The 55,278-nt window shown below is 67.7% G+C and carries 58 protein-coding genes and 1 tRNA gene (1 of these 59 only partly in view); 30 read left to right on the top strand and 29 right to left on the bottom strand.

Going from position 1 to position 55,278, the window contains the following annotated elements; translation table 11 throughout:
• Positions 1 to 350: 350 nt before the first annotated feature.
• Positions 351 to 423: transfer RNA gene (locus KBY67_RS07775), tRNA-Thr, on the bottom strand.
• 45 nt (positions 424 to 468) lie between these two features.
• Here KBY67_RS07775 and KBY67_RS07780 point away from each other — a divergent pair.
• Positions 469 to 729: a DUF3493 domain-containing protein gene (locus KBY67_RS07780; RefSeq protein WP_255110452.1), complete on the top strand. Its 261-nt coding sequence runs from the start codon at positions 469 to 471 to the stop codon at positions 727 to 729.
• A 47-nt stretch (positions 730 to 776) separates the two neighbouring features.
• Here the strand turns inward: KBY67_RS07780 and KBY67_RS07785 are convergent, their stop codons facing one another.
• The 6 genes from KBY67_RS07785 to KBY67_RS07810 all read right to left on the bottom strand — a co-directional run bounded on the left by KBY67_RS07785 (position 777) and on the right by KBY67_RS07810 (position 7,545).
• The gene (locus tag KBY67_RS07785; protein ID WP_255110453.1) at positions 777 to 1,367 is read right to left on the bottom strand and encodes a low-complexity tail membrane protein; all 591 of its coding nucleotides are present in this window, start codon (positions 1,365 to 1,367) and stop codon (positions 777 to 779) included.
• Position 1,368: 1 nt separating this feature from the next.
• Entirely contained in the window at positions 1,369 to 4,749 is a 3,381-nt protein-coding gene (gene infB / locus KBY67_RS07790) for a translation initiation factor IF-2 (RefSeq protein ID WP_255110455.1), read from the bottom strand.
• 63 nt (positions 4,750 to 4,812) lie between these two features.
• Positions 4,813 to 5,103, bottom strand: coding sequence for a YlxR family protein (locus KBY67_RS07795; RefSeq protein WP_255110457.1), 291 nt, complete (start codon positions 5,101 to 5,103; stop codon positions 4,813 to 4,815).
• Positions 5,100 to 6,587, bottom strand: a complete 1,488-nt coding sequence (nusA, locus tag KBY67_RS07800) for a transcription termination factor NusA (RefSeq protein WP_255110459.1) — start codon at positions 6,585 to 6,587, stop codon at positions 5,100 to 5,102. The genes KBY67_RS07795 and nusA overlap by 4 nt, the downstream gene beginning before the upstream one ends.
• 45 nt (positions 6,588 to 6,632) lie before the next feature.
• Positions 6,633 to 7,103, bottom strand: a complete 471-nt coding sequence (rimP, locus tag KBY67_RS07805) for a ribosome maturation factor RimP (protein WP_255110461.1) — start codon at positions 7,101 to 7,103, stop codon at positions 6,633 to 6,635.
• A 163-nt stretch (positions 7,104 to 7,266) separates the two neighbouring features.
• Positions 7,267 to 7,545: a hypothetical protein gene (locus KBY67_RS07810; protein ID WP_255110463.1), complete on the bottom strand. Its 279-nt coding sequence runs from the start codon at positions 7,543 to 7,545 to the stop codon at positions 7,267 to 7,269.
• 137 nt (positions 7,546 to 7,682) lie between these two features.
• On the opposite strand from KBY67_RS07810, the gene KBY67_RS07815 reads away from it, so the two are divergent.
• The 3 genes from KBY67_RS07815 to rpiA all read left to right on the top strand — a co-directional run bounded on the left by KBY67_RS07815 (position 7,683) and on the right by rpiA (position 10,504).
• A complete protein-coding gene (locus KBY67_RS07815; RefSeq protein WP_255110535.1) occupies positions 7,683 to 8,465 on the top strand; it encodes a metallophosphoesterase in 783 nt (260 codons plus the stop codon).
• 10 nt (positions 8,466 to 8,475) lie between these two features.
• Positions 8,476 to 9,711: a trypsin-like peptidase domain-containing protein gene (locus tag KBY67_RS07820; RefSeq protein WP_255110465.1), complete on the top strand. Its 1,236-nt coding sequence runs from the start codon at positions 8,476 to 8,478 to the stop codon at positions 9,709 to 9,711.
• Positions 9,712 to 9,790: 79 nt separating this feature from the next.
• The gene (rpiA, locus tag KBY67_RS07825; protein ID WP_255110466.1) at positions 9,791 to 10,504 is read left to right on the top strand and encodes a ribose-5-phosphate isomerase RpiA; all 714 of its coding nucleotides are present in this window, start codon (positions 9,791 to 9,793) and stop codon (positions 10,502 to 10,504) included.
• Between the two features lie 27 nt (positions 10,505 to 10,531).
• Here the strand turns inward: rpiA and hisD are convergent, their stop codons facing one another.
• Positions 10,532 to 11,854, bottom strand: a complete 1,323-nt coding sequence (gene hisD, locus KBY67_RS07830; RefSeq protein ID WP_255110468.1) for a histidinol dehydrogenase — start codon at positions 11,852 to 11,854, stop codon at positions 10,532 to 10,534.
• Between the two features lie 121 nt (positions 11,855 to 11,975).
• On the opposite strand from hisD, the gene rpsT reads away from it, so the two are divergent.
• From rpsT to rlmN, 7 genes are all read left to right on the top strand, one after another.
• Positions 11,976 to 12,281 (top strand): 30S ribosomal protein S20, encoded by a 306-nt coding sequence (rpsT, locus tag KBY67_RS07835; protein ID WP_255110469.1) that lies wholly within the window; start codon positions 11,976 to 11,978, stop codon positions 12,279 to 12,281.
• Positions 12,282 to 12,297: 16 nt separating this feature from the next.
• Entirely contained in the window at positions 12,298 to 13,137 is an 840-nt protein-coding gene (locus KBY67_RS07840) for a TatD family hydrolase (RefSeq protein WP_255110470.1), read from the top strand.
• 210 nt (positions 13,138 to 13,347) lie between these two features.
• A complete protein-coding gene (gene rpoB, locus KBY67_RS07845) occupies positions 13,348 to 16,638 on the top strand; it encodes a DNA-directed RNA polymerase subunit beta (protein WP_255110471.1) in 3,291 nt (1,096 codons plus the stop codon).
• Positions 16,639 to 16,690: 52 nt separating this feature from the next.
• Entirely contained in the window at positions 16,691 to 18,595 is a 1,905-nt protein-coding gene (locus tag KBY67_RS07850) for a DNA-directed RNA polymerase subunit gamma (RefSeq protein WP_255110472.1), read from the top strand.
• Positions 18,596 to 18,675: 80 nt separating this feature from the next.
• Positions 18,676 to 22,737 (top strand): DNA-directed RNA polymerase subunit beta', encoded by a 4,062-nt coding sequence (locus tag KBY67_RS07855; protein ID WP_255110473.1) that lies wholly within the window; start codon positions 18,676 to 18,678, stop codon positions 22,735 to 22,737.
• Between the two features lie 5 nt (positions 22,738 to 22,742).
• Positions 22,743 to 22,898 (top strand): chlorophyll a/b-binding protein, encoded by a 156-nt coding sequence (locus KBY67_RS07860; RefSeq protein WP_255110474.1) that lies wholly within the window; start codon positions 22,743 to 22,745, stop codon positions 22,896 to 22,898.
• A complete protein-coding gene (gene rlmN, locus KBY67_RS07865) occupies positions 22,895 to 23,983 on the top strand; it encodes a 23S rRNA (adenine(2503)-C(2))-methyltransferase RlmN (RefSeq protein WP_255110475.1) in 1,089 nt (362 codons plus the stop codon). The genes KBY67_RS07860 and rlmN overlap by 4 nt, the downstream gene beginning before the upstream one ends.
• A 34-nt stretch (positions 23,984 to 24,017) precedes the next feature.
• On the opposite strand, the gene KBY67_RS07870 is transcribed toward rlmN, so the two are convergent.
• Complete coding sequence (locus tag KBY67_RS07870; RefSeq protein ID WP_255110477.1) at positions 24,018 to 25,322, bottom strand: AmpG family muropeptide MFS transporter; 1,305 nt, start codon at positions 25,320 to 25,322, stop codon at positions 24,018 to 24,020.
• An 80-nt stretch (positions 25,323 to 25,402) separates the two neighbouring features.
• Between KBY67_RS07870 and KBY67_RS07875 the strand changes: the two genes are divergently transcribed.
• From KBY67_RS07875 to KBY67_RS07900, 6 genes are read left to right on the top strand one after another with little or no spacing between them, the layout of a single operon-like run.
• Positions 25,403 to 25,528 carry a hypothetical protein gene (locus tag KBY67_RS07875; RefSeq protein ID WP_255110479.1) on the top strand — a complete coding sequence of 42 codons (126 nt, stop codon included), beginning with the start codon at positions 25,403 to 25,405 and terminating at the stop codon, positions 25,526 to 25,528.
• Positions 25,529 to 25,533: 5 nt separating this feature from the next.
• On the top strand, positions 25,534 to 26,358 hold the full coding sequence (locus tag KBY67_RS07880; RefSeq protein ID WP_255110480.1) for a HEAT repeat domain-containing protein: 825 nt from the start codon (positions 25,534 to 25,536) through the stop codon (positions 26,356 to 26,358).
• A gap of 59 nt (positions 26,359 to 26,417) precedes the next feature.
• Entirely contained in the window at positions 26,418 to 26,630 is a 213-nt protein-coding gene (locus KBY67_RS07885) for a DUF2997 domain-containing protein (RefSeq protein ID WP_255110481.1), read from the top strand.
• Positions 26,631 to 26,659: 29 nt separating this feature from the next.
• Positions 26,660 to 27,052 (top strand): DUF1257 domain-containing protein, encoded by a 393-nt coding sequence (locus KBY67_RS07890; protein WP_255110483.1) that lies wholly within the window; start codon positions 26,660 to 26,662, stop codon positions 27,050 to 27,052.
• On the top strand, positions 27,045 to 27,434 hold the full coding sequence (locus KBY67_RS07895) for a ferredoxin (protein ID WP_255110485.1): 390 nt from the start codon (positions 27,045 to 27,047) through the stop codon (positions 27,432 to 27,434). Before KBY67_RS07890 ends, KBY67_RS07895 begins: the two co-directional genes overlap by 8 nt.
• Positions 27,435 to 27,478: 44 nt before the next feature.
• Complete coding sequence (locus KBY67_RS07900) at positions 27,479 to 28,639, top strand: aldo/keto reductase (protein WP_255110536.1); 1,161 nt, start codon at positions 27,479 to 27,481, stop codon at positions 28,637 to 28,639.
• Here KBY67_RS07900 and KBY67_RS07905 read toward each other — a convergent pair whose 3' ends face one another.
• Entirely contained in the window at positions 28,640 to 29,383 is a 744-nt protein-coding gene (locus KBY67_RS07905) for a 16S rRNA (guanine(527)-N(7))-methyltransferase RsmG (RefSeq protein ID WP_255110486.1), read from the bottom strand.
• A 56-nt stretch (positions 29,384 to 29,439) separates the two neighbouring features.
• On the opposite strand from KBY67_RS07905, the gene KBY67_RS07910 reads away from it, so the two are divergent.
• Both KBY67_RS07910 and KBY67_RS07915 read left to right on the top strand, forming a co-directional pair.
• On the top strand, positions 29,440 to 30,081 hold the full coding sequence (locus KBY67_RS07910) for a J domain-containing protein (RefSeq protein WP_255110488.1): 642 nt from the start codon (positions 29,440 to 29,442) through the stop codon (positions 30,079 to 30,081).
• Complete coding sequence (locus tag KBY67_RS07915; RefSeq protein WP_255110489.1) at positions 30,008 to 30,274, top strand: DUF3143 domain-containing protein; 267 nt, start codon at positions 30,008 to 30,010, stop codon at positions 30,272 to 30,274. The genes KBY67_RS07910 and KBY67_RS07915 overlap by 74 nt, the downstream gene beginning before the upstream one ends.
• Positions 30,275 to 30,282: 8 nt before the next feature.
• Here KBY67_RS07915 and bioA read toward each other — a convergent pair whose 3' ends face one another.
• Genes bioA through KBY67_RS07945 form a run of 6 tightly spaced genes read right to left on the bottom strand, consistent with a single transcriptional unit; the run spans position 30,283 to position 35,073 of the window.
• Complete coding sequence (gene bioA, locus KBY67_RS07920) at positions 30,283 to 31,551, bottom strand: adenosylmethionine--8-amino-7-oxononanoate transaminase (protein WP_255110491.1); 1,269 nt, start codon at positions 31,549 to 31,551, stop codon at positions 30,283 to 30,285.
• Between the two features lie 19 nt (positions 31,552 to 31,570).
• On the bottom strand, positions 31,571 to 31,726 hold the full coding sequence (locus KBY67_RS07925) for a hypothetical protein (protein WP_255110493.1): 156 nt from the start codon (positions 31,724 to 31,726) through the stop codon (positions 31,571 to 31,573).
• A complete protein-coding gene (gene bioD, locus KBY67_RS07930; RefSeq protein WP_255110494.1) occupies positions 31,723 to 32,361 on the bottom strand; it encodes a dethiobiotin synthase in 639 nt (212 codons plus the stop codon). Before bioD ends, KBY67_RS07925 begins: the two co-directional genes overlap by 4 nt.
• Positions 32,358 to 33,188 (bottom strand): methyltransferase, encoded by an 831-nt coding sequence (locus KBY67_RS07935; RefSeq protein WP_255110495.1) that lies wholly within the window; start codon positions 33,186 to 33,188, stop codon positions 32,358 to 32,360. The genes bioD and KBY67_RS07935 overlap by 4 nt, the downstream gene beginning before the upstream one ends.
• The gene (locus tag KBY67_RS07940) at positions 33,188 to 33,886 is read right to left on the bottom strand and encodes an alpha/beta hydrolase (RefSeq protein ID WP_255110497.1); all 699 of its coding nucleotides are present in this window, start codon (positions 33,884 to 33,886) and stop codon (positions 33,188 to 33,190) included. The genes KBY67_RS07935 and KBY67_RS07940 overlap by 1 nt, the downstream gene beginning before the upstream one ends.
• A complete protein-coding gene (locus KBY67_RS07945; RefSeq protein WP_255110537.1) occupies positions 33,883 to 35,073 on the bottom strand; it encodes a pyridoxal phosphate-dependent aminotransferase family protein in 1,191 nt (396 codons plus the stop codon). The genes KBY67_RS07940 and KBY67_RS07945 overlap by 4 nt, the downstream gene beginning before the upstream one ends.
• A 69-nt stretch (positions 35,074 to 35,142) precedes the next feature.
• On the opposite strand from KBY67_RS07945, the gene KBY67_RS07950 reads away from it, so the two are divergent.
• A complete protein-coding gene (locus KBY67_RS07950; protein ID WP_255110499.1) occupies positions 35,143 to 37,989 on the top strand; it encodes an RNA helicase in 2,847 nt (948 codons plus the stop codon).
• A gap of 43 nt (positions 37,990 to 38,032) precedes the next feature.
• Here the strand turns inward: KBY67_RS07950 and purB are convergent, their stop codons facing one another.
• A complete protein-coding gene (gene purB / locus KBY67_RS07955) occupies positions 38,033 to 39,328 on the bottom strand; it encodes an adenylosuccinate lyase (RefSeq protein WP_255110501.1) in 1,296 nt (431 codons plus the stop codon).
• Between the two features lie 56 nt (positions 39,329 to 39,384).
• On the opposite strand from purB, the gene KBY67_RS07960 reads away from it, so the two are divergent.
• Positions 39,385 to 40,206 carry a TlyA family RNA methyltransferase gene (locus KBY67_RS07960; protein WP_255110502.1) on the top strand — a complete coding sequence of 274 codons (822 nt, stop codon included), beginning with the start codon at positions 39,385 to 39,387 and terminating at the stop codon, positions 40,204 to 40,206.
• A 56-nt stretch (positions 40,207 to 40,262) separates the two neighbouring features.
• Here KBY67_RS07960 and KBY67_RS07965 read toward each other — a convergent pair whose 3' ends face one another.
• The 3 genes from KBY67_RS07965 to KBY67_RS07975 all read right to left on the bottom strand — a co-directional run bounded on the left by KBY67_RS07965 (position 40,263) and on the right by KBY67_RS07975 (position 41,177).
• Positions 40,263 to 40,601: a P-II family nitrogen regulator gene (locus tag KBY67_RS07965; protein WP_006171995.1), complete on the bottom strand. Its 339-nt coding sequence runs from the start codon at positions 40,599 to 40,601 to the stop codon at positions 40,263 to 40,265.
• Between the two features lie 29 nt (positions 40,602 to 40,630).
• Positions 40,631 to 40,864, bottom strand: a complete 234-nt coding sequence (locus KBY67_RS07970; RefSeq protein ID WP_255110504.1) for a hypothetical protein — start codon at positions 40,862 to 40,864, stop codon at positions 40,631 to 40,633.
• 88 nt (positions 40,865 to 40,952) lie between these two features.
• Positions 40,953 to 41,177, bottom strand: a complete 225-nt coding sequence (locus tag KBY67_RS07975) for a DUF4278 domain-containing protein (protein WP_255110505.1) — start codon at positions 41,175 to 41,177, stop codon at positions 40,953 to 40,955.
• 285 nt (positions 41,178 to 41,462) lie between these two features.
• On the opposite strand from KBY67_RS07975, the gene queF reads away from it, so the two are divergent.
• Entirely contained in the window at positions 41,463 to 41,894 is a 432-nt protein-coding gene (queF, locus tag KBY67_RS07980; protein WP_255110506.1) for a preQ(1) synthase, read from the top strand.
• Here the strand turns inward: queF and KBY67_RS07985 are convergent.
• The 9 genes from KBY67_RS07985 to KBY67_RS08025 all read right to left on the bottom strand — a co-directional run bounded on the left by KBY67_RS07985 (position 41,866) and on the right by KBY67_RS08025 (position 49,776).
• Entirely contained in the window at positions 41,866 to 43,188 is a 1,323-nt protein-coding gene (locus tag KBY67_RS07985; protein WP_255110507.1) for a cytochrome c biogenesis protein ResB, read from the bottom strand. The two genes, queF and KBY67_RS07985, sit on opposite strands and share 29 nt — an antisense overlap.
• Positions 43,185 to 43,862, bottom strand: coding sequence for a cytochrome c biogenesis CcdA family protein (locus KBY67_RS07990; RefSeq protein ID WP_255110538.1), 678 nt, complete (start codon positions 43,860 to 43,862; stop codon positions 43,185 to 43,187). Before KBY67_RS07990 ends, KBY67_RS07985 begins: the two co-directional genes overlap by 4 nt.
• 59 nt (positions 43,863 to 43,921) lie before the next feature.
• The gene (locus KBY67_RS07995) at positions 43,922 to 45,166 is read right to left on the bottom strand and encodes an FtsW/RodA/SpoVE family cell cycle protein (RefSeq protein WP_255110508.1); all 1,245 of its coding nucleotides are present in this window, start codon (positions 45,164 to 45,166) and stop codon (positions 43,922 to 43,924) included.
• A 150-nt stretch (positions 45,167 to 45,316) separates the two neighbouring features.
• A complete protein-coding gene (locus KBY67_RS08000) occupies positions 45,317 to 45,517 on the bottom strand; it encodes a phycobilisome linker polypeptide (RefSeq protein ID WP_006171988.1) in 201 nt (66 codons plus the stop codon).
• A gap of 35 nt (positions 45,518 to 45,552) precedes the next feature.
• Positions 45,553 to 46,041, bottom strand: a complete 489-nt coding sequence (gene apcB / locus KBY67_RS08005; protein ID WP_006171987.1) for an allophycocyanin subunit beta — start codon at positions 46,039 to 46,041, stop codon at positions 45,553 to 45,555.
• Between the two features lie 40 nt (positions 46,042 to 46,081).
• On the bottom strand, positions 46,082 to 46,567 hold the full coding sequence (locus KBY67_RS08010; protein WP_255110509.1) for an allophycocyanin: 486 nt from the start codon (positions 46,565 to 46,567) through the stop codon (positions 46,082 to 46,084).
• Between the two features lie 406 nt (positions 46,568 to 46,973).
• Positions 46,974 to 47,255: a phycobilisome rod-core linker polypeptide gene (locus KBY67_RS08015; protein ID WP_315855567.1), complete on the bottom strand. Its 282-nt coding sequence runs from the start codon at positions 47,253 to 47,255 to the stop codon at positions 46,974 to 46,976.
• Positions 47,192 to 47,377, bottom strand: a complete 186-nt coding sequence (locus KBY67_RS08020; protein WP_255110510.1) for a hypothetical protein — start codon at positions 47,375 to 47,377, stop codon at positions 47,192 to 47,194. Before KBY67_RS08020 ends, KBY67_RS08015 begins: the two co-directional genes overlap by 64 nt.
• A gap of 47 nt (positions 47,378 to 47,424) precedes the next feature.
• Positions 47,425 to 49,776 carry a phycobilisome rod-core linker polypeptide gene (locus KBY67_RS08025; RefSeq protein WP_399214149.1) on the bottom strand — a complete coding sequence of 784 codons (2,352 nt, stop codon included), beginning with the start codon at positions 49,774 to 49,776 and terminating at the stop codon, positions 47,425 to 47,427.
• Positions 49,777 to 49,943: 167 nt separating this feature from the next.
• On the opposite strand from KBY67_RS08025, the gene KBY67_RS08030 reads away from it, so the two are divergent.
• From KBY67_RS08030 to atpA, 8 genes are all read left to right on the top strand, one after another.
• Positions 49,944 to 51,167 (top strand): trans-aconitate 2-methyltransferase, encoded by a 1,224-nt coding sequence (locus tag KBY67_RS08030; RefSeq protein ID WP_255110511.1) that lies wholly within the window; start codon positions 49,944 to 49,946, stop codon positions 51,165 to 51,167.
• Positions 51,168 to 51,214: 47 nt separating this feature from the next.
• Positions 51,215 to 51,739: an ATP synthase subunit I gene (locus KBY67_RS08035; RefSeq protein ID WP_255110512.1), complete on the top strand. Its 525-nt coding sequence runs from the start codon at positions 51,215 to 51,217 to the stop codon at positions 51,737 to 51,739.
• Positions 51,740 to 51,803: 64 nt separating this feature from the next.
• Complete coding sequence (gene atpB, locus KBY67_RS08040; protein ID WP_255110513.1) at positions 51,804 to 52,532, top strand: F0F1 ATP synthase subunit A; 729 nt, start codon at positions 51,804 to 51,806, stop codon at positions 52,530 to 52,532.
• Between the two features lie 161 nt (positions 52,533 to 52,693).
• On the top strand, positions 52,694 to 52,939 hold the full coding sequence (gene atpE / locus KBY67_RS08045; protein WP_255110514.1) for an ATP synthase F0 subunit C: 246 nt from the start codon (positions 52,694 to 52,696) through the stop codon (positions 52,937 to 52,939).
• Between the two features lie 133 nt (positions 52,940 to 53,072).
• The gene (locus KBY67_RS08050; RefSeq protein WP_255110515.1) at positions 53,073 to 53,543 is read left to right on the top strand and encodes a F0F1 ATP synthase subunit B'; all 471 of its coding nucleotides are present in this window, start codon (positions 53,073 to 53,075) and stop codon (positions 53,541 to 53,543) included.
• On the top strand, positions 53,540 to 54,070 hold the full coding sequence (locus KBY67_RS08055) for a F0F1 ATP synthase subunit B (RefSeq protein WP_255110516.1): 531 nt from the start codon (positions 53,540 to 53,542) through the stop codon (positions 54,068 to 54,070). The genes KBY67_RS08050 and KBY67_RS08055 overlap by 4 nt, the downstream gene beginning before the upstream one ends.
• Complete coding sequence (atpH, locus tag KBY67_RS08060; protein ID WP_255110517.1) at positions 54,070 to 54,618, top strand: ATP synthase F1 subunit delta; 549 nt, start codon at positions 54,070 to 54,072, stop codon at positions 54,616 to 54,618. Before KBY67_RS08055 ends, atpH begins: the two co-directional genes overlap by 1 nt.
• Before the next feature lie 59 nt (positions 54,619 to 54,677).
• Positions 54,678 to 55,278, top strand: the beginning of a protein-coding gene (gene atpA, locus KBY67_RS08065; protein WP_255110518.1) for a F0F1 ATP synthase subunit alpha. 917 nt of this gene lie beyond the right edge of the window; the window shows 601 of its 1,518 coding nt (coding positions 1–601); it begins with the start codon at positions 54,678 to 54,680; its stop codon lies beyond the right edge, outside the window.

Genomic DNA, 55,278 nt, shown 5'->3' on the forward strand with positions numbered 1-55,278 from the left:
TTCCACTGAAGCCACCCCCGTGGCGCTGACCGCACCTGCGATCGGCTGATGCAAGCGGTGGGTCTACGGGCCCAACCCCTGCATCACCAGCGATAGCAATCAAGACACTGAAAGCCCCTGCTTCTGCAGGGGCTTTTTTTATGGGCAGTTCAGCAGATTTCTTGATCCGAGTCTGCAGTCTCTCGAGAGCATGAAGGCTGGGCGGCCAACCAGCGAACAACCCCCGCCAAACCCGGGGATACCCGGCCGGCAAGCTGAACTCCAAGCACTATGCGCCTTGAGCAATCTGCGCCTTAAATCCTCTGCGCTCTCGATCGCTGGAGTGGTTGCTGAATCTTTCTGGATTGAAAAGCCGGTGATCGGACTTGAACCGACGACCTACTGATTACGAATCAGTTGCTCTACCAACTGAGCTACACCGGCATCCGAATGAAATTAGCATTGAGGGGTTCCACAGGCCCCTGGCTCATGCCATCGACCCGGCCCAAGCCCGAGCCTCAGCCAGCGCCCCTGGATCCCGAGTTGCGGGAGCGGCTTCTGGCCGAAGCCAAGTCCCCTTGGAAGGGCCTGCGCCGGGCCCTTTGGTTTGCCCTCACCGCTTCGGGTGGGATCGGCCTGGCGGCCATGGCCATGCGCTCATCGGCCGGCTCGGAGGTGACTTCAGGGGATCTGCTGATCCAGCTCAGTGCCTTCATCGGCTTTGGCCTGTTGCTCTGGCGCGACCGCTGAAGCGTTGGGGAGCTCCGCCCCGGGCTGTGGTGTGGGCTGGGACTGGGCTAGGGGAGCTCTAGGGGAGCGGGCAGCAGCAGGGGCAGTCCAAGGCTCAATCGCTCCCGTGCCAGCACCTCTGGGGCCATGGTGGGGGTGCCCTCCAGCTGCTCCGCGCTGCGGCTGAGCAGCCAGATGGCCTGGAGCAGCTGCTGGAACTGCCAGACCAAAACGGCCAGCAGCGGCAGGGTCAGCAGGATCGTGACCAGCCGCGACGCCTCCGGTAGGGGGGCGATGGCCGCCAGCTGGGGGGAGAGGAGGTCAAGGCGCCAAAGTGCCGGCAGCAACCCAGCCGCCGCTGCGACCGTAAGCAGGCGCACGGGCAGAGGCGATTGCAGGGCGCTCAGCCTCCGCTGATCCTCACGGCGGCCTCGGGCCGGTGTCTGCAGCAGCAGCAACGACCAGCAATCGGCCGGCCGCTGCCAGAGCAGCAGGGCCGGCAGCAGTGCCCCCAGCGCCCAGAGCAACAGCCGCTCGATGCCTGGAACCGGGCCCGGATCGGCCCCCGCAAGGATCAGCGCCACGGCCAGCAGCTCGGCTGGGATAGCGGCCAGTCCGAGCAGTTGCAGCCAGAGCAGGGGTTCGCTGCGGGGGTTCACATCAGGTGCTGAGGGTGCGGCGTTGGGTGACCAGCTTGTAGGCCATCACCCGATCGCCCTCCTGCCAGTTGGCAAAGCGATCGCAGCCGATGCCGCACTCGAAGCCCGTGGCCACCTCCTTGACGTCGTCCTTGTTGCGGCGCAGGGAATCGAGATCGCCCTCGAATACCACCTGTTTGTTGCGCTGAATGCGCACCTTGCAGTTGCGCTGCAGCTTGCCGCTGGTGACATAACACCCAGCCACGGCGCTCTTGCCGATGGTGAACACCAGGCGCACCTCCGCTTCGCCGAGGGACTCCTCCACCAGCTCCGGCTCCAGCAGACCCTCCATGGCCAGCTGGATGTCCTCCAGCAGCTTGTAGATCACGTCGTAGTCGCGCACGTCGACGCCATTGGCATCGGCGGCCCGCTTGGCTCCGGAGGCCATCGAGGTGTTGAAGCCCACGATCACGGCACCGGAGGCGGCGGCCAGATCCACGTCGGTTTCGGTGATCTCCCCTGGGGCGGAGAGCAGCACCCGCACTTGCACCTCGCCCTGGGGCAGCCGCTCGAGTGATCCGAGGATCGCCTCGACACTGCCCTGGACGTCGGCCTTGAGGATGAGGTTGAGCTCCTTGAGCTCCCCTTCGCTGGCCTGACCTGACATGGACGCCAGTGAAACCCGGCGGGAGGCCATCTGCTGGGCCAGGCGGGTGGCACGGGCTTCGTTGGCCCGGTCTCCCACCACCGAGCGGGCGGTCTTCTCGTCGGTGTAGACCTCGAATTCATCACCGGCGGTGGGCACCTCGCTGAAGCCGAGGGCCTCCACGGCCGAGGAAGGACCCGCGCTCTTGACCCGTTTGCCCGAGTCGTCGACCATGGCCCGAACCTTGCCGAGCACGGGCCCGGCCGCCAACACATCGCCGGCCTTGAGGGTGCCGTTTTGGATCAGCAGGGTGGCCACAGGACCCTTGGCCTTGTCGAGGTGAGCCTCGATCACGGTGCCCTTCGCCATCCGGTCCGGGTTGGCCTGGAGGTCTTCGATCTCCGTCACCAGCAGGATCATCTCCAGCAGTTTGTCGATGTTGATGCCCTTGGTGGCGCTCACCGGCACCATCACCGTGGTGCCGCCCCAGTCTTCAGCGACAAGCTCCAGGGCGGAGAGTTCCTGCTTGACCCGCTCGGGTTGGGCGCCCTCCTTGTCCACCTTGTTGATCGCCACGATGATCGGCACTTCCGCCGCCCTGGCGTGGCTGATGGCCTCGAGGGTCTGGGGACGAACGCCGTCGTCGGCGGCCACCACCAGCACGGCCACGTCGGTGACCTTGGTGCCCCGGGCGCGCATGGCGGTGAAGGCCTCGTGGCCCGGGGTGTCGAGGAAGGTGATGCTGCGGTCTTCGCCGGAGTGGGGAATCGTGACCTGGTAGGCGCCGATGTGCTGGGTGATGCCGCCGGCTTCCCCGGCCGCCACACGGGTCTTGCGGATGGCATCCAGCAGGCTGGTCTTGCCATGGTCGACGTGGCCCATCACCGTGACCACCGGCGGACGGCGGATCAGGTGATCGAAATCGCTGGCCTCGATCATCTCGACCGTCTTCTTGGCGGCCTCCTCCACGTCGTCCTGGAGCACAGGCACCCCGAATTCATCGGAGACCGTTTCGATCGTGGAGAGATCGAGGGTCTGGGTGACCGTGGCGATGATCCCCTTGAAGAAGAGGGATTTGATGATCTCGGAGCTCTCCACACCGAGGCGGTCGGCCAGCTCCTGCACCGTGAGGTTGCCCTCGGGCACGATCAGCATCTCGGGCCGGGTGGCCTTGGCTTCGCGGGCGGCGCGCAGTTCCATGGCGCGACGCCGCTGCCTCTGGCGGGTGGTTTCCTTCTTGCGCTTGCGCATCGCCACCACGGGCTTGGCGCCCGGTGTGGTGGGACGAGTGCGGGGCCGCGACGGACGGGCCAGGCTGGCCTGGAGCACCATCGCCTCGTGCTCGCCGGCGAAGCCGCCGGTTTCGGCGGTGAGCGCATCATCGTTGTCGCCGATGATGTGGACCTTCTGGCGCTGCTTCTGGGGCGACTTGCTGCGCAGGGCCTCCAACTTGGCGCTGTCGTCCCATTCTGGGCGCCGTGCCCGGCCAGGCCCTGCGGCCTGGGGTGTGCGGAAAGCCGGTTTGCGCGGCGCCGAGGGGGGTGTGGCTGTGGGCCGGCTGGGATCGGTACCGCCTTCGCTGCGCTCGGGCCGCCGGGGTGGCGCGGCGATTGGGCGGCTGCCGGGCTTCTGCAGCTGCATCAGCTCACCGGGGGCCACAGGCTTGCGCATGCCCTGGGGCATGCCGGGACGCACGGGAGCTCCGGGTCGGGTGCCGCCACCGGGGGCGGCGTCGTCGCGGCGGATCGGTTTACCCACCAGCTCCAGGGGGCTGCGGGCCTGGGTGGGGCGGCCCACCTGCGGGGGGGGCCGCTGAGGCGCACCGGCGGGCCGCTGACTCAGGGCCGGGCGACCCGAAGGAGGTGCCGGTCGGTTGCTGGTGCCGGGCTGGGCCGTCTGGGGTCGGCCCACCAGTTGCGGCCGGCCGGGGGCGGAGCCGGCTGCTGCCCGCACGGGTGCAGGTGCGCCAGGCCTTGGGGGCGCGGCCGAGGCCGGACGGGAGGGGGCTGGTGCACTGTCGCGGGGCACGGGCCGGGGGCTCGTCGCCGGCCGGGGACTGGGGGTGAGACTGGGCGCCGCAGCCGGAGCGGGCTTGCGCACCTGGGGTGGCTCCGGCTTGCTCACCGGCGCGGCTGGTGGTCGGCTTGGGACACCCGCCGGCTTGAGCGGCACCGCCGGCCGGGCTGGTGCCGCAGCAGTTGGCGCGGAGGTGGTGGGGGTCTGTCGAGCGGCCTGAGGCACCACTTTCCTCACCAGCGGTGGTGGGCTGGGGGCCGCCGGCTTTGCTGTGTTGGCGGGAGCCTGCGCCACGATCTCCGGCCTGGGGGCCGGCTTGACAATGACTGGCTTGCCGGCGGGGGCGGCTGGCTTCTGGGGGCTGCTCACCGGCCTGACGGCCGGCTTGGGCTTGGCGGCGGCAGCCGGAGCGGCCGCACTGGAGGGCGGAGCAGGAGCGGCTGGGGCCGACGGGGCTGCCTTCTTGAGCGAAAGGATGGCCTTCGCCGGCTCGCCCGCCGGGGGTGCGGGCCGCACAGGCTGGGCCAGCTGGGCCCCACCACCGTTGCTGGGTGCGTTCCTGGGCGCGTTGCCGGGGGTTCTGATCAGGCTGCGGATGCGCTCGGCCTCCCCATCGCTGATGGAGCTGCTGTGGCTCTTGACCGCAATGGACAGCTTCTCAGCGGCGTCGAGCACGTCCTTGTTCTCCAGGCCAAGGTCCCGGGACAGCTCATAAATTCTGACTTTGCCGCTGCTGGTCATTCAGATCTCCGATCGGTCGGGGCACCAAGTGCCGCCGAGCCCCACGCGCGGTGCGGCCACTGTTCATCTTGCCTCAGAGGCTGCAGCGTGTGACTCGCTCAGCCGTTCCACCAGTGCTGCGTAAATGGAATCCGACACCTGACAGCGCAGGGCGCGCTGGAGACGTTTGCGCCGCCTGGCGTCCTCGATGCAGCGGCTGGAGGGACAGACATAGGCCGAGCGGCCCATGGCCTTGGTGGTGGCCCCGTCCAGCACCACCCCATCGCTGCTCTGACGGATGATCCGCCAGAGCAGCCGACGATCCCGCCGTTCCCGGCAGGACACACAGCGCCGCAGCACCACTCCCCCGCTCACCGCAGTTCGGCCTCGGCATCCGCTTCGGCATCAGCGTCAGCCTCAACGGCGGCCACGGCCACGGTTTCAGTGGCGGCCACGGCCACGGTTTCCACTTCGGCCATGGCTTCTGCTGCAGCCTCAGGCTCAGGCTCAGGCTCATAGGCGGCCTCGGCCTCCCTGGCTTCGGCATAGCCCTCGTAGCCATCCTCGTCCTCGGGCAGGGGGTAGAGCTCCCGCAGGCGGGCGTCTTCCTCGGCTCGGGCGGCCTGCTCAACCGCCAGGCGAGCTTCGGCCTCGGCCTGCTGCCGCTCGTCCTCCTCGCGCAGGGCGATCAGCTCCGCCGCCCTGGCGTCCTCCGTGACCTGGTCGTAGTCGGAGGCGTTCTTGATGTCGATCTTCCAGCCGGTGAGCCGTGCCGCCAGACGCACGTTCTGGCCCTCGCGGCCGATGGCCAGGCTGAGCTGATCGGGGGGAACGAGCACATGGGCGTGTTGCCCCTCCGGATCCACCAGCCGCACCATCTCGACGCGGGCGGGGCTGAGGGAATTGGCCAGGTACTGAGCCGGATCGGGCGACCAGCGAATCACATCGATCTTCTCGCCGCGCAGTTCATTGACCACCTGCTGAATGCGGGAACCCCGGGCCCCGATGCAGGCCCCCACTGGATCCACCTCCCGCTCGACGCTGTCGACGGCCACCTTGGTGCGGGGGCCCACGGCACGGGAGGGGGGATTGGCTTCCCTGGCGACGGCCACGATCCGCACCGAACCCTCCTGGATCTCCGGCACTTCGTTCTCGAACAGGTACACCACCAGACCGGCATTGGCCCTTGAGATGAACAGCTGCGGGCCGCGACGGGCGACCTCGCTCACCTCCTTGAGGAAGACCTTGAAGGTGGCATTGGCCCGGTAGTTGTCGTTGGGAAGCTGGTCGCGCCTGGGCAGCTCCGCTTCCACCTCAGGCCGACCCAGGCCGGAACTCACGGCCATGATCACCGACTGACGCTCGAAGCGGATCACCCGGGCGGTGAGCACTGGGTCTTCGAGATCGGCGAACTCCTCCTGGATCATCCGGCGCTGCTGGTCCCGCAGCTTCTGGGCCAGCACCTGCTTGGTGGTGGCGGCGGCCATACGGCCGAAGTCGTCTTTCTCGGGGGTGACATCCAGCACCACCGTGTCGCCGATCTGGGCGTCTTCCGCCACCTGCTGCACTTCGGCCAGGGCGATCTGGTGGTCTTCGCTCTCCACCTCATCGACGATGATCTTGCTGGCCAGCACTCGATAGCCCTCCTCATCGAGGTCGAGGGCCACATCGAAATTGCTGAAGTAGTCCTCCTCGAAGGGGTCTTCGCTGATGCCCAGATAGAGGGTGCGGCGATAGCGCTCGTACCCCTTGAGGAGGGCCTCACGCAGGGCCGCCTCAATTACCTGGGTGGGAAGTTTCTTCTCCTCACTGATGTCCTCGATCAGGTTCTGCAGACCGGGGAGGAGAACGAGTGCCATCGGATCAAAAAAGGGGGGATGAGGGGGTTGGTCACGGAGCGGTGGTCAGCCCGTGGTGGGGGTGACCAGGCGAACGGAGATCACATCAGAGCGGGGGATCCGACTGATGCGGCCGCGCAGATTGAGCTGGAGGTGCTCAGCGTCCCTCTCCAGCAATAGGCCTTCGCGGGTGGTCTCGGCGTCCTTGCCATCGCGAAAGCACACCGCCACGGGGAACCCGCGGAAACTGTGGAAGTCGCGGTCGTCAAGCAGCTCCTCGCCGATTCCTGGACTGCTGACTTCCAGGACATAGGCCTGGGGCATTAGCTCGCTGGCTTCGACAACCTCACCGAGCACACCGCTGAAAGCGGCGCAGTCATCGAGATTGACGTCCCGTCCGTCGGCGTGGCGGATCTGGACAACCAGGGTGAGTGGCAGCCGCTGGGCCTGGATCTCCACCCCCTGCACCGCCAGACCGGAAGCTTCGGCGAGCGGGCAGACCAGGCGCTCCAGATCGGGGATGAGTGGATGGGGCACCGGCGGAGCTGGAGAGAGCGAGTCGGACGCCCGACCGGCCTCTGCAGAAAACTGCCCCCGAGCCCAAGGCTGCCCGGGGGCCGCACTTGAATGTCAGGGTGATGCCCGCCGGGCATGAACTTGAGCGTACAAGCCGGCACGGCAGGCCCCGGCTTCGGCTGACTCAGGCCGGCGGAGTGGCGCTGCCGGGGGCATCGAGCAGACCGAGGCTGGGGGCCTCACCGTAGAAATCGTCTGCGCCGATCTCGCCCAGGATCGCCTGGTCCTGGTTGAGGCAGCGTTGGGGTTCCCTGACGTATTGGCAGACCCTGGCCCAGAGCTTGGCGCGGGTGCCAGGCCCCCCCTGGCCGAACATCACCTGATCCTGGCCGCCCACCATGCCCTGGATCTCCACCTGGCAGAGGGCACATCGCACACGGGTGCCGGGAGGGATCGAGGCCATGGTCTGGCAGCGCTGTTGCGGCAACTTAGGGTGAAGTCCCCCCTCCATGGCGCTCTCTGTTGCGACCCCTTCAAGAGCGGGTCCCCATCTCTGAGCCGGATGTCGAGGCCCGGGCACCAGGCGCCGATCCGCTCAGGCTGCTGCAACTCAGCGATCCCCATCTGCTGCGCGAGGGGCAGGGGCGCTACAGGGGCCGCACTCCCTTCGCTCAGCTGCGCCATGGCCTGGAGCAGGCCATGGCGCAGCTGAGCGCGCCACCGGATCTGCTGCTGATCAGTGGTGATCTCTGCCAGGACGAGAGCTGGGGCGGCTATGTGCAGCTGCGCAACCTGCTGACCGCCTCGGGTCTGCCCCTGGCGCTGCTGCCAGGAAATCACGATCACCCGGTTCTGCTGCAGGCGGTCCTGGGGCGCCACGCCGCGCTGGCACCCACGGCCCTGCGGCTGGGCCCCTGGCGCCTGCTGCTGCTCTCCAGCCACCGCTGCGGTGATGGCGGCGGCTGGCTCGGGGCTGGCCAACGGACCTGGCTGCGGCAGTGCCTGCACCACGACCTTTCCCCCACCCTGGTGGCGGTTCATCACCCGCCCCTGCCGATCGGTGACCCGGGCTTTGATGCCATCGGCCTGCGCGATGGCCCCGAGCTGGCCGCGATCCTTCAGGAGACCTCCTCAGCGGCGATGTTGCTCTGCGGCCATGTCCACCAGCACTGGCAGGGGCTGCTTGGGGCTGAGCCGGGCCTCCCCGTGCTGGCCTGTCCCTCCACGCTTTGTGCTTTCGAGGCGGTGCAACCCTGTCCGCTGGGGCGTGGGCAGGATCCCGGGGGCCGGCTGCTGGAGCTCCACCCCGATGGCCGCTGGAGCCAGCGCCTGCTGCGCTGGTCGCCCTGGCTGGAGCCAGCGGCAGACGTTTCAGAGACCTAGCCTCGGCGCCATGGTCAGTCCTTTGCACGCCCCCCCCCTGGTTTCGCATGAGGCCCCGCGCAGCGGTTGGCTGGGTGGCGGATGCTGGTGGGGGCGCGGCCAGCGGCTGGCACTGCTGCTGCTGCTGATCGGCCTGACCCTGGGCCTCCCCGTCCGCGCCCTGGCGCTCACCCCCGAGCTGCCCCCTGCCACCGCCGCTGCGGTCGTTGCTTCGTCGCCTGCGGCTGCACCGGCCCATAACTTCGTTGCTGAGGCGGCCCGCCGTGCCAGCCCGTCGGTGGTGCGCATCGACACCGAGCGGGAGGTACCTCGCCAGGCCTTTGATCCAGCGCTGCTGGATCCGCTGCTGCGGGATCTCTTCGGCGACCCGGCCGGCAGCAGCCGGGAGCGGGGTCAGGGCTCCGGTGTGGTCATCGACGCCAAGGGGCTGGTGCTCACCAACGCCCACGTGGTCGAGCGGGTGGATCAGGTGGAGGTCACCCTCGCCGATGGCCGCCAGCTTGATGGCACCGTGGTGGGCGCTGATCCCGTCACCGATCTGGCGGTGGTGCGCATCGAGGCTCCCCGGGGCCTCAAGGCCGCCCCCCTGGGCGACTCCGAAGCCCTGGAGGTGGGCGACTGGGCCATCGCCCTGGGCAGTCCCTATGGCCTGGAGCGCACGGTCACCCTCGGCATCGTCAGCAGCCTGCACCGCAACATCAACAGCCTCGGCTTCGCCGACAAGCGCCTCGACCTGATCCAGACCGACGCCGCCATCAACCCGGGCAATTCCGGCGGACCGCTGATCAATGCCGCCGGTGAAGTGATTGGCATCAACACCCTGGTGCGCTCCGGCCCCGGCGCCGGCCTGGGCTTCGCCATTCCGATCAACCTGGCGCGGGGAGTGGCCGACCAGCTGCGCACCGGCGCTGACGTGGTTCACCCCTATCTGGGCCTGCAATTGGTGCCGCTCACGGCCCGCCGCGCCCGCGACAACAACCGCGACCCGGAGGCGGTGCTGCAGCTGCCCGAGCGCGATGGTGCGCTGGTGCAGCGAGTGCTGCAGGGCAGTCCGGCTGAATCCGCCGGCCTCAGGCGCGGCGACCTGGTGGTGGCGGCGGCCGACCAGCCGGTCACCAGTCCCGCCGCCCTGCTGCAGCGGGTGGAGGCCTCCAGGGTCGGCGAGGCCCTGCCACTGAAGGTAGTGCGGGGCAACCGCGAACTGCAGCTCTCGATCCGACCCGCCGCACTGCCGCGGGCCTCCTGAGGGGCCCTGCGCCAGCTGGGTTCTGCAGGAATTCAGCCATCAGCTTGCTACGGTCGCAACCCCCCTGGTTCCACTCCCCATGGCCGAGCTGCAGGACCGGATGAAGCTGGCCGTGGCCACCGCCGCCGTCGATCAGATTCGCGATGGGATGGTGGTCGGCCTGGGCTCCGGCTCCACCGCCGCCCTGATGATCCGGGAACTGGGCGCCCGGCTGCAGCGCGGCGAACTCTCCGGCATCACCGGGGTGACCACCTCGTTCCAGGGGGAGGTGCTCGCCGCTGAGCTGGGCATTCCCCTGCAGAGCCTCAATGCCGTCTCCCGCATCGACCTGGCGATCGATGGTGCCGATGAGGTGGATCCCGCCTTCCAGCTGATCAAGGGGGGCGGGGCCTGCCACGTGCAGGAGAAGCTGGTGGCCCGCCGGGCCGATCGCTTCGTGGTGGTGGTGGATTCCAGCAAGCTGGTGGAGCGCCTCAACCTGGAGTTCCTCCTGCCGGTGGAGGTGCTGCCCGGCGCCTGGCGTCAGGTGAAGGCGGAACTGGAGGCGATGGGCGCCACCGGTGATTTGCGTATGGCTGTGAGGAAGGCAGGCCCGGTGGTGACCGACCAGGGGAATCTGGTGTTGGATCTGCGCTTCGCCGGTGGCATCGCCGATCCACCGGCCCTGGAGCAGGCCATCAACAACCTGCCGGGGGTGCTGGAAAACGGGCTGTTCGTGGGCCTCACCGACCAGGTGCTGGTGGGCGAGATCGTTGATGGGGAGCCCCGGGTGCGGGATCTGGAGCGCGCCTGAGCAGCGCTTCGAGCTCGGGCGGCTCAGCTAGTTGAGCCGGCGGCGCACTGAATCGGCGTGGCTGTGCAGCCCCTCGCTCTGGGCCAGGGTGATCACCGCCGGTCCGGTGGCCTCGAGGGCCTGGCGGTTGAAGGCGATCAGGCTGGTGTGACGCATGAACGTTTCCACACTGAGGGCGCCGGAGAAACGGGCGGTGCCTGAGGTGGGCAGGGTGTGGTTGGGGCCCGCCAGGTAGTCGCCGACGGCCTCTGGGCTCCAGGCGCCGATGAAGATGGCCCCGGCGTTCTCGATCCGTCCCGCCAGGGGCTCCGGCCGCTCCACCAGCAGCTCCAGGTGTTCGGGTGCGAACTGATCGCTGAGGCGGGCGGCGTCCTCCAGCGATGGGCAGAGCACGATCAGTCCCCAGTTCTGCAGGGCCGTGCGGCAGAGCTCCGCCCGGGGGTGGTGGCGCAGCTGCTGCTCCAGGGCCTTGGGCACCGCCGCCGCCAGGGCCGCGCTGGTGGTGAGCAGGATCGCCGCCGCCAGGGGGTCGTGTTCGGCCTGGGCGAGCAGATCGGCGGCCACGTGATCGGGATCGGCGCTCTGGTCGGCGATCACCAGCACCTCGCTGGGGCCGGCCAGCGAATCGATCGCCACCTGTCCATACACGGCTTTTTTGGCCAGGGTCACGTAGAGGTTGCCCGGACCGCTGATCACATCCACCCGCGGGATCGATTCGGTGCCGTAGGCCAGGGCGGCGATGGCCTGGGCCCCACCGACCCGGTAGACCTCCTCGACCCCGGCCAGGTGGGCGGCGGCCAGCACCGTGGGATCCGGTTGGCCCTGGGGCCCCGGCGGCGTCACCATCACCACCCGCTTGACCCCGGCCACCCGGGCCGGAATGGCATTCATCAACACGGTGCTGGGGTAGGAGGCCCGCCCTCCGGGCACGTAGAGCCCGGCTGTGGCCACTGGCCGCCAGCGCCGCCCGAGGCGTTCGCCGTGAACGCCCGTAACCTCCAGGTCGCGGGGCTTCTGGCGCTGGTGGAAATCGAGGATGCGCCGCTGGGCCAGCTCCAGGGCCCCGCGCAGGTCGGAGGGGCAGTCCTTCCAGGCGGCCGCGAGCTCCTCGCGGGGAATGCGCAGGGGGTCCGGGCGGACCCCGTCGAAGCGTTCGCTCAGCTCCAGCAGGGCGTGATCGCCGTCGCGTTTCACCTGCTCAATGATGGTCTCCACCGTGGCGGCGGCGTCCCGGCTGGCGCCGCCGCTGGTGCGTCCAGCGATGCCGGCCAGCCTGGCCGCCGCCGCATCGAGGTCCTCTAGGAGCTCGATGGCCAGGGCTGGGGCGGGGTCGCTCAGGGTGTTCGGCACGGGCAATCGCGATGGCGGCCTGCAGTGCCGCTCAATCAATGAGCCACGCTAGGGCCGCCCCCAGGCCAGCGAGCCTGTGAGGGTAAGATCGACAACTGCTGATTCAGCGCTGAACCCGCCTGTGGCCAATAACAAGTCTTCGAAAAAGCGCATCCTGATTGCCGAGCGCAACTGGTTGCAGAACCGCACCTACAAGTCGGCGGTGCGCACCTTGATGAAGCGCTGCTTCACGGCGGTAGCCACCTACACCCAGGCGCCCGACGAGGACACCAAAACCGCCGTCCAGTCAAGCCTCAACGCCGCCTTCAGCAAGATCGACAAGGCGGTCAAGTGCGGGGTGATCCACCGCAACACCGGCGCCAACCAGAAATCGCGGCTCAGCACCGCCGTCAAGCAGGCCATCGAGCCCATTGCCGGCAACGCCTGAGCGGCCGGCCGTCCCCATGACCGTCCACACCAAGCCCGCTGTGGCCACCGCGCTCCCGGCGCTGGTTGATTCCCACTGCCATGTGGTGTTCAGCACCTTCGAGGCCGACCTCGATGCGGTGGCTGAGCGCTGGCGCGAAGCCGGGGTGGTGTCGTTGCTGCATGCCTGCGTCGAGCCTTCCCAGATCGCGCCGATCCGCGCCCTGGCCGATCGTTTCCCCGAGCTGCGTTACTCGGTGGGGGTCCATCCGCTCGACACCGAGCACTGGGATTCAGGCACCAAGGCGGTGCTGCGCCAGGCTGCCCTCGACGACCAGCGCGTGGTGGCCATCGGTGAACTGGGACTGGATCTCTTCCGCGACTCCCAGCTCGACCGCCAGCTGGAGGTCCTTGGCCCCCAGCTCGATCTGGCGGTGGAGCTGGATCTGCCGGTGATCATTCACTGCCGTGATGCCGCCGCGCCGATGCTGGAGCTGCTGCGCCAGCGTCAGTCCCAGGGACGCTGTCCCCGGGGGGTGATGCACTGCTGGGGCGGCACCCCGCAGGAGATGGAGGGGTTTCTGGAGCTGGGGCTTCACATCAGCTTCAGCGGAACGGTCACCTTCCCCAAGGCCCTCGACACCCATGCCTGCGCCCAGCAGGTGCCGGCCGATCGCTACCTGGTGGAAACCGACTGTCCCTTCCTCTCACCGGTGCCCCGCCGCGGCAAGCGCAACGAACCCGCCTTCGTGGCTTCCGTGGCCGGCCGGATGGCGGAACTCAGGGGCGAGCCCCTGGAGCGGGTAGCGGCCGATTCCACCGCCAATGCGGTACGCCTGTTTGGCCTTCCTGGATCATCCACTGCCCATAGTGTATGATGTTTTATTGGCCAGGTAGCGTGAGCGCACCATTGTCGAGGTCGGCAGCTCCGATTCGAGTGTCATCAGCGTGAACACGGCGAGGTATTTCCCTTCTCTCGGGGATTCCCTTGCCATGCCTTCGGCTGTCCTTGCGGCAGTCAGCAGCGTCAGGCGTGTTCCCGCCGTCGCAGCCCATCCACCTTCTCACCCGTTCCTGCAGGTTCCCGCATGAGCAGCGCGATTCAGGTCGCCAAGACCGTCACCTACCTGCCCGATCTGGTCGAGGTGCAGCGGGCAAGTTTCAAGTGGTTCCTGGAAAAGGGTCTGATCGAGGAGCTCGACAGCTTCTCGCCGATCACCGACTACACCGGGAAGCTTGAGCTGCATTTCGTTGGCACCGAGTACCGCCTGAAGCGGCCCCGCCACGACGTCGAGGAAGCCAAGCGTCGCGACGCTACCTTTGCCTCGCAGATGTATGTCACCTGCCGGCTGGTGAACAAGGAAACCGGTGAGATCAAGGAGCAGGAAGTCTTCATCGGTGAACTGCCGCTGATGACCGAACGCGGCACCTTCATCATCAACGGCGCCGAGCGGGTGATCGTCAACCAGATTGTGCGCAGCCCTGGCGTCTACTTCAAGGATGAGCAGGACAAGAACGGCCGCAAAACCTTCAATGCCAGCCTGATCCCCAACCGTGGCGCCTGGCTGAAGTTTGAAACCGACAAGAATGATCTCCTGCACGTTCGTGTCGATAAAACCCGCAAGATCAACGCCCACGTGCTGATGCGGGCCATCGGTCTCTCCGACAACGATGTGCTCGACAAGCTCCGTCATCCGGAGTACTACAAGAAGTCGATTGAAGCAGCCAATGACGAAGGCATTTCTTCAGAGGACCAGGCCCTGCTGGAGCTCTACAAGAAGCTGCGTCCAGGTGAGCCCCCTTCTGTCAGTGGGGGACAGCAACTGCTGCACAGCCGCTTTTTTGATCCCAAGCGCTACGACCTGGGTCGGGTCGGCCGCTACAAGATCAACAAGAAGTTGCGGCTCACCATTCCCGATGCCGTGCGCACCCTCACCGCTGAGGATGTGCTCTCGACGATCGATTACCTGATCAACCTTGAGCTTGATGTGGGCGGGGCCTCCCTCGATGACATCGATCACCTCGGTAACCGCCGCGTGCGCTCCGTCGGAGAACTGCTGCAGAACCAGGTGCGCGTCGGCCTCAACAGGCTGGAGCGGATCATCAAGGAGCGCATGACGGTCGGTGAGACCGAATCGCTCACCCCCGCTCAGCTGGTGAACCCCAAGCCCCTGGTGGCGGCAATCAAGGAGTTCTTCGGCTCCAGCCAGCTCAGCCAGTTCATGGACCAGACCAATCCCCTGGCGGAGCTGACCCACAAGCGGCGCATCAGCGCGCTTGGCCCAGGCGGCCTCACCCGTGAGCGGGCCGGCTTCGCCGTGCGCGACATTCACCCGTCCCACTACGGCCGCATCTGCCCGATCGAAACTCCAGAGGGTCCCAACGCCGGCCTGATCGGTTCGCTGGCCACTCACGCCCGCGTCAATGAATACGGCTTCATTGAAACTCCCTTCTGGAAAGTGGAGAACGGATTTGTCCACAAGCAGGGCGATCCCATCTACCTCTCCGCCGACCTTGAAGACGAGTGCCGCGTGGCCCCTGGTGATGTGGCCACCGACGCCGACGGTCGCATCCTGGCTGAGTTGATCCCCGTTCGCTACCGCCAGGACTTTGAAACAGTGCCTCCGGAGCAGGTGGACTACGTCCAACTCTCACCGGTCCAGGTGATCTCGGTGGCCACGTCGCTGATTCCCTTCCTGGAGCACGACGATGCCAACCGGGCCCTGATGGGCTCGAACATGCAACGTCAGGCTGTTCCGCTGTTGCGGCCCGAGCGGCCCCTGGTGGGTACGGGCCTGGAAACCCAGGTGGCTCGTGACTCGGGCATGGTGCCGATCACCCGGGTCAATGGCACCGTCACCTTCGTAGATGCCACGGCGATTGTGATCCGCGATGAGCAGGGCACCGATCACATCCACCACCTGCAGAAGTATCAGCGCTCCAACCAGGACACCTGCCTCAACCAGCGGCCGATTGTCGGCCAGGGTGACTCGGTGATCGCCGGCCAGGTGCTGGCCAATGGTTCGGCCTGTGAGGGCGGTGAGATCGCCCTGGGTCAGAACGTGCTGATCGCCTACATGCCCTGGGAAGGTTACAACTACGAGGATGCGATCCTCGTCAGTGAGCGGCTCGTCCAGGACGACCTCTACACCTCGGTGCACATCGAGAAGTATGAGATCGAGGCCCGCCAGACCAAACTCGGCCCGGAGGAGATCACCCGTGAGATCCCCAATGTGGCGGAAGAAAGCCTGGGTAATCTCGATGAGATGGGCATCATCCGTATTGGCGCCTATGTTGAGTCCGGAGACATCCTCGTTGGTAAGGTCACTCCCAAGGGTGAGTCGGATCAGCCGCCGGAAGAGAAGCTGCTGCGGGCGATCTTCGGTGAGAAGGCCCGGGATGTGCGTGACAACTCCCTGCGGGTGCCCAGCACCGAGCGCGGCCGGGTGGTGGATGTGCGCATCTACACCCGCGAGCAGGGCGATGAGCTGCCGCCGGGGGCGAACATGGTGGTTCGGGTCTATGTGGCCCAGCGGCGCAAGATCCAGGTGGGCGACAAGATGGCCGGCCGCCACGGCAACAAGGGCATCATCAGCCGCATCCTTCCCCGGGAGGACATGCCCTATCTGCCCGATGGCTCTCCGATCGACATCGTTCTCAATCCCCTGGGGGTTCCCTCAAGGATGAACGTGGGTCAGGTCTTCGAGTGCCTGATGGGCTGGGCCGCGGCGCACCTGGATTGCCGCGTGAAGGTGGTGCCGTTCGATGAGATGCACGGTAACGAAACCTCCAAGAACACCGTCCAGAAGTATCTGGAGGAGGCCGCCAGCCTGCCCGGTAAGGATTGGGTCTACGACCCCGAGAATCCCGGCAAGATCCAGCTTGTTGATGGCCGCACCGGCGAACCCTTTGATCAGCCCGTCACCGTGGGCTATGCCCACATCCTCAAGCTGGTGCACCTGGTGGACGACAAGATCCACGCCCGCTCCACCGGCCCCTACTCCCTGGTCACCCAGCAGCCCCTGGGCGGCAAGGCGCAGCAGGGCGGCCAGCGGCTCGGCGAAATGGAAGTCTGGGCACTGGAGGCCTACGGCGCCGCCTACACCCTGCAGGAGCTGCTCACCGTCAAGTCCGACGACATGCAGGGACGCAACGAGGCGCTCAACGCCATCGTCAAGGGCAAGCCGATTCCCCGCCCCGGCACACCGGAATCCTTCAAGGTGCTGATGCGCGAATTGCAGTCACTGGGTCTGGATATCGCTGTCTACACCGATGACGGTACCGAGGTTGATCTGATGCAGGACGTCAATCCCCGCCGCAGCACCCCCAACCGGCCAACCTATGAATCCCTCGGCGTCGCGGATTACGACGACGATTGAATCCACGCCCTGAGCTTCACCGTTTCCCTCGACGTCCGCGCGCCCTTCGGCCATGACCAACAGCAACTCCCGCACCGAGAACCACTTCGACTACGTCAAGATCACTCTGGCTTCGCCGGAGCGGATCATGCAGTGGGGTCAGCGCACCCTGCCCAATGGTCAGGTGGTCGGTGAGGTGACCAAGCCGGAAACGATCAACTACCGCACCCTCAAGCCCGAGATGGACGGGCTCTTCTGCGAGAAGATCTTTGGCCCCTCCAAAGACTGGGAGTGCCATTGCGGCAAGTACAAGCGGGTGCGTCACCGCGGCATCGTCTGCGAGCGCTGCGGTGTTGAGGTCACCGAGAGCCGGGTGCGGCGTCACCGCATGGGCTTCATTAAGCTGGCGGCTCCGGTTTCCCACGTCTGGTACCTCAAGGGAATCCCCAGCTACGTGGCGATTCTGCTCGACATGCCCCTGAGGGATGTGGAGCAAATCGTTTATTTCAACTGCTATGTGGTGCTCGAGCCGGGCGACCACAAGGACCTCACCTACAAGCAGCTGCTCACCGAAGACGAGTGGCTGGAGATCGAGGATCAGATCTATGCCGAAGATTCTGAGATCGAGAATGAGCCCGAGGTGGGCATCGGTGCCGAGGCGCTTAAGCGCTTGCTCGAAGATCTCAACCTCACTGAAATCGCCGAGCAGCTGCGCGAGGACATCGCCGGCAGTAAGGGCCAGAAGCGGGCGAAGCTGATCAAGCGCCTGCGCGTGATCGACAACTTCATCGCCACCGACGCCCGTCCTGACTGGATGGTGCTCGATGCGATCCCGGTGATCCCCCCTGATCTGCGCCCGATGGTGCAGCTCGATGGCGGTCGCTTCGCCACCAGCGATCTCAATGACCTCTACCGCCGGGTGATCAACCGCAACAACCGCCTGGCGCGGCTGCAGGAGATCCTCGCGCCGGAAATCATCGTCCGCAACGAGAAGCGGATGCTGCAGGAGGCTGTCGATGCCCTGATCGACAATGGCCGCCGTGGCCGCACCGTGGTGGGCGCCAACAACCGGCCGCTGAAATCACTCAGCGACATCATCGAGGGCAAGCAGGGTCGCTTCCGTCAGAACCTGCTGGGTAAGCGGGTCGACTACTCCGGTCGTTCCGTGATCGTGGTGGGTCCCAAGCTCAAGATGCACCAGTGCGGTCTGCCCAAGGAAATGGCGATCGAGCTGTTCCAGCCCTTCGTGATCCACAGGCTGATCCGCCAGAACATCGTCAATAACATCAAGGCGGCCAAGAAGCTGATTCAGCGGGCCGATGACGAGGTGATGCAGGTGCTGCAGGAGGTGATCGAAGGCCACCCGATCATGCTCAACCGCGCGCCCACCCTGCACCGGCTCGGCATTCAGGCCTTTGAGCCCAAGCTTGTGGATGGTCGCGCCATTCAGCTCCACCCGCTGGTCTGCCCCGCCTTTAACGCCGACTTCGACGGTGATCAGATGGCCGTGCACGTGCCCCTGGCCATCGAGGCCCAGACCGAGGCGCGCATGTTGATGCTGGCCAGCAATAACATCCTCTCGCCAGCAACCGGCGAGCCGATCATCACGCCGTCCCAGGACATGGTGTTGGGGATCTACTACCTAACGGCCGTGGATCGCAAGGAGAGCAAGCCCAGCTTCGGCGACCGCAGCCGCACCTATGCCGGTCTCAACGATGTGATCAACGCTTTTGATGAGCGCCACCTCAAACTGCACCAGTGGGTCTGGGTGCGCTTCAGCGGTGAGGTCGATGATGATGACGAGGGCGACGCCCCCGTGCATGAGGAGACCCTCAGCGATGGCACTCGCATCGAGCAGTGGAAGTATCGCCGCGACCGCTTCGATGAAGACGGTGCCCTGATCACCCGTTATCTGCTCACCACCGTTGGCCGTGTAGTGATGAACAGAACGATCATCGACGCGGTGGCTGCCACCTGATCTGACCTGCTGCAGCACGTCGACGTCTTCACCCTGGTGCTCCAGGTTTTCTTCTCCGGTCTTCCTTTTCGCTCGCCGCCATGACCACCACCCCCTCCAAGACCAATCCCCTCGACCGCCGCGCGCCCCTGAGCAAGGAAGCACCACGTTTCCGCAACCGGGAGATCGACAAGAAAGCCCTGCGCAATCTCGTGGCCTGGGCCTATAAGCACCATGGCACCGCCGCCACGGCCTCCATGGCCGACGACCTCAAGGATCTGGGTTTCCACTACGCCACCCAGGCCGCGGTCTCGATTTCCGTGGAAGACCTGCGCATTCCCTTCGAGAAGGCCCGCTTGCTAGCGGAAGCCGAGCAGCAAATTACCGATACCGAAGAGCGCTACCGGCTGGGGGAAATCACCGAGGTGGAGCGGCACACCAAGGTGATCGACACCTGGACAGAAACCAATGAGCGGCTGGTGGAGGAGGTCAAGAAGAACTTCAACGAGAACGACCCCCTCAACTCGGTCTGGATGATGGCCAACTCCGGCGCCCGGGGCAACATGTCCCAGGTGCGTCAGCTGGTGGGCATGCGCGGCCTGATGGCCAACCCCCAGGGGGAGATCATCGACCTGCCGATTCGCACCAACTTCCGTGAGGGCCTCACGGTCACGGAATACGTGATTTCCTCCTATGGCGCACGCAAGGGCCTGGTGGACACTGCTCTGCGCACCGCCGACTCGGGCTATCTCACCCGCCGACTGGTGGATGTGGCTCAGGATGTGATCGTGCGCGAGGACGACTGCGGCACCACCCGCGGCATCCCCATCCATGCTGATGAGCGGGGACGGTTCTTCGCCAAGCTGGTGGGTCGTCTCGCCGGTGAGCCTGTGCATGGCCCGGACGGCACCTTGCTGGTGGATCGCGACGGACAGATCGATCCTGAGCTCTCCCAACTGATCGAAGCCGCCGGCGTCAAGACCGTGGTGGTGCGCTCGCCACTCACCTGCGAGGCCGCCCGCTCGGTCTGTCGCAAGTGCTATGGCTGGGCCCTGGCCCACAACGAGCTGGTGGATCTGGGTGAAGCAGTGGGCATCATTGCCGCCCAGTCGATCGGTGAGCCCGGCACCCAGCTGACGATGCGCACCTTCCACACCGGTGGTGTGTCCACGGCCGAGACCGGCGTGGTGCGCTCCTTGGTGGCTGGCACGGTTGAATTCGGTCCCAAGGCCCGCGTTCGCGACCACCGCACCTCCCACGGGGTGGAGGCCCATCTCTCGGAAACCGATTTCATCCTGGCGGTGAAGCCCAGCGGCAAGGGCAAGATCCAGCGGCTCGATATCACCGCCGGTTCGGTGCTCTTCGTCGCCAATGGTGATGAGGTGCCCTCCGACCTGGTGCTGGCCCAGATCTCCGCTGGTGCCGCGGTCAAAAAGAGCGTGGAGAAGGCCACCAAGGATGTGATCTGCGACCTGGCCGGTCAGGTGCGCTATGAAGATGTGATTCAGCCCCGCGAGTCCACCGACCGCCAGGGCAACATCACCCTCAAGGCCCAGCGCCTCGGCCGCCTCTGGGTGCTCGCGGGGGATGTCTACAACCTGCCCCCCAATGCCCAGCCCGTGGTCAAGGGCAACACCGCCGTCACCGTCGGGGAGGTGCTGGCCGAGAGCCGTCTGGTGAGTGAGCACGGCGGTTCGGTTCGTCTGCGCGATTCCACCGGCGATTCCCGCGAGGTGCAGATCGTCACCGCCAGCCTCACCCTCAAGGACTGCAAGCTGGTGGGTGAATCCACCCACTCCGGTGAGATCTGGCACCTGGAGGGCAAGGACAACATCCGCTACCTGCTCAAGACCCAGCCCGGCAGCAAGATCAGCAGTGGTGAAGTGATCGCCGAGCTGGCCGACGATCGCTTCCGCACCCAGACCGGTGGTCTGATCAAGTACGCCCCTGGCCTCTCGATCAAGAAAGCCCGCTCCGCCAAGAACGGCTATGAGGTGTCCAAGGGGGGCACGGTGCTCTGGATCCCCCAGGAAACCCATGAGATCAACAAGGACATCTCCCTGTTGATGATCGAAGACGGCCAGTGGATCGAGGCCGGCACTGAAGTGGTTAAAGACATCTTCAGCCAGACTGCCGGGATCGTGACCGTGACCCAGAAGAACGACATCCTGCGAGAGATCATCGTGCGCTCCGGCACGCTGCATCTGATCAGTGACGCCAAGGTCCTCGCCCGCTACAGCGACGAGGGTCGTCTGCACAATCCCGGTGAAGAGATCGCCCCCGGACTGGTGCCTGAGGCCATGGTCTACATCGAGGCGGTGGATACCAAGGAAGGTGGCGCCCTGTTGCTGCGGCCGGTGGAGGAATACCCCATTCCCGATGTCGCCCATCTGCCCGAGTTGGGCAGCGTCAAGCAGAACGGCGGCCCCACCCTGGGGCTCAAGGCCACCCAGCGCCTCACCTTCAAGGACAGCGAACTGATCAAATCGGTGGAGGGTGTTGAGCTGCTGCGCACCCAGCTGATCCTCGACACCTTCGACACCACTCCCCAGATGACGGTGGATGTGGAGGCGATCCCCGACAAGCGGGCCAAGACGATCGAGCGCTTGCAGCTGGTCATTCTCGAAACCCTGCTGGTTCGCCGCGACACCCTCTCCGACGCCAGCCATGGGTCCACTCACACCGAGCTACAGGTGGAGGACGGCACCAGCGTCAAGAGCGGCGATGTGGTCGCCACTACTCAGATTCTCTGCAAGGAAGACGGCATGGTTCAGCTGCCCGATCCCGTGGAAGGGGAGCCGGTGCGGCGTCTGATTGTCGAGCGGGATGGCGACACCCGCGGGCTCGACATCGGCAGCGCCCAGCTGGCGGTGAGCGTGGGCCAGCGCCTGGTGGATGGCGAGCCCCTCGCCAGTGGCATCGAGGCCCCCTGCTGCGGTCAGGTTGAAGCCATCGACGGCAGCCTGATCACCATGCGCCTGGGCCGTCCCTACATGGTGTCACCGGATTCGGTGCTGCACGTGCGCGACGGCGAACTGGTGCAGCGCGGGGATGCCCTGGCGCTGCTGGTGTTCGAGCGCCAGAAGACCGGGGACATCGTTCAGGGTCTGCCCCGGATTGAAGAACTGCTGGAGGCCCGGCGGCCGCGGGAATCCGCGGTGCTCTGCCGCAAGCCCGGCACTGTCACCATCAAGCTGGGCGAAGACGACGATTCGGTCACCGTCTCGGTGATCGAGCACGACGACATCAGTACCGACTACCCGATCCTGCTCGGGCGCAACGTGATGGTGAACGACGGCCAGCAGGTGACCGCCGGCGAGATGCTCACCGACGGTCCGATCAACCCCCACGAACTGCTGGAGTGCTACTTCGAGGACCTCAGGGACCGCAAGCCTTCGATGGAGGCGGCCCAGGAAGCCATCTCCAAGCTGCAGTTCCGCATGGTGCAGGAGGTGCAGAACGTCTACAAATCCCAGGGGGTCACCATCGATGACAAGCACATCGAGGTGATCGTGCGCCAGATGACCAGCAAGGTGCGCATCGAGGATGCCGGGGACACAACCCTGCTGCCCGGTGAGCTGATCGAGCTGCGTCAGGTGGAGCAGGTGAACCAGGCCATGGCCATCACCGGCGGTGCCCCCGCCGAGTTCACGCCGGTGCTGCTGGGCATCACCAAGGCCTCGCTCAACACCGACAGCTTCATCTCCGCCGCCAGTTTCCAGGAGACCACCCGGGTGCTCACCGAAGCGGCGATCGAGGGCAAGAGCGACTGGTTGCGCGGTCTCAAGGAGAACGTGATCATCGGCCGCCTGATCCCCGCCGGCACCGGCTTCGGCGGCTTCGAGGAGGAACTGCGCGCCGAAGCCGGTCCCCACCCCGACATCCTCGATGAGGAGGCCGGCAGCTACCGGCGCGTAGCCAATCTCCGCCCGGACTACACCGTGGAGATGCCCGCCGCGGCTCCCGTCACCAAGGCGGTGCTGGAGGACCCCTCCGAGGATGAACTCGATGCGGTCCGCAGCAAGCGCGGCATCGAAGCGGCCGCCAGCTCCTTCGCGGCCTTTGCCCGGCCCGCCCAGGAGGAAGGCCTGGAGGAAGAGCTCATCCCCGATCCCGCGGCCGTTGAGGGTCTGCAGGAAGAGGGCCTACTCACGGAGGACTGATCCCCTTGCTCGAACCCACGCTCATCCCGAAGCGGCGCTTGCCCCGCTTCGGCTTCCACACCCACACCGAACGGCTGAATGGCCGCTGGGCCATGCTCGGTTTCATCTCCCTGGTGGCGGTGGAGCGCTGGCTCGGACATGGTCTGCTGATCTGGTCGTGATCAGCGAGGCACCCTCGCCTCAGGCCGTGCCCCTGCTGGGCCTGGGCCTCGGCGAGCTGGAGGCCTGGGCCGTCAGCCAGGGGCAACCCGCCTTCCGTGGCCGTCAGCTGCACGACTGGATCTATGCCAAGGGGGCCCGCCGCCTGGCCGACATCAGTGTGCTGCCAAAGGCCTGGCGCGAGAGTCTCGCGGCCGGGGCCGATCCCGGCGGCGCCAATGCCCTTGGCCGCTCCAGGGAGCTGCTGCGCAGCGTGGCCAAGGACGGCACCACCAAGCTGTTGCTAAGCACCGCCGATGGCCTCAGCCTCGAAACCGTGGGCATTCCCTCCCGCGACCGGCTCACGGTCTGCGTGTCCAGTCAGGTGGGCTGCCCGATGGCCTGCCGCTTCTGCGCCACCGGCAAGGGCGGCCTGCAGCGCTCCCTGGCGGTGCATGAAATCGTTGATCAGGTGCTCTGCGTGCGCGAGGTGATGGAGCGCCGCCCCAGCCATGTGGTGTTCATGGGCATGGGGGAACCGCTGCTCACGATTGATTCGGTGCTGGCGGCCATCCACTGCCTCTGCACCGACCTGGGCATGGCCCAGCGCCAGATCACGGTGAGCACCGTGGGGGTGCCCGCCACCCTGCCCAGCCTGGCCGAACTCGCCCTGGAGCGCCTGGGCCGGGCCCAGTTCACCCTGGCGGTCAGCCTGCATGCCCCCGATCAGGCCCTGCGCGAACAGCTGATCCCCACGGCCCACGCCTACCCGCTGGAGACGCTGCTCGACGACTGCCGCCGCTACGTGGAGATCACCGGCCGGCGGGTGAGCTTCGAGTACATCCTGCTGGGGGGGCTCAACGATCACCCCCGCCAGGCGGCGGCACTGGCGACGCTGTTGCGGGGCTTCCAGAGTCACGTGAACCTGATCCCCTACAACCCGATCGAGGAGGAGGATTTTCAGCGCCCCAGCCCCGAGCGGGTGGAGGCCTTCCGGCGGGCGCTGCAGGAGCGGCATGTGGCCGTGAGCGTGCGAGCCAGCCGCGGCCTCGACGAAGATGCCGCCTGCGGTCAGCTCCGGCGGCGGGCGGCGCTCCCATCACTCTGACCACCGTCGAGTCTGGGTGTGCTTGACGGTCGCCTCAGGTGGGATCTTTCGCTGGATCAAAGGCACCGTGGGGGCCGACGCCGTTCCAGGGGGTGAGTCGCAGCATCAGCAGGAAGGCCGGCAGTGCCGCCGCCACCGTGAACAGGAAAAAGTTGCTCCAGCCCACCTGTTCGGCCACCAGCCCGGCCGGAGCCGCCAGGATTGAGCGGCTCAGGGCGTAGACCCCTGAGAGCAGGGCGTACTGGGTGGCGGAGAACCGTGGGTTGCAGAGGCTCATCAGCAAGGCCACGAAGACCGCTCCCACCATGCCGCCGCCGATGTTCTCCATGCCTACGGCCAGCACCAGTGCGGTCTGGCCGCCACCGAACTGGGCCAGGGCCCAATAGGAGAGGTTGCCGATCGCTCCGATCAGGGCGAACAACCAGAGCGAGCGGTTCATGCCCAGACGGCTGAAGAGCACCCCGCCGAGCACCGTGCCGATCATCGTGGCGGCGATGCCCCAGCCCCCCTGCACAGCGCCGATCAGCCCGGGACTGAACCCTTGCTGAATCAGAAAGGGGACGGCCATTAGGTTGAGCAGGCCATCGGGCCAGCGGTAGAACAGAACCAGCAGAAGCAACAAAGTGGCCCGCCCGATGCCGGTGCGACGCAGGAAATCCCGTGCCGGGCCCAGCACCGCCTGGCGCAGGCTGGTGACGGGATGCTCGATCGGTGCCAGCGGCGGCGCCGCCAGGGTGAATGGAACCACCGCCAGCAGCAGCGCGGCCGAGGCCAGGAACGCCGCTGGCCAGCCGAAACGGCCAGCCAGCATGAAACCTCCGGCACCGATGGCGAGCATGGCCCCCCTGTAGCCCATGGCGGAGGCGGCCGCTCCGCCACCCCGCTCAGCCGGGGGGAGAAGGTCGGTGCGGTAGGCGTCGACAGCGATGTCCTGGGTGGCGCTGCAGACCGCCAGCAGCACGGCCATGAGGCCGATCGCCGTGAGACTGCCCCCGTCCGTGCCTGGTCGCAGCAGGGCCATGGCCGCAATCACACCCACCAGGGTGACCTGCAGCAGCAGCAACCAGCCCCGCCGGCGGTCGGGCCAGGGCAGTGGCCAGCGGTCGAGGGCCGGCGCCCAGAACATCTTCAGGGTGTAAGGCAGTTCCGCCAGGCCGAGCAGGCCGATCAGGCTCAGGGGCACATTGCTGGCGGCCAGCCATCCCTGCAGCAGCTTGCTGCCCACCATGTAAGGGGTGCCGCTGGCCACTCCCTGGGCCGTCACTGCAACCAGGCGTTGGCGGGGGGCGGAGGGCGCCTCGGCTGCTGCCATGCGCTCGTTGGCTGGTTCGGGTGCCAAGGGCCGGACACGACTGGGCGAACCCTACGGAAGTCCGATGACCCCAGCATTCAGAATGAGGAACCTCCTTGGCCAGTGCCGTGTCGTTCTTCCGTTCCACCCTGTTGCCAGCCGCCATCATCGTGCTGTTCGGTCTGGCACTTTTCGCGGTGAGTGCCAGGATCTGGCTTCCGGGTGACATGGCCGCCCCCGCACCGATCGGCTGAGGGCCATGACCGACCAAGCCAAGCCCGATCCAAGCGTGACCCCGCCCGCCTACGTCTACGGTCCGGCCGAGCTGGCCTTTGACCCGGAACTGCTGGCCGGTGAGCTGGCCCATGAGCTGCTGGGCGATCCGCTCGAAGATCTCGATGCGCTCGAGCCCGCCGAGGCCGACATCGCCGCTGAATGCGACCTGGGGCTGGAGTGGCTCAGGGGCGGCCATGACCAGCGCATGCAGGGGCTGCGCATCTTCTGCGAACACCGCGACCCCCGGGCGATCCCGCAGTTGCTGCCACTGCTGGAGGCCACCTGCCCGATCCTGCGCATGAGCGCGGTCTATGCCCTGGGCCGCAACCCTGATCCTCGTGCGGTGGCGCCGCTGCTGGCCCTGCTGCAGGACGACAGCAACGGCTATGTGCGCAAGGCGGTGGCCTGGAGTCTGGGCAACTACGCCGAGTCGCCCGTGCTCAACCCCCTGATCCGGGCCCTGCAGAACGACATCGCCGCGGTGCGGCTGTGGGCGGCGGGGTCGCTGGCGGATGTGGGCGGTACCGGGGCGGCCAAGGCCGACCAGGCCGCCGCCCAGTTGCTCGTGAGCCTGTGCATCGATTCCGAGCCGGTGGTGCGTAGCAACAGCGCCTGGTCGCTCGGGCGCCTGTACGACCGCCTGGTGGCTCCACGCCAGGCGGAACTGGTGGAGGCGCTGGTGGCGGTGATGCTCCACGACGGCGATTCGACGGTGCGGGATGAGGCGCGGGTGGCCCTGGAGCAGCTGGAGAGCCCGGCGGTGCTGGAGCGGCTGCAGACCCTGGTGGAAGACGGTCTGATCCGCTGAAGCGGCCCCGGCAGCGCCAGGGCAACGTGGTTAACATTTGCCCACCTGAGTGAGCCTGGATGGCCCAGACCACCATCCGCTTCCGCATTCGCCCCGATGGGCAGGTCGAGGAGCTCGTGGAAGGCGTCCAGGGCGCCGCCTGCGAGCAGCTCACTGAGCGGATCGAGAGCCAGCTCGGTTTGCTGCAGCAGCGCCGCTCCACCTCCGAGGCCTTCGTGGCCACGGCCCAGGCCGTCAGCCCCTCCGTGGGCGTCCATCAACGCTCCGCCTGAGTTTCACCCGTACCCTTCGGCCGCTCCCCATGTCCCACTTCAGCACCGTCAAGACCGAACTGCGTGACCGCGGGGCCCTGCTGGGGGCCCTGCGGGACCTTGGCCACGACCCCGAGCTGGGGGAGCGGCCGGTGCGCGGTTACCGCGGCCAGACCGTGCTGGCCGACGTGGCCCTCAGCCGCGAGGACGGCTGCGACATCGGCTTCCGCTGGAATGCCGATTCCGGCAGCTATGAGCTGGTCACCGACCTGGAACTGTGGAAGCAACCCATTCCGGTGGAGCGTTTCCTCGCCCAGATCACCCAGCGCTATGCCCTGCGCCAGGTGCTGGAAGCCACCGCCCAGGAGGGCTTCCAGGTGAGCGAGCAGACTTCCAGCCTCGATGGCTCGATTGAACTGGTGGTGACCCGCTGGGATGGCTGAGGTGGATCCCTCGGTGGCCTACGCCGCCCCTGCCCGCAGCCGAGAACAACCCAGTGGCCATGAGCCGCTGCTGGGAGGTCGCCTGCGTCAGCAGGCGGTTTGGGTCGATGAGGCCGTCTGCATCGGCTGCCGCTACTGCGCCCATGTGGCGGGTAACACCTTTCTGGTGGAACCGGTCTGGGGCCGCTCTCGGGCGATCCGTCAGGACGGCGACAGCACGGAGATCATCCAGGAGGCGATCGACACCTGTCCGGTGGATTGCATCCACTGGGTGCCCTACGAAGACGTGCCCCAGCTCGACCAGCGCCTGCGCTCCCAGGAGCTGCTGCCCCTGGGCTACCCAAGCCAATCCCGCGTTCAGCGCACGTTGCCTCGGCCTTGATTGCAGCTCTGCCCTGCCGTCGCTTCGGGCGCACGCAACTGGCCATGCCGGTGCTCTCCTTGGGGGGCATGCGCTATCAGCAGAGCTGGAGCGACCTGCCGGCCGCTGAGATCACGGCCCAGAGCCAGGCCAACCTGCGCGCCACCCTGGAGAAGGCGGTGGCGGCTGGCTTTCATCACATCGAAACCGCCCGCCACTACGGCACTTCTGAGCGGCAACTGGGGGACCTGCTGCGGCAGGTGCCCGATCCCCGCCGCATCCTCCAGACCAAGGTGCCGCCCCAAGACGATCCCGCCCAGTTCGAGGCGGAGCTGGAGCTGAGCTTCGAGCGGTTGCGCATCGAGCGGCTCGATCTGCTCGGCATCCATGGCCTCAACCTTCCGGAGCACCTGGAGCAGACCCTGCGGCCGGGGGGGTGCCTCGATGTGGTGCGGCGCTGGCAGCGGCAGGGGCGCATCGGCCATGTGGGCTTCTCCACCCACGCGCCCCTGGCGCTGATCCTCGAAGCGATCGCCAGTGATGCCTTCGATTACATCAACCTGCACTGGTATTACATCCGCCAGGACAATCGCCCGGCCCTTGAGGCCGCCCGTCGCCACGACATGGGCGTGTTCGTGATCAGCCCCACCGACAAGGGCGGCCACCTGCACAGCCCCTCCGAGCGGCTCCGCGGGCTGTGCGCGCCGCTGCATCCGATCGAATTCAACGACCTGTTCTGCCTGCGCGAGGCGACGATCCACACCATCAGCGTCGGTGCCGCTGGCCCGGCTGATCTCGACCGGCACCTGCAGGCGGTGGCCCTGCTGCCCGAGGCCGAGCGCTGGCTGGCCCCGGTGCAGGAGCGGCTGGAGCATGTCCGGCTGGAGGCCCTCGGCGCCCCCTGGCTGGAGAGCTGGAGTGAGGGCCTGCCCGCCTGGGAGGCCACCCCTGGCGGATTGAACCTGCCGGTGCTGCTCTGGCTGCACAACCTGCTGGAGGCCTGGGATCTGGAGGCGTACGCCCGGGCCCGCTACGGGCTGCTGGGCCAGGGGAGCCACTGGTTCCCCGGCGCCAATGCCGAGGCCCTCGACCAGGAGGTGAGCGAAGCCGACCTGCTGGCGGTGCTGACGGCCAGCCCCTGGGCCCAGCGAATTCCAGCGCTGCTGCGCGGCCTGCGGGAGCGGCTGGGGGGCAGCCGTGTGCGGCGGCTGATGGCCGATGGGTGATCAGGCCAGGGGTTGCTTGGCCGGCAGACCCACGGCCCTGGGATAGCTGGCCGGGCAGGGGGCACTGGGCCTGAGCACCACCGCATGGCGCACGCCCCGTCCGCCCGGCAGGTCGATCCGCTCCACCCGCTCCACCTCGGCGCGCAGGCAGGTGGCGGCCCGCTCCAGGCAGGTCTGATCCTCTGGGCTCCACAGGCCGCGGTAGAGCAGGGCCCGACCGCTGGCCCTGAGCAGGGGCACCAGGTACTCCGCCACCACCGGGGCGGCGGCCACGGCCCGCGCCATGGCCCAGTCCTGCTGGCCGCGGCAACTGGAGGCATGTCCGGTGGCCTCAGCCCGCTCCCAGCGCACCTGCACCCGCTCGCCCAGGCCCAGGTTGGCGGCCATGTCCTTCACCGCTTCAGCTTTGCGGCCGACGGAATCCACCAGGGTGAGCCTGGCGTGCGGCAGGGCGATCGCCAGGGCCAGGCCGGGGAAGCCGCCGCCGGTGCCCACATCCAGGCAGCGCAAGGGCTGTGCGGGGGGATGGGGGCTGTTGAGCAGCTGACGCCAGGGCCAGAGGCTGTCGAACACCTGGGCGATCCAGTAATCGTCGCCATCCACCAGACGGGTGAGGTTGAGGCGGGCGTTCCAGTGGCGCAGCTGCTGTTGCAGGGCCATCAACTGCCGCAGCTGCTCGGGGGTGGGCTCCCAGCCCAGGCTGTCCCAGAGGCCAGCGGGAACCGGGTCGGCGGGGGCCGTCATCACTGCAGCACCGTTGGTGGAGCTCTCTAGGATCACCCAACCATGGCGCGTGGTTGGTGGCAGGCGGCGAGCACCCGGTCACGGGCCCATCCCTCTATGGCCTGCTCGGTCTGCCGAGTACGGCCACAGTCCAGGACCTGCGGCAGGCCTTCCGCTCCCTGAGCAAGCTGTACCACCCCGATACCACCACCCTGCCGCTGGCCGAGGCCGAGGATCAGTTCCGGCGGCTGCAGGAGGCCTATCTGGTGCTGGGGGACCCCCAGCGCCGCTCCGCCTACGACAGCCAGCTGCGCCTGGCCCTGCTGCAGCGCGTCGAGGCCCTCAGCCCAGCGGCCGTCAGGGCGCCTGGGCCTGTGACGCCCGGACCGGCCGCGGAGCGTCGACCCCTCTCGGTGCGGCGGGCCTTCTCGGGTGGGGAATGGTTCGCCCTGGTGCTGCTGGCGATGGCGTTGCTCTTCAGCCTGGTGCTGGGGCTGGGCCTGGCCTGGTGGCGCGGGGTGGAGCTGGTCACCCAGCCACCCCTCACCGGCCCGCTCACCGCTCCCGCCAGCGCACCGCCCGCTGATCCGATCGAGCGCCCCGCCGAGCGGCACACTGAAGGCTCCACCGCAGGCCTGCCCGGGGATGAGCTCCTTACCGCCCCTTCAGACGCCCCTCTACAACCACCCGCTGCCGGCGCTGGAGCAGTGGCTGAGTGATCTGGGCGCCTGCCGGGACCGCGCCGAGCCTTGCCTCTGGGACCTGAAGCAGCCCTCCTGGAGTGCCCGCATTGAGCTGGAGGTGGAGGAACTGAAGGTGAGCTGGGAGCAGGACGGCAGCGTCACGGTGCGTCTGTTCCCCTACGGCCTCAGCCGCGCTGATGTGGAATCGGCGATCCTGGCGGGCCCCTGAAACCGGCCTCAGCTGAGCTGATCGAGGCCTGAGCGGATCACGGCGTAGCAGTACTGCAGCTGCTGCTCGCTGAGGCAGAGCGGCGGCAGCAGGTACACCACATGGCCCAGGGGCCGCAGGAACACCCCGGCCTCGAGGGCGTGGCGCTGCAGCTGGCGGCCGGCGGGGTGGAGATAGCCGGGCCGCTCCACAGCCAGATCGAAGGCGGCGATGGTGCCGCAGAGCCGGGGCCGCTGCACCAGGCGATGGTCCGACAGGGCCTGCAGATGGGGCCGGTGACGGGCCTCGAAGCCTGCGTGGAGCGCAGGCTGCTGCTGGAGCAGATCCAGGCTGGCGTTGGCGGCGGCGCAACCGAGCGGATTGGCCGTGAAGCTGTGGCCGTGGTACAGGGTGTGGCTGGGGTCGTCGCTGATGAAGCCCTGGTGGATCCGCTCGCTCGCCAGGGTGACGCCCATCGGCAGAAAGCCGCCGGTGAGGCCCTTGGAGAGGGCGACGAGATCAGGGCTGATGCCAGCCCGGCCGCAGGCGAAGAGGGCGCCGGTGCGGCCGAAGCCCGTCATCACTTCATCGGCGATCAGCAGGGCGCCGGCCTGACGCACCCGTTGCTCCAGCTCGCGCAGGAAGCCCTCCCGCACCATCGCCATGCCGCTGGCCCCCTGCACCAGCGGCTCCAGGATCACTGCGGCGGTGGGCACCTCCAGCAGTCGCTCCAGCGCCGCCAGGGCTTCGGCTTCCTTGCGCTCCACCTCCGGATCGTCCCACCAGGTGGCGGGCCAGGGGGCGCGGGCCACGGGTGAGAGCAGCGGCTCGAACGGGGCGGAGAAGAGCGAGCGCTCCCCCAGGGCCATGGCCCCGAAGGTGTCGCCGTGATAAGCCCCATCGAAGGCGATCAGCTGACGCCGCGGAGAGCCCTGGTTGCGCCACCACTGCCAGGCCATCTTCAGGGCCACCTCCACGGCGGTGGAGCCGTCGTCGGAGAAGAACAGCCGCTGCAGCCCGGAGGCGGCACTGAGCCGCTCGGCCAGGCGCTCGGCCTGGGGATGGCGGAAGTTGGCGAAGATCACCTGCTCCAGCCGCAGGGCCTGCTCCGCCACCGCCGCGGCGATGCTGGGCTCGCCATGGCCGTGCAGGGTCACCCACCAGCTGCTGATGGCATCGATCAGTTCACGGCCGTCGTCGAGTTCAAGCAGGGCGCCGCGGCCGGCCACCGCACGCAGGGGTGGATCGGCCCGGGCCACCTGGGTGGTGGGGTGCCAGAGATGGGGATGCCAACTCAAGGGTTCGGCTGGGGCTGTATCAGCGGCACCGCTTCTCCAGGCGGGCTGCTTCGGAGGCCCAGGGTCCGCAGTTGAACCACTGCACCATCCCCACTTCCACATCGGTGAAGAGCACCAGGATGCCGCTGCAGAGCAGGGCCACCGACGCGCTCACCAGCAGATTTCCACGTGTCATCGGGCCAGGCTACGGGCCAGGCCGCTGGCCTGCCAGTGCTCGGCGAGGGCCTGGCGATCGAGCCGGGGCAGGGGGGGCAGGCAGGCCAGTACCCGCGCCCCGGTCATCGTCTCCAGGGTGCGGGGGTTGTCGGGGTGGAGGGGGCCGTTGAGCACCAGGCCCAGCAGGGGGATGCCCCTGGTGCGCAGGGCTTCCACCGACAGCAGGGTGTGGTTGAGGGTGCCCAGGCCGCTGCGGGCCACCAGCAGCACCGGCAGGCCCCAGCGGCTGATCTGATCGATTTGGAGGCTGTCGAGGCGCAGGGGCACCAGCAGGCCGCCGGCGGTTTCCACCACCAGCGGACCCCTCACCTGGGGCAGTGCCAGGCGCTCCAGCTCGATCGGCTGCTGCTCCAGCTCTGCGGCCCAGTGGGGTGAGACCGGATGGTTGAACCGATAGGCCTCTGGTAGCAGCCGCCCCGCAGCCTCGCTGGGGGTGAGCCCCAGCAGGGCCGCCACCCGGGCGGTGTCGCCCCCTTCCTCCAGGCCGCACTGCACCGGCTTCCAGTAGTGGGCCCCAAGGCCCTGCACCAGCAGGGCGCTCACCACGGTCTTGCCCACATCGGTGTCGGTGCCGCAGACCACCAGTCGTGTCATCGCTTCTGCTCCATGGGGGTTCGGCGGCCCAGCAGCAGCAGCACGTCCCAGCTCAGGCTCCTGGGGCCGTCGGGGTCGTGGGGCCAGTGGGCCTCCAGCCGCCGCCAGCCTCCCACCCCCAGGGGTTTGGTCCTGCTGCTGCCTGCACCGATGGCGCCCATGGGGCGCAGCAGGGACCGGCCGCTGGGGCCGCGCTGGCTGAAGCGCAGGATCGTGGCCTGGCGTAGCTGCAGGCGTGGGGCGGCCACCGCCAGCAGGCGGTCTCCCTCGGGCAGGGGCAGGGCGGTGCAGGCCACGCCGGCGGCGGCCGCGGCCTGGTGCCACTGGGGAAAGCTGCCGGCGATGGGCACGGCCAGCCCCAGCCAGCCCCCCGGCGCCAGGGCGTCGCACCACTGACCCAGGCTGGCGTAGGGATCCTCCAGCCAGTGCAGCGCGAAGCTCGACACCAGCAGCGCCGCGCCGTCCAGGCCGGCGGGCAGCCCGTCGTTGAGGTCCCAGAGCAGTTGGGGAGCTGCAGCAGCTGGGGTGGCCAGGGCCGCTGCCTCGGTCTGTTGGCGGGCTCCCTGCTCCAGCAGGGCCGCGCAGGCATCGAGGCGCAGCAGCTGCAGGCCGGGGCGCTGCTGCTCCAGGGCGTTGCTGAGCAGACCGGTGCCCGCCCCCAGATCCGCCATCGGGCCGGCCGGGAGGGGCAGGTGGCGACAGTGGTGGGCCAGCCGCCAGGCCACAGCCCGCTGAAGACTGGCGGCGGCGTTGTAGTGGCGGGCACGGCGGCTGAAGGCCAGCCGCACGCGATCGGCCATGGAGGGGGCTGTGCGCAGCAGCACCATCAGTGCCCGGCCTCCAGCCAGTCCAGCACCGGCTCCACCAGGTCGCACTCCAGCAGGCTGTGGCCGGCTTCGGCCAGGGGCCAGCGCTCGGCGCCCGGCAGGGCCTGGGCCAGGGCCGATCGGCTCTCGGCGGCCACGATGCGATCGGTACCGGCCTCCACGATCAGGCTGCGGGCGCCGGTGGGGTAGGCGGTGGGCACGGCACTGCACTGCTCCAGCAGCCGCAGATCCTGGCGCAATCGTTTAACCCCCTCGGCCGGGAGGGTGCCTGAGGCGGGCCCCGCCGGCAGCCGCTCCAGCGGGGCGGGAGCGGCTGCTTCGCGCAGGAAGTCGTTGAGCATGGCGGCGGTGTCGCCAGCCTCCAGGCGCTGGCCCATGCCGCGCAGGGCCTGCCGCCAGCGCCGGCCGCCGGGCCCAGCGGGCACGAAGCGCCCGAAGCTGGCCAGCAGCACCATCGCCTCAGCCCCCGCCAGCACCGCCTCAGGCAGCAGGTGCAGCCCAAGTGAATGCACGATCACGGCCCGGGGGCCGCTGTGCTGCGGCCACTGGGGGCTGCTGGGGGTCAGCTGGCCGTAGCCGCGCTCGCCGCTTTGCCAGCCCCAGCCCCGGCGGTCCGCCGCCTCCTGCCAGGGGCCCCAGGCCCGACTGTCGCTGGCCCAGCCGTGCATGGCGATCAGTTGCAGCGCACCACGGTTCATGGGATAGGGGCGTGGGGCCAGGCAGCCAGGGCCTGGAGCAGGCGCTCAAGGCTGCCGTGGGGTAGGTCGCGGCGCAGCACCAGCCGCAGCCGCGCCGTGCCCGGCGGCACTGTGGGCGGGCGGATCGCCACCGCCAGCAGGCCGGCCTGCTCCAGGTGGCGCTGCAGGTCGAGGGCGAGGGCGTCCTCACCCACGTGCAGCGGCAACACCGGACCCTCGCCAGGGGGCCGCCGCCAGCCGGCGTTGGCGAGGGCCTCCCGCCAACGCCGGGCCCGCCGCAGCAAGGCGGCGCCCTGGCCCGGATCGGCCTGGAGCAGCTCCAGGGCCGCTGCGGCCGCGGCCGCCAGCGGCGGGGCCAGGGCGGTGGTGTAGCGAAAGGCCCCGGAGGTCTGCAGCAGCCACTCGCCCACGGGACCATCGGCGGCGAGGAAGGCCCCACCGGCGCCGAAGGCCTTGCCGAAGGTGCCGCTCACCAGGCTCACCCCCGCCAGACCCCAGGCCAGGCCGCGGCCGCCGGGGCCGAGCAGGCCGAGGCCATGGGCTTCATCCAGCAGCAGTAGGGCGCCGAACTCCTGGCAGGCGGCGGCGATGCCGGCCAGGTCAGGGTTGGTGCCTTCCATGCTGAACAGGCTCTCGCTCACCACCAGCCGCCGCCTCTGCGGCTCGCTCCGGGCGCCGCGCTGCAGCAGGCGACGCAGGTCGGCCAGATTGTTGTGGCGAAAGCGGCGCAGGCAGGCGCCGCTGGCCTGGACCCCCACCAGCAGGGAGTGGTGAATCAGCCGGTCGGCGATCACCTCACTGTGGCGATCGGCAAGGGCCAGCACCGCAGCCAGGTTGGCCTGGAAGCCGCTGGGGAAGAGCAGCACCCGCTCGCGCCCCAGCCACTGGGCCAAGGCTGCCTCGAGGCTGACGTGGCAGGGGCGCGTGCCGCTCACCAGCCTGGATCCGCCGGATCCCACCCCTTCGCGCTGGATCGCGGCCATGGCCGCCGCCTTGAGGCTGGGGTGGGAGCTGAGCCCGAGGTAGTCGTTGCTGGCCAGATCGAGCAGGGGCCCCCGGGGCGGGCCGGCCTCGCCTGGCAGCAGGGTGGCATCGGGGCCAGGGCGGAACGTGCGCAGCCGTCGCTGCCGCTGCTCGGGCACCAGGCTGAGGGCCTGCTGAATTGACTCGAGCGGATCACGGTCCACGCGCAAGACACCGCCAGGGCAGTCGCACTCACCCCACTCTGCTTGCTGGGGAGCCCATAGGATTGGGTGATGCAAACCGCCGGTTCCGACGCTCCACCTGATTCGGCGGCGGTCCCGGAACGTGTAGCCGAAAGCGTCACTTCAGAGGCGGTGATCGATCTGGCCGTGGATCCCACCGAGGTGCCGCCCCTCGATCAGCTGTTCCCCTTCCCCCTTGATCCCTTCCAGCTGGAGGCGATCGGTGCCCTCAACCAGGGCCATTCGGTGGTGGTGAGTGCCCCCACGGGCTCGGGCAAAACGCTGGTGGGCGAGTACGCCATCCACCGGGCCCTGGCCCATGGCCAGAAGGTCTTTTACACCACGCCGCTGAAGGCGCTCTCCAACCAGAAACTGCGCGATTTCCGTGAGCAGTTCGGGGCCGAGCGGGTGGGGCTGATGACCGGTGATCTGAGCGTGAACCGCGAGGCTCCGATCGTGGTGATGACCACCGAGATCTTCCGCAACATGCTCTACGCGGAGGTGGATCGGGGTGACGATCCCCTCGCCGATGTGGAGGCGGTGGTGCTCGATGAGTGCCACTACATGAACGACTCCCAGCGCGGCACGGTCTGGGAGGAATCGATCATTCACTGCCCGCCGCCGGTGCAGCTGGTGGCCCTTTCGGCCACGGTGGCCAATGCCGGTCAGCTCACCGACTGGATCGAGCGTGTGCATGGGCCCACCACCCTGGTGGTGAGCGACCACCGGCCGGTGCCGCTGGCCTTCAGCTTCTGCAGCGCCAAGGGGCTCCATCCCCTGCTCAACGACGAGGGCACCGGCCTGCACCCCAATTGCAAGGTGTGGCGGGCGCCCAAGGGGGAGCGGCGCAAGGGCAGGAGCCCGAAGCCGCCCCAGCCGGAGGCGGCGCCGCTGCCCTTCGTGGTGGCCCAGATGGCCGAGCGCGACATGCTGCCCGCCATCTATTTCATCTTCAGCCGCCGTGCCTGCGACAAGGCGGTGCGCGACCTGGGCCGCGTCTGTCTGGTGAATGAGCAGGAGCAGGCCCGGATCGTGGCCCGGCTCGATGCTTTCGTGGCCGCCACCCCCGAGGCGGTGCGTGAGGGCGGCCACGCCGAGGCTCTCACCCGCGGCATCGCCGCCCACCATGCCGGCGTGCTGCCGGCCTGGAAGGAACTGATCGAGGAGCTGTTCCAGCAGGGGCTGATCAAGGTGGTGTTCGCCACCGAAACCCTGGCGGCGGGCATCAACATGCCTGCGCGCACCACGGTGATCTCCGCCCTCTCCAAGCGCACCGAGCGCGGTCACCGGCCGCTGATGGGCAGCGAGTTCCTGCAGATGGCAGGCCGGGCCGGGCGGCGCGGACTCGATGTGCAGGGCTATGTGGTGACGGTGCAGAGCCGTTTCGAGGGGGTGCGCGAGGCGGGACAGCTGGCCACCAGCCCCGCCGATCCGCTGGTGAGCCAGTTCACCCCCAGTTACGGCATGGTGCTGAACCTGCTGCAGCGCTACGACCTGGCCAAGGCCCAGCAACTGGTGGAGCGCAGCTTCGGCCGTTACCTGGCCACCCTGGATCTGGTGGAGGACGAATCCAACATCGCCTCCCTGCGCGCCCGGCTGGCCCAGCTGGCGGGCCCCACCGCCGACATTCCCTGGGAAGACTTCGAGACCTACGAGAAGCAGCGGGAGCGCCTGCGCGAGGAGCGTCGCATCCAGCGCATCCTTCAGCAGCAGGCCGAGGAAACCCTTGCCCACGAACTCACCCTGGCGCTGCAGTTCGCCAGTGAGGGCACCCTGGTGAGCCTCAAAGCGCCGCCGCTGCGGGCCCGGGTGACACCGGCGGTGATTGTGGCCAAGCAGCAGGGCTCCGGCCAGTTTCCGCTACTGCTCTGCCTCACCGATGAGAACGTCTGGATCCTGGTGCCCTGCCATGGGGTGGTGAGCCTCCATGCCGAGCTGAGCTGCCTGCAGGTGGACTCGATCCCGGCCCCACGACTGGGGCACGCCGGCGAGATTCGCCACGGCGACAACGCCAGCGGTGGCCTGGCCCTGGCCGTGGCCTCCATGGCCCGCCGCTACGACATGCACACCCCCCAGTACGACCTGGCCGGCGAGGTGCTCAGCCAGGCGGAGCTGGTGCAGCAGCTGGAGGAGGAGCTGGAGCAGCATCCCTCCCACCGCTGGGGCGACCGGCGCCAGCTCAAGAAGCAACGGCGGCGCATGGAGGAGCTGGGCGAGGAGATCGAGGAGCGGCAGCGCTTGCTGCATCACCGCGCCAACCGCCACTGGGACACCTTCCTGGCCCTGATCGAGATCCTGCGCGCCTTCGGTGCCCTGGCCGGTCCCGATGGCCTGGAGCCCACCGAAGTGGGCCGCACCGTGGCCGCCCTCCGCGGCGACAACGAGCTCTGGCTGGGCCTGGCCTTGATGAGCGGCCACCTCGATGAGCTCAACCCGGCGGAGCTGGCGGCGGTGTTCGAGGCGATCAGCACCGAGGTGAACCGCCCCGACCTCTGGAGCGGTTTCCCGCCGCCGCCGCGTTCGGAGGAGGCCCTGCACGATGTGAGCGGCCTACGCCGGGAGCTGCTGCGCCATCAGGAGCGGGCCCATGTGGTGGTGCCGGCCTGGTGGGAGCCCGAGCTGATGGGACTCGTCCATGCCTGGGCCCGCGGCAGCAGCTGGAACGACGTGATCGCCAACACCTCCCTTGATGAAGGTGACATCGTGCGTATCCTCCGCCGCACCGTCGATCTGCTCGCCCAGGTGCCCTACGCCGAAGCGATCAGCGAGCAGCTGCGCACCAATGCCCGCAAGGCACTGCAGGCGATCAACCGTTTTCCGGTGTCGGAATTCATGGACCTGCGTGCGGGTGCCGCCCCGGCCACGGCGCGGCCGGGCGGAGCTGCCCAGACGGTCTGATCGGCAAGCTTCAACCAAGAGTGGGAGCGCTAGCCCAGCAGGCTCAGATCCCCAGCCGCTCCCAGATCACATCCAGCTGGGCGCGGTGCAGATCGCTGGAAAAACAGGCGTCGAGCTGAGCGCTGTTGAGCCGTGCGCTCACCTGGGGGTCGGCGGCCAGGTTGGCGCGGAAGTCGCCCCCCTCGCGGTTCCAGGCGTCGTGGGCGTGGCGCTGCACGATCCGGTAGGCGTCCTCGCGGTTGAGACCGCTCTCCACCAGGGCCAGCAGCACCCGCTGACTGAACACCACGCCGCCGTACACATTCAGGTTGCGGGCCATGTTCTCCGGGTAGACCCCCAGACCCTTCACCACCTCGGTTGTTTCCCGCAGCATGAAGTGCAGCGTGCAGGAGCAATCGGGCAGCATCATCCGCTCCACCGAGCTGTGGCTGATGTCGCGCTCGTGCCAGAGGGCCACATTCTCCAGGGCCGCGATCGTGTAGCTGCGCAACACCCGCGCCAGGCCACTGATCCGCTCGCTGCGGATCGGATTGCGCTTGTGGGGCATCGCCGAGCTGCCCTTCTGTCCCTTGGCAAAGTTCTCCTCCACCTCCAGCACATCGGTGCGCTGCAGGTTGCGGATCTCCGTCGTGAACCGTTCCAGTGAGGTGCCCACCAGTGCCAGGGTCTGGATGTATTCGGCGTGGCGGTCACGGCCGATCACCTGGGTGCTGGCGGTGTCGGGCTGCAGGCCCAGGCTGGCGCAGGTGAGGGCCTCCACCTGGGGATCGGTGTTGGCATAGGTGCCCATGGCGCCGCTCACCTGACCCACCGCCACCACCAGGGCCAGCCGCTCCAGCCGCTCCCGATTGCGCTCCGTTTCCGCCAGCCAGCCCGCCACTTTGAAGCCGAAGGTGATCGGCTCGCCATGGATCGCATGGGAGCGGCCGATCATCACCGTGTCCTTGTGCTCAGCCGCCAGGGTCCGCAGGGCGGCGGCCAGCTGATCGAGTTCCAGCCGCAGCGCCGCCACCGAGGCCTTGAGCTGCAGGGCCAGGCCCGTGTCGAGCACATCCGAGCTGGTCATGCCCACGTGGATGTAGCGGCCGGCATCGCCCACGTGCTCATTGACGTTGGTGAGGAAGGCGATCACGTCGTGGCGCACCTCCGCCTCGATCTCCAGGATGCGCGGCACTTCGAAGCGGGCCCGCTCGCGGATCGCGGCCATGGCCTCCTGGGGCACACGGCCCAACTGGCAGTTGGCGTCGGTGGCGGCGATCTCCACATCCAGCCAGCTCTGGAACTTGGCCTCTTCGCTCCAGAGGTTGCCCATTTCGGGCAGGGTGTAACGCTCGATCAAGGCCAGCGCGTGGCAACGTCCTGGTCAATCTATGGGTCGACCCCGACGGGATCCCGATGGCAGGCAAGCAGCGGCTCGATCAGCATCTGGTGGCGCTGGGCCTGGCCGCCAGCCGTCAGCAGGCACAGCAGTTGATCCGTGCCGGGCGGGTGCGCAGCGGCGACAGGGTGCTGGACAAGCCCGGCCATGAAGTGCCCTCAGATCTCAGGCCCGAGGTGAGCCATCCGCCCCGCTTCGTCTCCCGCGGCGGCGAGAAGCTGGTGGCGGCCCTGGAGAGCTTTCCGCTGCAGGTGGCGGGGCGCGTCTGCCTCGATGGCGGCATCTCCACCGGCGGCTTCAGCGACTGCCTGCTCCAGCACGGCGCCGAGCGGGTGTACGGCATCGATGTGGGCTACGGCCAGACCGCCTGGAGCCTGCGCACCGACCCGCGGGTGGTGCTGCGCGAGCGCACCAACCTGCGCCGCCTCAGTCCAGAAGATCTCTACGGCCCCACTGACCCCTGGCCCGATCTGGCGGTGGCCGATGTCTCCTTCATCTCTCTGGCCCTGGTGCTGCCGGCCCTGCGGGCCCTGCTGCAGCCCGCCGCCGCCGAAGCCGTGCTGCTGGTGAAACCCCAGTTCGAGGTGGGCCGCGAGCGGGTGGGTAAGGGCGGCGTCGTGCGCGATCCCCTCGCCCACGCCGATGCGATCACGGCGGTGAGCGCCGCCGCCGCGACGCTTGGGCTCTGGCCCTGGGGCCTGATCGCTTCACCGCTCACCGGCCCCGCCGGCAACCACGAATACCTGCTCTGGCTGCGCTCCGGGCCTGCGCCAGCTGATCCGCAGGTGACGGCCGAGTCAATCCGCGCGCTGGTGAAGCGCACCCTTTCTGAGGATTGAACACAAAAAAGCCGGACACCCATGGGATCCCCGGCTGGTGAGCTGGAGCGAAACGATCAGATGGCGGTGCTATCGCGGTCGCCGGTGCGGATGCGGATGACGGTGCCCACAGAGCTGATGAAGATCTTGCCGTCGCCGATCTCGCCCGTGCGGGCCGCGTCCTGGATGGCGGTCACCACGGTGTCCACCCGGTCGTCGTCGACCACCACTTCGAGCTTGAGTTTCTGCAGGAATTCCACGGTGAATTCAGAACCCCGGTAGCGCTCCACCTGGCCCTTTTGCCTGCCGAAGCCGCGCACTTCACTCACTGTCATGCCAACGATGCCGGCATTCACCAGGGCCACCTTGACATCTTCCAGCTTGAAAGGACGGATGATGGCCTCAACTTTTTTCATGGAGTCTCCAATGGTTCGAATCAAGTCTCTCAGGAGGGATCGCTGAGAGGAAGGGAAAGGTTGGGAATGCGGTTGACGCGGAGCCCCGCGGACAGGGCATCCTGACAAAGCCGATCGGCGGAACTGGAACTCACCTGAACCCTGCCGGTGGCCAGATGGGACCACACGGCATCGTCGAAATGGGTCTGCAGCCAGACCATTCCCAGGGCCGACTGGGGCTTGAGGCGAAAGCCGCCCTGGCTGCTGGCGAGGAGGAGGTCCATAAGGAAGACCCTGCGCACTGGGGCTATTAGGCCTGAGTGCGCAGGGCTTCGGCGTAGCTGTTGCTACGGGGCGTCAGGCTGGCGGGCCTCAGCCCTCCTGCAGCTCCTGTTGGGCCTGCTGCTGGCGGTGGTGATAGACGTGCCCGCGGTAGTGGAGTTCCAGGCTTTCATCCACCAGCTGCGGTTGATGCTGAAGCGGCAGGCGGTAGTGGACGCCTCGGTAGACGTGCTCCACCGCTTCAACGCTGGCGAGCGACTGGTGCTGATGGCTGCCGTAGGGGACACCCCGGTAGACAAGTTGGTCTGTGGTCATGACTGGAGCCTCGAAGGGATGGAGATCACAGGCCCCGTGGGGTCTGTGCCGCTTCGTGGGAAGGAGCGTTGCTTCGCCTTGCGGGGGGCTACTTCCGACAGGAGGGCTGAGGGGCGCTCCGAAACGTGTCCAACGTTTTGTCCTTCGGATCTTTTCTAGCGAACTTGGCTGTTCAATTCGAACAAAGTCAGGCCTGCTTCAGTAATCTTCACCGATTGGCCGTTTCTGTGATCACTAATGCCATCCCCTTTCAGCAGCAGCACCACTACCTCCTCCTCCTCACCAGTGGCTGCCACTGCTGCGGCAGCCACTGAGTCCCCGGGGGGCACCGTCAGCCCGCGCTACAGCGAGCGCCACATCAGCGAGGAGGCGCCGCTGATCTGCTTTGAGAACCCCCGCCGCGGCCGCGCCTACGAGGTGTCGATCGATCTGCCGGAGTTCACCTGCAAGTGCCCCTTCTCCGGCTATCCCGACTTCGCGGTGCTGCGCCTGATCTATCAGCCCGGTCCCAGCGTGCTGGAACTCAAGGCCCTCAAGCTCTACGTGAACAGCTGGCGCGACCGCAGCATCTCCCATGAGGAGGTGGCCAATCGCATCCTGGATGATCTGGTGGGCGTGGCTGCACCGGTGTGGATGCAGCTGGAGGCCGACTTCAACCCCCGCGGCAATGTGCACACGGTGATCCGGGTCAGCCATGGCCAGCGGCAGGCCTGCTGAGCTCCGAGCTTGCCCTCAGTTGCTCCAGCAGCAGCGGCAGTTCCCTGGCCAGGGCCGTGAGATTGCGGTTGCAGAGTCCGCCCACGTGCAGCTGGCCCTGATCGTCATCGGCAATGGCCCAGAGCTGGCGGGTGGCGATCATGCTCAGGCCGCCTCCCAGCAGGGCAATGGCGAAGCCGGCATACACCAGCGGCACCCCCGGATCCCGTTTCAGCAGCAGGCCACTGGCGGGCATCACCTCCACCACCTTCAGGGGGAGGCCGGCGATCTCCAGGGCGTCGCCGCCGGGGGTGATCTGGCCGATCAGCTGGGCCTGGGCTGAGTAGACATCGATCGGGCCCAGCTCGCTGCCCAGGGCCAGCAGCACCGGCTCGGTTCCATCCGGCCGGGTGGGCAGGGCCAGGCCCCAGACCTGTTCCCCCAGCTCTGGCAGGCTGCGCAGCGGCAGCTGAAGCAGAGGGCTGCGCCCCAGTTGCACGGTGATCGCCGCCAGCGACCAGTCGGCCTGATACACAGTCATCCCGCGGAAGCGCAGGGGATGGTTGACGCTGATCTCGCTGCGCTGCAGAGGCTCCCCGTCGGGATCGAGCAGGCGCAACTGGGAGCGGAACTGCTCGGGCCGCCCGGCGGGATCACGCTCGATCCGAAAGGAATCAATCGCCAGGGTCATCTGGTTCTCGCCTCGCTGGTTCAGCAGCTGCAGGTCGTGGCCAGGTGCCAGGAAGCGCTCCAGCCGCTGCCCGGCCAGGGCCCCCCAGGAGGCCCCCACCATCAGCACCACCAGGCCGGCATGGACCAGCAGGGGCCCCACCCGGCCTGGAATCCCGCGCCGGGCCGCCAGCCGATCCCCCTGGGTCTTGATCTGCCAGCGCTGGCCCGCCAGTAGCTGGGCGAGGGCGTCGAGGTCGGCCCTGGGCTGCGATGTGGCCAGCGATTCGGCCAGGCTCAACTTGCTCAGCTGGCGCGGCGAGCGGTAGTCGATCCAGCGCAGGGCCGCCTGTAGGGCGGGCCACTGGCGCCGCCAGCTGCAGAGCACCAGCGAGAGCCCCAGCCAGGCCAGCAGCGCCAGAAACCAGCTGCTGGCATAGACGTGGTCCAGCTCCAGCTTCAGGATCCAGTCGCCATCCAGCAGGCCCAGCCAGGGCCTGGCGTCGTAGGCCTGGTGGTACACCTCGGCGCTCTCCTGCTGGGGAATGATCGTGCCCAGGCCACTGGCCAGGGCGATGACCAGCAGCAGGCCGATGGCCAGGCGCAGATCCGAGATCCAGGCGCCCAGACGACTGAGGGCCCTCATGGCAGCTGGGCCAGCAGGGTGAGCCCGCCGCTGGCCAGCAGCACCACGCCACTGATCGGCGGGATCCAGCGGCTGCGCTCCCGCAAGGCCAGCAGCTTCGGCATCGCCGCCGCCGCCGTGCCCGCCAGCATCAGGGGAATCACCTGGCCCGCTCCGAAGCAGGTGAGCAGCAGCATACCCACCAGCGGCTGGCCCTGCTGGGCGATCCAGGCCAGCAGCACCGCCAGGACCGGCGTGGTGCAGGGGCTGGCTGCCAGCCCGAAGGCGGCGCCGGCCGCCAGGGGGGCGAGGGGGGCGGGCACCCGCTGGCGCCAGAGCTCCGGATCGGGCCCCGCCGGCAGGGGCAGGCGCACCAGCCCCAGCAGGTTGAGGCCCATCAGCACCGCCAGCAGCGACACCACGGTGGGAACCACCCCGGGCACCTGGCCGTAGAGCCGACCCAGCAGGGAGGTGGTGCCCCCCAGCAGCACCAGGGCCGCCACGATTCCCGCCGCAAAGCTGAGGCTGCGCTGCCAGGCCCGCCCCGGCGCCTCCGGGCTGGAGAAGCCGGCCATATAGGCCACGGTGATCGGCAGCAGCGACAACGAGCAGGGTCCGAGGCTGGTGAGCAGCCCAGCTCCGAACACCACCGTGAAGGTGAGTGGCCCTGGCGCGGAGAGGGAGCGCTGCAGCAGCTGCTCACTCCAGAGGGCAAGATCCGAGAGGGCCAGACCTGGGGCTCCAGAACAGGGTTTCAGCCTATCGGGGCAGGGTTGGGGCCGGCCCCGTCGGAGGAGGCCCGGCGGCGGCCCAGGGGCCGGCTCTCCCAGCCTCGGGATTCCAGTGAGCAGCGGATCAGCAGGCCGGCGCTGAGCAAGCTGGCGAGCAGCGAGTTGCCGCCGTAGCTGATCATCGGCAGCGGCAGGCCGGTGGTGGGCATCGAGCCGCTGGCCACGGCGATGTTGAGGATCGACTGGCCCACCAGCAATGTGGTGGCCCCGATGGCCACCAGGCGCTGCTGGTTGCTGCGGCAGCCCAGGGCCACCCTCAGCCCCACGAATCCGAACAGCACCAGGAACAGCAGCAGCACCACCGAGCCCACATAGCCGAACTCCTCCGCGAAGACCGCGAAGATGAAATCCGTCGACTGGATCGGCAGGTACTGCAATTTCTGAGTCGAGAGCCCGAAGCCTTCACCGAGCACGCCACCGGAGCCGATGGCCAGCAGGCTCTGCACCAGCTGATAGCCATCACCCTGGGCGTCGCGCCAGGGGTTGAGGAAGGAGACCACCCGCAGCCGCTGGTACTCGTTGATCATGATGCTGCCGGCGCCCAGGGCCGCTCCGGCGGCGGCGGTGCCCAGCAGAGCGAACAGGGGCAGGCCGGCCGCCAAGGCCATGAACCAGAGCAGCAGCCCCGAGAGGGCGGCGGTGCTGAGGTTGGGTTGCTTGAGAATCAGCAGCAGCAGGGCGCCAAAGGTGCCCAGCCAGAGCACTTTCTGATCCAGGCCGATGCGCTTCCAGTGGGCGAATAGAGCGGCCCCCTGCAGCACCACGAAGGGTTTCACCAGCTCGGAGGGCTGAATCTGAATCGGACCCAGCACCAGCCAGCGGCTGGCGCCATTGACCGTGCTGCCCACTACCAGGGTGGCGGCGATCAGCACACAGCCGATCACCACCGCCGGCCCGGCTAGCCGCAGCCAGCGCCGCAGGGAGGTGCGCATCGCCAGCCAGAGCAGCCCCCAGCTGGCCACCATCCAGATGGCCTGGCGTTTGAGGTAGAAGGCTGGATCACCGTTTTCCCGGGCGGCCACCCACCAGCTGGCCGAGCCCAGGATCAGCAACCCGGCCAGGCACCAGATCCCCACCATCACCAGCAGCAGCCTGGCTTCAGCGGGCCAATCGGCCCAGGTCAGGGCCGGCTGAGCTGGGCTGTCTTCCGCCACGCTCAGCTGGGTCTTCGAGCGTGAATGGGCTGGGCTCCTGGGGCGTCGGGTCATGGGGGCCGGCAAAGACTGGCGCGGGGAGTGCAGTCCCCCATTCAGCCGTGGCCGCAGCCTCGGCGAAAGGGGGGTGAGGACAAAAAAAAGCCCGGCGATGGCCGGGCTTGGACGCTGGGGACGGTCAGGAGCGAGCGCTCAGAGCAGTGCTCAGTTGCCGACGTTGACCTGACGGCGACCCGTGACCAGTTCAACCTTGAGGATCTTGCCCCCCTGCTTCATGATCCGCTGCTGTTCAGCGAACCAGCTCTCGTAGGGCACCCACTTGGTGAAGAAGGTGTTCTGCAATTCCCGCTGACTCCTGACCTTTTCAGGGCAGGGAATGCAGGCTGTGATCTTGAACAGGCGCATGTGGTGATCCTCGCGGGTTGGGCGTTGGGTCGGGATCAGTTGCCCAGGCCGGAGCTGATGTAGTCGAGGTAGGTGCCGAGTTCACGGCCGGCCTCCGGTCCCACCAGCGAAGCGGCGGCTTCCTTGATGGCCTGGATCGACTGCACGGTGGCACCGATGGGCACGCCCAGGGAGTTGTAGGTCTCCTTGAGCCCGTTCAGCACCCGCTCGTCGAGGATCGAGGTGTCACCCGCCAGCATGGCGTAGGTGGCGTAGCGCAGGTAGTAATCCAGGTCGCGGATGCAGGCTGCATAGCGACGGGTGGTGTACATGTTGCCGCCCGGACGGGTGATGTCCGAGTACAGCAGGGTCTTGGCGACGGCTTCCTTGATGATCGCTGCCGAGTTGGCACCGACGGTGGCCGCTGCGCGGACACGGAGCTCGCCGCTGGAGAAGTACTGCTCCAGCCGTCCGATCGAGGAGTCGTCCAGGTAGAGGCCCTGAACGTCGGACTGGTTGATGACGTTGGTGATCGCGTCTTGCATGTGTCCTGGGAGGAGGCGGTGGGCAAGGAGAGGCGAAGCCTCAGGAGAGGGCGCCGATGACGTAGTCGAAGTAGAAGCCTGCCTCTTCGGCGTCGGCTCCCGTGAGTAGCCCCAGGGAGGCGTTCTTGAGCTCACGGACAACCTCGGCCATGGCCTCCAAGGGAGTGCCGAGCGCGCGATACATTTCGCGGGCGCCGATGATGCCGATTTCTTCGATCGGGGTGACGTCACCCGCGACGACGCCGTAGGTCACCAGGCGCAGGTAGTAGTCGACGTCACGCAGACAGGTGGCTGTCATTTCCTCGCCGTAGGCATTGCCGCCGGGTGAGATCAGGTCGGGACGCTTCTGAAAAAGGGCGCCGCCGGCCTGCTTCACAATCCGCTCGCGACTCTCGCCCAAGACCTGAGCCACCCGCAGCCGGCGTTGACCGCCGGCGACGAAGGACTTGATCTGGTCGAGTTCGCCAGGGCTGAGGTAGCGGGCTTCGGCGTCCGCGTTGATGATCGAGTTGGAGACGATGCTCATGCAGTTCTGCCTCGAAACAAGCGGTCGCCGTAATGGAGACCGATATCCGGTGGGTAAGGGATGCCCCTCGCTCCTTCTCTTCGTTGACGTGAACGCCGACGGATTGATCGGGAGAGTGGGCTGGCGATCAGGCTTGCCGACCGCCGAGTCATTCTGCGGCAGAGGGGGCCGCCACTCCCTGGGCCGGTAACAGTTCTTCACGGCAGTGTGATTAGGTCAGATCCCTTGGCCGGCAACGACTCTGGCCTGTTGCACACCTAAGGGAACAGCCCTGAATTTGTTGACACTTTGCAGGCCTTCTGGCGTCTGGTGGCCTTATTCCTCATCAAAGTTGAAGCTGATGAGATCAGTTTTCCATGAAGAAAACCCCCGAGCTTACGTCCGGGGGTGAGCGTTTAGTCGGGGATCAGATCACGCCGCGCGGCGGTGGTGTCAGACCGGCGTTGCCGGCATAGAGCAGGGCCGTGAGGTTCACCGTGGCCAAGGGGATGCCATTGGCGGTTGCCATGACCCTGAGGTAAGGAACGGTGTCACGGCCGAAGCTGTGGGCGAACTCCTTGCCCGAGAGCAGGTCGTCGAGGGCGGCCAGCTGACCCTTCCTGCCGCGGGTGGCCAGATAGCGGCTCATTTCCTTGGGTTGGGCGGCTCGCCCCAGCAGGGCCAGGTAGGCCGCCGATGCCGCCCGCAGGTGGCTTCCACCACCATCTGGAGCATGGCCTCATCGGCCTTGGGCAGCAGCATCACCGGCTGGCCGAGGCTGCGGCGACGGCTGAAGCCCTGGGGGCTGGCTCCACCAAGGGCCTTGGCCATGGCCGCTCCGGGCTGGGCCGCCGCGCCTAGCTGCCGACCTTTGAGCTTCAGCCAGTGGCGCTGCTGCCGGGGCGGTTTGGGCCCACGCTCCAGCGACGGCTGGGCTCCGGGGGTTGGCGCAGACTCTGAGGAGCGCCGCTGGTGGAGCTGGCCGGGGTGGCCGGGGTCTCTTGACCTTCGGCGACACGGGCCGTCCAGCCACCCACAACCTGGCGCAGGCGGCGGTCGGGCAGGTTCCGTGGCGTGAGGTCACCACTGCTGCGGAAACTACTGACTGGGCTCACCTGGGGTCGGCTCACCGGGGTGAGGTCAGGAGAGGTGGAGGGGTCGAGGGCCCTGCTCAGGGCGGGAATCCTGCGGGCATTGAGGTCGGCAGGGGTGACGAAGCGCTCGTACGGGACCGTGTCCTCTCCGAAGGCTGCCAGGTACTCGGTGCTGTTGACCATGGCGTCGACGACGCCGTAGAAGCCGTGGCGTGCCGCCGTGTCGAAGTAGCTGTTGAGCTCACGCCGCCCGAAGGTGGGCCGCCCGATCAGGCGGCGGTGCATCACCTCAATCGCCTTGGTGATGTAGAGGTTTGACCAGTAGCGGCGCCTGAACGCCGTGGAGCGCGCTACCTGGCGAATGAATTCGCGCAGGCTGATGTCGCCGTTCTCGAGCTTGATCTCCTCCACCTTGAGCTGCTCGCCGTCGTAGCCGCAGGTGCCGAGCACCTGCACATACACGGCCCTGATCACCCCCTGGGTGCTGGCTTCGGTGCCGCGGATGCTGGGCTGGCCGCCGCGGCTGGGCACTGAGGCGCCACCGGTGGCGATCTGCTGCAGCCTCACCACCTTGGGGCCCACGCGCCGGGGGGTAGAGGCCCGGAACTGGGGGCTGTCCATCTGGCCGGGTTCGGCCATGCCGTTGCCCACCAGGATGCGTCGGGTGTCGTCGTTGAAGGGGGCCGGCCGGGTGGCCACCGAGGCCGTTCCCGAGGGGAAGATGGCGCCGTAATTCAGGCCCAGGGGGTCGTTGCCGCCGCCATAGGGGTGCTGATCGGGCAGGGGTTGGCGGTACGACGCATACAGCGTGATGTACTGGGGCGCGCCTTCGAAGGGGGCGCTGAAGCGGAAGAGCTTGCGGTTCGATCCCCAGCCGGCGCTCTCCTGGGCCTCTTCACCAAGACCGCGCAGATAAGGAACGGTTTCCTCCCCGAAGGTCTGGGCGTATTCCTGGGTGTTGATCAGGGAATCCACCAGGCCGGCCAGTCCCTGCTGGCTGACGATGGCGAAGTAGCGACGGAATTCCTCGATCGTGCTCACGCCGCGGCCGAGGAAATGGCGGAAGGCCAGTTCCACCACCCGGCTGTTGGAGAAGCGGCCGTAGAACTGACGTCGGTATTCCTTGCTGCGCCCCAGGGCGCGGATGAACTCCCGCATCGAGAGTTGTCCCTGGGAGACCTGGGTGGTCTCCACGGGAGCCACCACCTGGGAGTAGCCCTTGACGATGTCCCGCTGGAACACCTGCCGATAGGCGGCACGGATCACCTCGGCCTTCTCACGGCCGGAGAGGCCTGGCTTCATCACGAAGCGCTGGCGGGATTCCGCGGCCAGGGCGTAGATGGCCGGCAGCTGCAGGCCCTGGTTCTCGGGGCTGCCCAGGCGCTGGCGCGCCGAGGGGGTGGGAACCGCCAGCTCCTTGAGCAGCACGTTGAAGCAGTTGATCACCAGTTCTCTGGCTTCCGAATCCTTGCGGAAAAGGTTGGCTGCTGCGGCGCGCATCTCCTGCAGCGCCACGTTGGTGGCGGCCAGGGAGCAGGCCTTCTCGAGCACATCGCGCAGCCCGCGGGTGTTCACCACCAGGATGCTGGGGTCACCGGCCACCAGGGCATAGCCCACGTAGCGCAGGAACCAGCCCATGTCGCGCAGCGACTTGCGCATGCGCTCGGTGCCGTAGCGGGCCACGCTGATGGGGCTGAAGCCGGCGGGGAGCACCACCCGCACGTCGGCATCGGCCTGGACCCCTTCGAGGATCCGTCCCAGCAGACCGCCACCACCGCTGCCCTGGGCGAAGGTGCGCACGGAGGTGGCAGCGGCCACCTGGTCGCTGGCCAGCGTGGTGGTCTCTGTCGAACCCACATTGAAGGGGGTCAGGGGAGCATCGAGATAGGAGAGCGGTGTGCCGCCGGCGAAGATGCGGTTGGCGGCCTTGGCGACGATCGCGTCGGCATTGGCGGAGATCAGCCGAGCCGCTTCAACGCGGGCCGAGCCGCTTCGGTAGAAGGTGAGCAGGGTCTCGAGCTCAACCTTCTCGGGGAAGCGATCCTGTTGCTCCGACTGACGGACGCTGGAGAGCGGCAGGGTGTCGTAGCGCTGAGGGCTGACCCTGGTGCTGCCGCTGCTGGCGGTCACGGTCATGAACGGGCGTGTACCGGGCCTGGCCACGTTACGGCTGGGCTCCTGTCCTCCCGGCCGGCATGAACAAATGTTTGCAGCGGACCGTCGCTGGACTGTCTGCAGCGGCCCCCAGGGGCCCGCTGGGGGGCGGCCCGTGAAAAGCTCCCCATGGATCGCTTGCTTTGCCGATGAGCTCTGGCCCCGCCGATGCCGCCACGCCGGCGGTGAGCGCCTTCTACGACCGCTTCCCCTACCCCGGGGATCCGCTCGAGGACGGCCCCCCACCGGGCTACAACTGGCGCTGGAGCTACCCCTGCGTCAGCAGTGCCTGCACGGGCCGCCTGCCGGAGGCGGGCCAGCCCCCACGGCTGCTGGACGCCGGCTGCGGCACCGGCGTCAGCACCGACTACCTGGTTCATCTCAACCCAGGCGCGGAGGTCCTGGCGGTTGACATCAGCTCCGGTGCCCTGGAGGTGGCCCGCGAACGGCTGCGCCGCTCCGGTGGCGCCCGCCACTGCCCGTCGTTGCGGATCGAGCAGCGCAGCCTGCTGGAGCTCGATGGCGAAGGCCCGTTCGACCTGATCAATTCGGTGGGGGTGCTGCATCACCTGCGCCAGCCTGAGGCTGGGCTGCAGGCCCTGGCGGCGCTGTTGAAGCCGGGTGGGGTGCTGCACCTCTTCCTCTATGCCGACGGCGGCCGCTGGGAGATCCACCGGGTGCAGCGGGCCCTCATGGCCCTGCAGGTGGTGGGCGATGGTGAGGGACTGCGCCTGGGTCGTGCCCTGTTCGAGCAGCTGCCGGAGGGCAACCGCCTGCGCCGCCACCACGAGCAGCGCTGGGCCCTCGACACCGCGGCGGACGCCAATTTCGCCGACATGTACCTCCACCCCCAGGAAACCAGCTATCAGCTCGACGGCCTGTTCCGCTTCGTGGCCAGCGCTGGCCTGGAGTTTGCCGGCTTCTCCAACCCCGAAGTCTGGGATCCGGCCCGGCTGCTGCAGGGGGAGTTGCTGGAGCGGGCCCTGGCCCTGCCCGATCGCCAGCGCTGGGCCCTGGTGGAGAGCCTCGACCCCGACATCAGCCACTTCGAGTTCTTCCTGAGCCGGGGTCCCCTGCGCCTGAGCACCTGGGACAGTGACGGGGACCTGCTGGCGGCCGGCGGCCGCCGCAACCCCTGCCTCTGGGGCTGGCCGGGGGCAACGCTGCTCGACCCTGATCTCAGGCCGATCGAGCTCGACGACCAGGAGCTGGTGCTGCTCAAGGCCCTGGAGACGGCCCCGGAGTTCACCCCGATCGGGGGGCTGTCCCTGGGCTGGTCGCCCGATCAGCAGGCGGCGGTGGCGCGCCGCCTCTGGAGTCGCCGCCTGCTGTTGCTGGCCCCAGGCTACGGGGCCTCCGCCACTGGGATGTAACACCTTCGTGATAGATTCCGCGCGCCTTTTCCGATGTCCTGACGCGCTTGCAGGCAACCCCCGCATCTGGCCTTTCAGCCGGTCCTGATTCCCCTGAGGGTTTCCCCCAGGAGGCTTCTGATCTGCGGTCGTCTCTGCTAAGTGGCCTGGCCGGGAGAGAACTGGCGGTCCCCACCCTGGTGCCGCCGGCCCCATCCCTCGAGTCCACCACCGTGGTGGACAAGCTCGACAACGGCATGGACGAGTACCTGCGCCTGCAACGGCGTCTGTTGCTCTCCACCCTGGTCATTTCAGTGCTGGCTGTCCCTGTGGCCGCCTACCTGTTCGATCGCACCACAGCTCTGAGCCTCTCGATTGGAGCGGTTTCCGGCATGCTCTACCTGCGGCTTCTGGCTCGCAGCGTCGGTCGTATCGGTCCCGACTCCAAACAGGTGGGCAAGGGTCAGCTGCTGGTTCCGGTCGTGCTCGTGCTGGGCTGCTCCCGGGTTCCTCAGCTGGAGATCCTTCCGGCCCTGATCGGGTTCCTGCTCTACAAGCCGGCGCTTCTACTTCAGGCCTTCGTCCGCCCCTGATCAGCGATTCCTCGATTCCCTGATCACCCCATCCGTCGCTTCAGCGGCACCTCTGTACCCCTCGATGGTTCCGTTGCCTCTTTTTCTTCCTTTCGCCGAACTGGAGGTGGGTCAGCACCTCTACTGGCACGTCGGTGGATTTCAGATCCACGGTCAGGTGTTCCTGAGCTCCTGGCTGGTCATCGGCGCCCTGCTGGCCCTCGTGGTGGCGGGCACCCGCAACCTGGGGCGTGACCCCCGGGGTGTGCAGAACCTGCTGGAGTTCATTTGGGCGTATCTCCGTGACCTGGCCCGGGAGCAGATCGGCGAGAAGGCCTACCGCGACTGGCTGCCCTTCATCGGCACCCTGTTCCTGTTCATCTTCGTGAGTAACTGGGGCGGTGCCCTGGTGCCCTGGAAGTTGATTCACCTGCCCAGTGGTGAACTTGGTGCTCCCACCGCCGACATCAACACCACCATTGCCCTGGCGCTGCTGGTGTCATTGGCGTACTTCTATGCAGGTCTGAGCCGCAAGGGCTTCCGGTACTTCGAGTACTACGTGGAGCCCACGCCGATCATGCTTCCGTTCAAGATCGTCGAGGATTTCACCAAGCCCCTCTCGCTCTCCTTCCGTCTGTTCGGCAACATCCTTGCCGACGAACTGGTGGTGGCGGTGCTGGCGTTCCTGGTGCCCCTGGTGGTGCCCCTGCCGGCCATGTTCCTGGGCCTGTTCACCAGCGCCATTCAGGCCCTGATCTTCGCCACCCTCGCCGCCTATTACATCGGTGAAGCGGTGCACGAAGAGCAGCACTGACCCCCCCCGGCTGACCATCTCCCCTTGGCTGGTCGGCCGTTCTGCTAAATCTCCTGCGCGGCAGGTCCGGTCTGAACCGGGCCCATCTCCCCAGCGGAGATGTCCCAGGCGCCAGGTTCAACCCGCGCTTTTCCGGCGCCCCACATCCCCAACGTTCCACCATGGATTCCATCACTTCTGCAGCGTCTGTTCTGGCTGCCGGTCTGGCCGTCGGCCTCGGCGCCATCGGCCCCGGCATCGGCCAGGGCAGCGCTGCCCAAGGTGCCGTCGAGGGCATCGCCCGCCAGCCCGAAGCCGAAGGCAAGATCCGCGGCACCCTGCTGCTCTCCCTGGCGTTCATGGAAGCGCTCACCATCTACGGCCTGGTCGTCGCCCTGGTGCTGCTGTTCGCGAACCCCTTCGCCTGATTGCCTCCGGCAGGAACGGGGCACCGGGGCTGAGGCCACGGTGCCCAATCCCTTCTCCCACTGACTGCTCCAATTCGACCCCTCCGGCCCCAGGTCGGCGCGGTCCCCTCGATCCCTCCAGCGTCCCCGCCCCATGACCAGCTGGCTACTGCTTGCCGCAGCAGGTGCTCCCGAGGGAGGTCTGTTCGACCTCGATGCCACCCTGCCGCTGATGGCGGTTCAGGTGGTCCTCCTCACCTTCATTCTCAACGCCCTCTTTTTCCGCCCTGTCGGCAAGACCGTCGAGGAGCGTGAGAGCTACATCTCCACCAGCCGAGCTGAAGCCAAGCAGCAGCTGGCCCAGACCGAGCGGCTGGAGACTGATCTCCGCCAGCAGCTGCGCGAAGCCCGCCAGCAGGCCCAGGCCCTGATCGTGGACGCTGAGCAGGAGATGGACCGTCTCTACCGCAGCGCCCTGGCCGCGGCCCAGGCGGAAGCCAACGCCAGCCGTGAGGCTGCCCGTCGTGAGATCGACAGCCAGCGCGAGCAGGCTGAAAACACCCTCAACGGCGAAGCCGACCGGCTCGGCGATCTGATCGTCACCCGTTTGCTGGCGGCCCAATGAGCACCATCCCCTTGATTCCTTTCGTCCTGGCCAGTGAGGGCGGCTTCGGCCTCAACCTCAATCTCTTCGACACCAACATCATCAACCTGGCGATCGTGATCGCCGCGTTGGTGTGGTTCCTGCCCAAGGTGCTCGGTGGGATCCTCGAGGCCAGGCGGGCCACCATCCTCTCCGATCTCCAGGACGCCGAGCAGCGCCTTCAGCAGACCAGCGCCGAGCTGGCCGTCGCCAAGCAGAATCTGGCCGACGCCCAGAAGAAGGCCGAGCGGATCCGCAGTGACGCCAAGGACCGGGCCGATGCCCTGCGCCTGGAGAGTGAGCGCCGCACCGTCGATGAGATGGCCCGCCTCAAGCAGGGTGCCGTCTCCGACCTTGACTCGGAAGCCTCCAGGGTGAGCGAGCAGCTGCGCCGTGAAGCGGCCCGCCGGGCTATTGACCGGGCCCTGGCGTCCCTGCCCGGCAAGCTCGACGCTGACGCCCAGGCCCGCTTCATCGACCAATCCATCAACAGCCTCGGGCAAGCCTGATGCCACTGCTCAACTCCATCTCCACCCCCTACGCCGAAGCCTTGCTTCAGGTGGCCGATCAGCGCGAAGTCACCGACCTGGTGGCTCAGCAGGCCAAGGATCTACTGGTGATCTGGCACTCCTCCCCTGAGTTGAGGGCCGCCTTCGCTTCGCCGGTGCTCGAGCCCGATGCCAAGAAGGCAGCTCTGGTGAGCCTGTTTGAGAAGGACGTCAACCCGACCTTCATGACCCTGCTCAAGGTGCTGGCCGATCGCAAACGGATTGCCCTGCTCGATTCCGTTCTGGAGCGCTTCCTGGTGCTCTACCGCGAGCAACGGGGCATCGCCCTGGCCAGAGTCACCTCAGCGTCGCCCCTGAGTGAGCAACAGCAGCAGGCTCTGCACACCAAGGTTCAGGCCGTCGCCGGCACCGACAAGGTCGAATTCGACCTGCACATCGACCCTGCCCTCATCGGGGGCTTTGTTGTCAGCGTCGGCTCCCAGGTGATCGACGCCAGCCTCGCCGGCCAGGTGCGCCGCCTCGGCCTGGCGCTGGCCAAGGCCGGCTAGCCCTTCCCTGACCGCTCTCCACTCCCTTCCATCGCCTCCCCGCCCGGGGATTTCCATCCATGGTTTCCATCCGCCCCGACGAGATCAGCGCCATCCTCAAGCAGCAGATCGAGGACTACGACAAGTCCGTTTCGGTCAGCAACGTCGGAACCGTGCTTTCGGTGGGTGATGGCATCGCCCGGATCTATGGCCTGCAGCAGGTCATGTCCGGCGAGCTGGTCCAGTTCGACGATGGCAGTGAAGGCATCGCCCTGAACCTCGAAGACGACAACGTCGGCGCGGTGCTGCTGGCGGAGGGTGTGGGCATTCAGGAAGGCAGCACCGTCAAGGCCACCGGCCGGATCGCTGAAGTGCCGGTGGGCGAGGCGATGCTGGGCCGGGTGATCAATCCCCTGGGAGTGCCCATCGACGGCAAAGGCGAGATCGCCACCACCTCGTCCCGGCTGATCGAGTCGATGGCCCCTGGCATCATTCAGCGCAAGTCGGTGCACGAGCCGATGCAGACCGGGATCACGGCCATCGACGCCATGATCCCCATCGGCCGCGGCCAGCGCGAGCTGATCATCGGCGACCGCCAGACCGGCAAGACCGCCATCGCCATCGACACCATCCTCAACCAGAAGGGTGAGGATGTCGTCTGCGTCTACGTGGCCATCGGCC

The sequence above is a fragment of the Synechococcus sp. RedBA-s genome (assembly GCF_024345495.1).
Classification (GTDB): domain Bacteria; phylum Cyanobacteriota; class Cyanobacteriia; order PCC-6307; family Cyanobiaceae; genus Regnicoccus_A.

Coding starts and splice junctions, on each gene's coding strand:
- KBY67_RS08025 (WP_399214149.1), bottom strand. CDS start 49,776: ATGACCGTGACCGCCAGCAGCGGCAGCACCAGGGTCAGCCCTCAGCGC.
- KBY67_RS07855 (WP_255110473.1), top strand. CDS start 18,676: ATGACCACCACCCCCTCCAAGACCAATCCCCTCGACCGCCGCGCGCCC.
- KBY67_RS07885 (WP_255110481.1), top strand. CDS start 26,418: ATGGCCCAGACCACCATCCGCTTCCGCATTCGCCCCGATGGGCAGGTC.
- apcB (WP_006171987.1), bottom strand. CDS start 46,041: ATGCAAGACGCGATCACCAACGTCATCAACCAGTCCGACGTTCAGGGC.
- KBY67_RS07975 (WP_255110505.1), bottom strand. CDS start 41,177: ATGACCACAGACCAACTTGTCTACCGGGGTGTCCCCTACGGCAGCCAT.
- KBY67_RS07810 (WP_255110463.1), bottom strand. CDS start 7,545: ATGGCCTCGATCCCTCCCGGCACCCGTGTGCGATGTGCCCTCTGCCAG.
- KBY67_RS07940 (WP_255110497.1), bottom strand. CDS start 33,886: ATGAACCGTGGTGCGCTGCAACTGATCGCCATGCACGGCTGGGCCAGC.
- KBY67_RS07890 (WP_255110483.1), top strand. CDS start 26,660: ATGTCCCACTTCAGCACCGTCAAGACCGAACTGCGTGACCGCGGGGCC.
- atpH (WP_255110517.1), top strand. CDS start 54,070: ATGCCACTGCTCAACTCCATCTCCACCCCCTACGCCGAAGCCTTGCTT.
- atpE (WP_255110514.1), top strand. CDS start 52,694: ATGGATTCCATCACTTCTGCAGCGTCTGTTCTGGCTGCCGGTCTGGCC.
- KBY67_RS07995 (WP_255110508.1), bottom strand. CDS start 45,166: ATGACCCGACGCCCCAGGAGCCCAGCCCATTCACGCTCGAAGACCCAG.
- infB (WP_255110455.1), bottom strand. CDS start 4,749: ATGACCAGCAGCGGCAAAGTCAGAATTTATGAGCTGTCCCGGGACCTT.
- KBY67_RS07780 (WP_255110452.1), top strand. CDS start 469: ATGCCATCGACCCGGCCCAAGCCCGAGCCTCAGCCAGCGCCCCTGGAT.
- KBY67_RS08010 (WP_255110509.1), bottom strand. CDS start 46,567: ATGAGCATCGTCTCCAACTCGATCATCAACGCGGACGCCGAAGCCCGC.
- KBY67_RS07935 (WP_255110495.1), bottom strand. CDS start 33,188: ATGGTGCTGCTGCGCACAGCCCCCTCCATGGCCGATCGCGTGCGGCTG.
- KBY67_RS07925 (WP_255110493.1), bottom strand. CDS start 31,726: ATGACACGTGGAAATCTGCTGGTGAGCGCGTCGGTGGCCCTGCTCTGC.
- KBY67_RS07900 (WP_255110536.1), top strand. CDS start 27,479: ATGCCGGTGCTCTCCTTGGGGGGCATGCGCTATCAGCAGAGCTGGAGC.
- KBY67_RS07905 (WP_255110486.1), bottom strand. CDS start 29,383: ATGACGGCCCCCGCCGACCCGGTTCCCGCTGGCCTCTGGGACAGCCTG.
- KBY67_RS07950 (WP_255110499.1), top strand. CDS start 35,143: ATGCAAACCGCCGGTTCCGACGCTCCACCTGATTCGGCGGCGGTCCCG.
- KBY67_RS08050 (WP_255110515.1), top strand. CDS start 53,073: ATGACCAGCTGGCTACTGCTTGCCGCAGCAGGTGCTCCCGAGGGAGGT.
- KBY67_RS08055 (WP_255110516.1), top strand. CDS start 53,540: ATGAGCACCATCCCCTTGATTCCTTTCGTCCTGGCCAGTGAGGGCGGC.
- KBY67_RS07840 (WP_255110470.1), top strand. CDS start 12,298: ATGACCGTCCACACCAAGCCCGCTGTGGCCACCGCGCTCCCGGCGCTG.
- KBY67_RS07880 (WP_255110480.1), top strand. CDS start 25,534: ATGACCGACCAAGCCAAGCCCGATCCAAGCGTGACCCCGCCCGCCTAC.
- KBY67_RS08030 (WP_255110511.1), top strand. CDS start 49,944: ATGAGCTCTGGCCCCGCCGATGCCGCCACGCCGGCGGTGAGCGCCTTC.
- atpB (WP_255110513.1), top strand. CDS start 51,804: ATGGTTCCGTTGCCTCTTTTTCTTCCTTTCGCCGAACTGGAGGTGGGT.
- nusA (WP_255110459.1), bottom strand. CDS start 6,587: ATGGCACTCGTTCTCCTCCCCGGTCTGCAGAACCTGATCGAGGACATC.
- KBY67_RS07970 (WP_255110504.1), bottom strand. CDS start 40,864: ATGGACCTCCTCCTCGCCAGCAGCCAGGGCGGCTTTCGCCTCAAGCCC.
- KBY67_RS08000 (WP_006171988.1), bottom strand. CDS start 45,517: ATGCGCCTGTTCAAGATCACAGCCTGCATTCCCTGCCCTGAAAAGGTC.
- KBY67_RS07820 (WP_255110465.1), top strand. CDS start 8,476: ATGGTCAGTCCTTTGCACGCCCCCCCCCTGGTTTCGCATGAGGCCCCG.
- KBY67_RS07960 (WP_255110502.1), top strand. CDS start 39,385: ATGGCAGGCAAGCAGCGGCTCGATCAGCATCTGGTGGCGCTGGGCCTG.
- KBY67_RS07850 (WP_255110472.1), top strand. CDS start 16,691: ATGACCAACAGCAACTCCCGCACCGAGAACCACTTCGACTACGTCAAG.
- KBY67_RS08020 (WP_255110510.1), bottom strand. CDS start 47,377: ATGGCCAAGGCCCTTGGTGGAGCCAGCCCCCAGGGCTTCAGCCGTCGC.
- KBY67_RS07985 (WP_255110507.1), bottom strand. CDS start 43,188: ATGAGGGCCCTCAGTCGTCTGGGCGCCTGGATCTCGGATCTGCGCCTG.
- rpiA (WP_255110466.1), top strand. CDS start 9,791: ATGGCCGAGCTGCAGGACCGGATGAAGCTGGCCGTGGCCACCGCCGCC.
- KBY67_RS07965 (WP_006171995.1), bottom strand. CDS start 40,601: ATGAAAAAAGTTGAGGCCATCATCCGTCCTTTCAAGCTGGAAGATGTC.
- bioD (WP_255110494.1), bottom strand. CDS start 32,361: ATGACACGACTGGTGGTCTGCGGCACCGACACCGATGTGGGCAAGACC.
- KBY67_RS07895 (WP_255110485.1), top strand. CDS start 27,045: ATGGCTGAGGTGGATCCCTCGGTGGCCTACGCCGCCCCTGCCCGCAGC.
- rpoB (WP_255110471.1), top strand. CDS start 13,348: ATGAGCAGCGCGATTCAGGTCGCCAAGACCGTCACCTACCTGCCCGAT.
- KBY67_RS07915 (WP_255110489.1), top strand. CDS start 30,008: ATGAGCTCCTTACCGCCCCTTCAGACGCCCCTCTACAACCACCCGCTG.